The 57671-nt window shown below is 57.3% G+C and carries 56 protein-coding genes (2 of these 56 running past the window's edge); 34 read left to right on the top strand and 22 right to left on the bottom strand.

Annotation, left to right across the window (positions count from 1 at the left end; all coding sequences use genetic code 11):
* Positions 1-362 carry the 5' end (the start) of a pirin family protein gene (locus C0U40_RS08615; RefSeq protein WP_101655342.1) on the bottom strand. Its footprint begins 550 nt before the window's first position, so 362 of the gene's 912 nt are visible here — the first part of the coding sequence; its start codon is at positions 360-362; its stop codon lies off the left edge, out of view.
* 227 nt (positions 363-589) lie between these two features.
* Between C0U40_RS08615 and C0U40_RS08610 the strand changes: the two genes are divergently transcribed.
* On the top strand, positions 590-1549 hold the full coding sequence (locus tag C0U40_RS08610) for an NAD(P)-dependent oxidoreductase (RefSeq protein WP_101655341.1): 960 nt from the start codon (positions 590-592) through the stop codon (positions 1547-1549).
* Positions 1550-1597: 48 nt separating this feature from the next.
* Positions 1598-2092 carry a hypothetical protein gene (locus tag C0U40_RS08605; RefSeq protein WP_101655340.1) on the top strand — a complete coding sequence of 165 codons (495 nt, stop codon included), beginning with the start codon at positions 1598-1600 and terminating at the stop codon, positions 2090-2092.
* A 78-nt stretch (positions 2093-2170) separates the two neighbouring features.
* Here the strand turns inward: C0U40_RS08605 and C0U40_RS08600 are convergent, their stop codons facing one another.
* Together C0U40_RS08600 and typA are read right to left on the bottom strand one after the other, a co-directional pair.
* Positions 2171-3586 (bottom strand): Glu/Leu/Phe/Val family dehydrogenase, encoded by a 1416-nt coding sequence (locus C0U40_RS08600; protein ID WP_101655339.1) that lies wholly within the window; start codon positions 3584-3586, stop codon positions 2171-2173.
* 234 nt (positions 3587-3820) lie between these two features.
* Positions 3821-5644 carry a translational GTPase TypA gene (gene typA, locus C0U40_RS08595; RefSeq protein WP_101655338.1) on the bottom strand — a complete coding sequence of 608 codons (1824 nt, stop codon included), beginning with the start codon at positions 5642-5644 and terminating at the stop codon, positions 3821-3823.
* A gap of 229 nt (positions 5645-5873) precedes the next feature.
* Between typA and kynA the strand changes: the two genes are divergently transcribed.
* The 3 genes from kynA (at position 5874) to C0U40_RS08580 (ending at position 8427) form a co-directional block, all read left to right on the top strand.
* Entirely contained in the window at positions 5874-6710 is an 837-nt protein-coding gene (kynA, locus tag C0U40_RS08590) for a tryptophan 2,3-dioxygenase (RefSeq protein ID WP_101655337.1), read from the top strand.
* A 127-nt stretch (positions 6711-6837) separates the two neighbouring features.
* A complete protein-coding gene (locus C0U40_RS08585) occupies positions 6838-7065 on the top strand; it encodes a hypothetical protein (protein ID WP_286134861.1) in 228 nt (75 codons plus the stop codon).
* 132 nt (positions 7066-7197) lie between these two features.
* A complete protein-coding gene (locus C0U40_RS08580; RefSeq protein WP_145991913.1) occupies positions 7198-8427 on the top strand; it encodes a LysR substrate-binding domain-containing protein in 1230 nt (409 codons plus the stop codon).
* Between the two features lie 13 nt (positions 8428-8440).
* Here the strand turns inward: C0U40_RS08580 and argE are convergent, their stop codons facing one another.
* On the bottom strand, positions 8441-9610 hold the full coding sequence (gene argE, locus C0U40_RS08575; RefSeq protein WP_101655335.1) for an acetylornithine deacetylase: 1170 nt from the start codon (positions 9608-9610) through the stop codon (positions 8441-8443).
* A 140-nt stretch (positions 9611-9750) separates the two neighbouring features.
* On the opposite strand from argE, the gene C0U40_RS08570 reads away from it, so the two are divergent.
* From C0U40_RS08570 to C0U40_RS08555, 4 genes are all read left to right on the top strand, one after another.
* Entirely contained in the window at positions 9751-10518 is a 768-nt protein-coding gene (locus C0U40_RS08570; RefSeq protein ID WP_101655334.1) for an HpcH/HpaI aldolase family protein, read from the top strand.
* A gap of 119 nt (positions 10519-10637) precedes the next feature.
* Positions 10638-11798, top strand: a complete 1161-nt coding sequence (locus C0U40_RS08565; protein ID WP_101655333.1) for a 2Fe-2S iron-sulfur cluster-binding protein — start codon at positions 10638-10640, stop codon at positions 11796-11798.
* A complete protein-coding gene (locus C0U40_RS08560; protein ID WP_101655332.1) occupies positions 11795-14149 on the top strand; it encodes a mechanosensitive ion channel family protein in 2355 nt (784 codons plus the stop codon). Before C0U40_RS08565 ends, C0U40_RS08560 begins: the two co-directional genes overlap by 4 nt.
* A 129-nt stretch (positions 14150-14278) precedes the next feature.
* Positions 14279-15091, top strand: a complete 813-nt coding sequence (locus C0U40_RS08555) for a glycoside hydrolase family 25 protein (protein ID WP_286134859.1) — start codon at positions 14279-14281, stop codon at positions 15089-15091.
* Between the two features lie 20 nt (positions 15092-15111).
* Here C0U40_RS08555 and C0U40_RS08550 read toward each other — a convergent pair whose 3' ends face one another.
* Positions 15112-15735: a glutathione S-transferase family protein gene (locus tag C0U40_RS08550; protein ID WP_101655330.1), complete on the bottom strand. Its 624-nt coding sequence runs from the start codon at positions 15733-15735 to the stop codon at positions 15112-15114.
* Between the two features lie 150 nt (positions 15736-15885).
* On the opposite strand from C0U40_RS08550, the gene C0U40_RS08545 reads away from it, so the two are divergent.
* The 5 genes from C0U40_RS08545 (at position 15886) to C0U40_RS08525 (ending at position 20550) form a co-directional block, all read left to right on the top strand.
* Positions 15886-17247, top strand: a complete 1362-nt coding sequence (locus C0U40_RS08545; protein ID WP_101655329.1) for a DUF1800 domain-containing protein — start codon at positions 15886-15888, stop codon at positions 17245-17247.
* A gap of 4 nt (positions 17248-17251) precedes the next feature.
* The gene (locus tag C0U40_RS08540; protein WP_101655328.1) at positions 17252-18478 is read left to right on the top strand and encodes a DUF1501 domain-containing protein; all 1227 of its coding nucleotides are present in this window, start codon (positions 17252-17254) and stop codon (positions 18476-18478) included.
* Between the two features lie 85 nt (positions 18479-18563).
* Positions 18564-19283: a GNAT family N-acetyltransferase gene (locus tag C0U40_RS08535; protein WP_101655327.1), complete on the top strand. Its 720-nt coding sequence runs from the start codon at positions 18564-18566 to the stop codon at positions 19281-19283.
* Positions 19283-19861, top strand: coding sequence for a nitroreductase family protein (locus C0U40_RS08530; protein WP_101655326.1), 579 nt, complete (start codon positions 19283-19285; stop codon positions 19859-19861). The genes C0U40_RS08535 and C0U40_RS08530 overlap by 1 nt, the downstream gene beginning before the upstream one ends.
* A complete protein-coding gene (locus C0U40_RS08525; protein ID WP_101655440.1) occupies positions 19861-20550 on the top strand; it encodes an EI24 domain-containing protein in 690 nt (229 codons plus the stop codon). Before C0U40_RS08530 ends, C0U40_RS08525 begins: the two co-directional genes overlap by 1 nt.
* A gap of 105 nt (positions 20551-20655) precedes the next feature.
* Here the strand turns inward: C0U40_RS08525 and C0U40_RS08520 are convergent, their stop codons facing one another.
* From C0U40_RS08520 to C0U40_RS08510, 3 genes are all read right to left on the bottom strand, one after another.
* Positions 20656-20985: a hypothetical protein gene (locus C0U40_RS08520; RefSeq protein ID WP_101655325.1), complete on the bottom strand. Its 330-nt coding sequence runs from the start codon at positions 20983-20985 to the stop codon at positions 20656-20658.
* A 70-nt stretch (positions 20986-21055) separates the two neighbouring features.
* Positions 21056-21982 (bottom strand): alpha/beta hydrolase, encoded by a 927-nt coding sequence (locus C0U40_RS08515; RefSeq protein ID WP_101655324.1) that lies wholly within the window; start codon positions 21980-21982, stop codon positions 21056-21058.
* Positions 21983-22081: 99 nt separating this feature from the next.
* Positions 22082-22372 carry an SCP2 sterol-binding domain-containing protein gene (locus tag C0U40_RS08510; RefSeq protein ID WP_101655323.1) on the bottom strand — a complete coding sequence of 97 codons (291 nt, stop codon included), beginning with the start codon at positions 22370-22372 and terminating at the stop codon, positions 22082-22084.
* A gap of 74 nt (positions 22373-22446) precedes the next feature.
* On the opposite strand from C0U40_RS08510, the gene C0U40_RS08505 reads away from it, so the two are divergent.
* The 18 genes from C0U40_RS08505 (at position 22447) to recN (ending at position 41897) form a co-directional block, all read left to right on the top strand.
* Positions 22447-23013, top strand: a complete 567-nt coding sequence (locus C0U40_RS08505) for a tetratricopeptide repeat protein (RefSeq protein ID WP_286134857.1) — start codon at positions 22447-22449, stop codon at positions 23011-23013.
* A 137-nt stretch (positions 23014-23150) separates the two neighbouring features.
* Positions 23151-25922, top strand: a complete 2772-nt coding sequence (locus tag C0U40_RS08500; RefSeq protein WP_101655322.1) for a helicase-related protein — start codon at positions 23151-23153, stop codon at positions 25920-25922.
* A gap of 10 nt (positions 25923-25932) precedes the next feature.
* Positions 25933-26319, top strand: coding sequence for an RNA-binding S4 domain-containing protein (locus tag C0U40_RS08495; protein WP_101655321.1), 387 nt, complete (start codon positions 25933-25935; stop codon positions 26317-26319).
* A 121-nt stretch (positions 26320-26440) separates the two neighbouring features.
* Positions 26441-26779: a ferredoxin FdxA gene (gene fdxA / locus C0U40_RS08490; protein ID WP_101655320.1), complete on the top strand. Its 339-nt coding sequence runs from the start codon at positions 26441-26443 to the stop codon at positions 26777-26779.
* Between the two features lie 244 nt (positions 26780-27023).
* Positions 27024-27542, top strand: a complete 519-nt coding sequence (locus C0U40_RS08485; RefSeq protein WP_101655438.1) for a CarD family transcriptional regulator — start codon at positions 27024-27026, stop codon at positions 27540-27542.
* A 232-nt stretch (positions 27543-27774) separates the two neighbouring features.
* Positions 27775-28947 carry a putative lipid II flippase FtsW gene (gene ftsW / locus C0U40_RS08480; protein WP_101655319.1) on the top strand — a complete coding sequence of 391 codons (1173 nt, stop codon included), beginning with the start codon at positions 27775-27777 and terminating at the stop codon, positions 28945-28947.
* 8 nt (positions 28948-28955) lie between these two features.
* Entirely contained in the window at positions 28956-30044 is a 1089-nt protein-coding gene (locus C0U40_RS08475) for a UDP-N-acetylglucosamine--N-acetylmuramyl-(pentapeptide) pyrophosphoryl-undecaprenol N-acetylglucosamine transferase (protein ID WP_101655318.1), read from the top strand.
* A gap of 1 nt (position 30045) precedes the next feature.
* Positions 30046-31440 carry a UDP-N-acetylmuramate--L-alanine ligase gene (gene murC / locus C0U40_RS08470; protein ID WP_101655317.1) on the top strand — a complete coding sequence of 465 codons (1395 nt, stop codon included), beginning with the start codon at positions 30046-30048 and terminating at the stop codon, positions 31438-31440.
* Complete coding sequence (locus C0U40_RS08465; protein WP_101655316.1) at positions 31440-31733, top strand: DUF2484 family protein; 294 nt, start codon at positions 31440-31442, stop codon at positions 31731-31733. The genes murC and C0U40_RS08465 overlap by 1 nt, the downstream gene beginning before the upstream one ends.
* A gap of 15 nt (positions 31734-31748) precedes the next feature.
* The gene (locus tag C0U40_RS08460; RefSeq protein ID WP_101655315.1) at positions 31749-32078 is read left to right on the top strand and encodes a DUF2484 family protein; all 330 of its coding nucleotides are present in this window, start codon (positions 31749-31751) and stop codon (positions 32076-32078) included.
* Entirely contained in the window at positions 32062-33003 is a 942-nt protein-coding gene (murB, locus tag C0U40_RS08455; RefSeq protein WP_101655314.1) for a UDP-N-acetylmuramate dehydrogenase, read from the top strand. Before C0U40_RS08460 ends, murB begins: the two co-directional genes overlap by 17 nt.
* 50 nt (positions 33004-33053) lie before the next feature.
* Entirely contained in the window at positions 33054-33968 is a 915-nt protein-coding gene (locus tag C0U40_RS08450; RefSeq protein WP_101655313.1) for a D-alanine--D-alanine ligase, read from the top strand.
* Positions 33956-34915, top strand: coding sequence for a cell division protein FtsQ/DivIB (locus C0U40_RS08445; protein ID WP_101655312.1), 960 nt, complete (start codon positions 33956-33958; stop codon positions 34913-34915). The genes C0U40_RS08450 and C0U40_RS08445 overlap by 13 nt, the downstream gene beginning before the upstream one ends.
* Positions 34915-36249, top strand: coding sequence for a cell division protein FtsA (gene ftsA, locus C0U40_RS08440; protein WP_101655311.1), 1335 nt, complete (start codon positions 34915-34917; stop codon positions 36247-36249). Before C0U40_RS08445 ends, ftsA begins: the two co-directional genes overlap by 1 nt.
* 175 nt (positions 36250-36424) lie before the next feature.
* Entirely contained in the window at positions 36425-38110 is a 1686-nt protein-coding gene (ftsZ, locus tag C0U40_RS08435; protein WP_101655310.1) for a cell division protein FtsZ, read from the top strand.
* A 148-nt stretch (positions 38111-38258) separates the two neighbouring features.
* Positions 38259-39176 carry a UDP-3-O-acyl-N-acetylglucosamine deacetylase gene (gene lpxC, locus C0U40_RS08430; RefSeq protein ID WP_101655309.1) on the top strand — a complete coding sequence of 306 codons (918 nt, stop codon included), beginning with the start codon at positions 38259-38261 and terminating at the stop codon, positions 39174-39176.
* Positions 39177-39305: 129 nt separating this feature from the next.
* Positions 39306-40154: an outer membrane protein assembly factor BamD gene (locus C0U40_RS08425; protein WP_435673789.1), complete on the top strand. Its 849-nt coding sequence runs from the start codon at positions 39306-39308 to the stop codon at positions 40152-40154.
* Positions 40155-40244: 90 nt separating this feature from the next.
* Positions 40245-41897 carry a DNA repair protein RecN gene (gene recN, locus C0U40_RS08420; RefSeq protein WP_101655308.1) on the top strand — a complete coding sequence of 551 codons (1653 nt, stop codon included), beginning with the start codon at positions 40245-40247 and terminating at the stop codon, positions 41895-41897.
* A gap of 234 nt (positions 41898-42131) precedes the next feature.
* On the opposite strand, the gene ptsP is transcribed toward recN, so the two are convergent.
* The 6 genes from ptsP to C0U40_RS08390 form a co-directional block, all read right to left on the bottom strand.
* Positions 42132-44384 (bottom strand): phosphoenolpyruvate--protein phosphotransferase, encoded by a 2253-nt coding sequence (gene ptsP / locus C0U40_RS08415; protein WP_101655307.1) that lies wholly within the window; start codon positions 44382-44384, stop codon positions 42132-42134.
* Positions 44385-44392: 8 nt separating this feature from the next.
* A complete protein-coding gene (locus C0U40_RS08410; protein ID WP_101655306.1) occupies positions 44393-45643 on the bottom strand; it encodes an aspartate kinase in 1251 nt (416 codons plus the stop codon).
* 106 nt (positions 45644-45749) lie between these two features.
* The gene (locus C0U40_RS08405; protein ID WP_101655305.1) at positions 45750-46193 is read right to left on the bottom strand and encodes a DUF1178 family protein; all 444 of its coding nucleotides are present in this window, start codon (positions 46191-46193) and stop codon (positions 45750-45752) included.
* Positions 46194-46339: 146 nt separating this feature from the next.
* Positions 46340-46699, bottom strand: a complete 360-nt coding sequence (locus C0U40_RS08400) for a glyoxalase superfamily protein (RefSeq protein WP_101655304.1) — start codon at positions 46697-46699, stop codon at positions 46340-46342.
* A gap of 11 nt (positions 46700-46710) precedes the next feature.
* Positions 46711-47295, bottom strand: coding sequence for a GcrA family cell cycle regulator (locus C0U40_RS08395; protein WP_101655303.1), 585 nt, complete (start codon positions 47293-47295; stop codon positions 46711-46713).
* A gap of 187 nt (positions 47296-47482) precedes the next feature.
* Positions 47483-48361: a DMT family transporter gene (locus tag C0U40_RS08390; protein WP_435673790.1), complete on the bottom strand. Its 879-nt coding sequence runs from the start codon at positions 48359-48361 to the stop codon at positions 47483-47485.
* Between the two features lie 319 nt (positions 48362-48680).
* On the opposite strand from C0U40_RS08390, the gene C0U40_RS08385 reads away from it, so the two are divergent.
* The gene (locus C0U40_RS08385; RefSeq protein WP_101655301.1) at positions 48681-49859 is read left to right on the top strand and encodes an aspartate aminotransferase family protein; all 1179 of its coding nucleotides are present in this window, start codon (positions 48681-48683) and stop codon (positions 49857-49859) included.
* Complete coding sequence (argF, locus tag C0U40_RS08380) at positions 49856-50782, top strand: ornithine carbamoyltransferase (protein WP_101655300.1); 927 nt, start codon at positions 49856-49858, stop codon at positions 50780-50782. The genes C0U40_RS08385 and argF overlap by 4 nt, the downstream gene beginning before the upstream one ends.
* Before the next feature lie 44 nt (positions 50783-50826).
* On the opposite strand, the gene C0U40_RS08375 is transcribed toward argF, so the two are convergent.
* The 8 genes from C0U40_RS08375 to C0U40_RS08340 form a co-directional block, all read right to left on the bottom strand.
* On the bottom strand, positions 50827-51627 hold the full coding sequence (locus C0U40_RS08375) for an alpha/beta fold hydrolase (protein WP_101655299.1): 801 nt from the start codon (positions 51625-51627) through the stop codon (positions 50827-50829).
* The gene (locus tag C0U40_RS08370) at positions 51627-52646 is read right to left on the bottom strand and encodes a P1 family peptidase (RefSeq protein WP_101655298.1); all 1020 of its coding nucleotides are present in this window, start codon (positions 52644-52646) and stop codon (positions 51627-51629) included. Before C0U40_RS08370 ends, C0U40_RS08375 begins: the two co-directional genes overlap by 1 nt.
* Complete coding sequence (locus tag C0U40_RS08365; protein WP_101655297.1) at positions 52646-53392, bottom strand: SDR family oxidoreductase; 747 nt, start codon at positions 53390-53392, stop codon at positions 52646-52648. Before C0U40_RS08365 ends, C0U40_RS08370 begins: the two co-directional genes overlap by 1 nt.
* A 50-nt stretch (positions 53393-53442) precedes the next feature.
* Positions 53443-54054, bottom strand: a complete 612-nt coding sequence (locus tag C0U40_RS08360) for a glutathione S-transferase family protein (protein ID WP_101655296.1) — start codon at positions 54052-54054, stop codon at positions 53443-53445.
* 139 nt (positions 54055-54193) lie between these two features.
* A complete protein-coding gene (locus C0U40_RS08355) occupies positions 54194-55360 on the bottom strand; it encodes a winged helix-turn-helix domain-containing protein (RefSeq protein WP_101655295.1) in 1167 nt (388 codons plus the stop codon).
* Positions 55353-55781 carry an acyl-CoA thioesterase gene (locus C0U40_RS08350; protein WP_101655294.1) on the bottom strand — a complete coding sequence of 143 codons (429 nt, stop codon included), beginning with the start codon at positions 55779-55781 and terminating at the stop codon, positions 55353-55355. The genes C0U40_RS08355 and C0U40_RS08350 overlap by 8 nt, the downstream gene beginning before the upstream one ends.
* 144 nt (positions 55782-55925) lie before the next feature.
* Complete coding sequence (locus C0U40_RS08345) at positions 55926-57383, bottom strand: aldehyde dehydrogenase family protein (protein WP_101655293.1); 1458 nt, start codon at positions 57381-57383, stop codon at positions 55926-55928.
* Positions 57383-57671, bottom strand: partial view of an ABC transporter ATP-binding protein gene (locus tag C0U40_RS08340; RefSeq protein WP_101655292.1) — the end only. It continues 1304 nt past the right edge of the window; the window shows 289 of its 1593 coding nt (coding positions 1305-1593); the start codon falls outside the window, past its right edge; it ends in the stop codon at positions 57383-57385. Before C0U40_RS08340 ends, C0U40_RS08345 begins: the two co-directional genes overlap by 1 nt.

Here is a 57671-nt window from a genome sequence, read left to right as displayed (position 1 = left end):
CACAACTGGAAGCCGTGCATCTGGCCCGTGGCATTTCCACTGGGCATTTCCTGATGCAAAATTCCGCGGCCCGATGTCATCCACTGCACATCTCCGGCCTTCAGCGTGCCCTGATTTCCAAGGCTGTCCGCATGTTCCACCTCGCCTGAAAGAACATACGTGATGGTTTCGATGCCCCGATGGGGATGCCAGGGAAATCCATTGGCGTATTTGGAGGGATCTTCGTTGCGAAAATCATCCAGCAGCAGGAATGGATCAAGCTCTGTCGGATCGGCAAACCCGAAAGCGCGGTGCAAATGAACGCCGGCCCCTTCGAGTACGGGTTGGGCCTGACTGGTCGATTTAACGGGACGGATGGACATGACATGTCTCCTTTTCAGACTGTGTTGACACCAATCTAGGCACTGAAGCAGTGTTCGCCAAGCCGGTGGCGACGAATGCAGTGTTCGCCCGCGGCGAACAGTTTCTGCATTGGACGTGGGGTAAAGCAAAAACTTGCCCGTTTGCGGCGCATGGTGTCGGAGAAATACAATTCTTGCGTCTGCTATCACGTTTGATAGGGACGTCAGATAATGGAAGGGCAGAGCATATGAAAATCGGATTTATCGGACTGGGCAACGTCGGTCACAAGCTTGCAGGGAGTTTACTGCGCAACGGGGTGGATCTGAGTGTTCTTGATCTAAATCCGGATCTTGTCGCTGCTATGGTTGAAAAAGGAGCGGACGCCGTTTCTTCTGCAGCCGAGATGATGCAGAAATGCGATGTTGTTATAACCTGTCTGCCATCACCGGCTGCCTGCAATCTGGTCGTGACCGAGATGCTGCCCTACGTGAGCACGGGCAAGATCTGGCTGGAAATGTCTACAACCGATCAGGCCGAGGTGGAACGTCTGGGGGCATTGGTCATTGAAGCCGGAGGGGCGGCAGTGGATTGTCCGGTATCCGGTGGCTGCCACCGTGCGGATACGGGGAATATTGCAATTTTTGCGGGTTGTGACCGCCAAACGTTTGAAACTGTTTTACCGGTTCTGACAATCATGGGACGTCGTATTCTGCATACCGGACCGCTTGGATCGGCTTCGATGCTCAAGGTGCTGACAAACTATCTGGCGACCGTACATCTGGTGGCCAATGCCGAGGCACTGGTAACAGCCAAAGCTGCTGGAATGGACCTGAACACCACCTTTGAAGCCATCCGCATAAGTTCGGGCAATTCCTTTTCCCATGAAACTGAAAGTCAGGTCATCCTGAACGGCTCGCGCGATATTTCCTTTACGATGGATCTTGTCAAAAAGGATATCGGCCTGTTTCAGGAAATTGCGGAACGCAACGCTGTGCCGCTGGAAATCTCGCCTTTGCTGTGCCGGATTTTTGATGACGGGATTTCGCGCTACGGGATGCGCGAATTGTCCCCGAATATCATCAAACGTCTGGAAGAAGCCACCGGCCTTGATATTCGCGCCCCCGGTTTCCCGCCGGAAATGACCGATGACGAGCCGGAAGAACGGGGCTACGAGGTTATTCCGAAAGGGCGCGCTGCTACAGTCTGAAGCAAACTTCCCGCTAGCCAGAAAGGCGGCTTCTGCGTAAAACAGGGTATGGATCAAGAAGACATAATTGCGACGCTGAAACCTTCTTTGGGGCGGCGGTGGTTCGGGGCTCTATCGCTCGGCGGACTTGGGTTGGTGCTGATACTGGCGGTGTTCTACAATCCGCCTGAGATTTTTGCGCTGCGCATCATTATGCCCCTGATCGGGGCGTTGTTTATCTGGCAGGCCCAATGGAATCTGCGGGTCACGTCGAGCGCGCTGTATTTGACGCGGCAGGGGCTGTTCGATGACGCAGGCAACCAGATTTGCGCACTTTATAACATGCGTGAAGTGGACCGTGGTGTCTTTGCCTTCAAACCGTCGAACGGGTTTCTGGTGCGTCTGGCAGAACCCGAACCAAAAGGCTGGGCGCCCGGACTGTACTGGCGTTTGGGCAAGCGTCTGGGCATCGGGGGGGCAACCAACCCTGCGCAGAACAAGGCGATGGCCGAAGCGATTGAAATGCTGATTATGGAACGGGTGCTGGGGCCGGAACTGGCGTAAGATACTGTTTCAGGTGGCGAATTATTAAAAAGGGCTGCGCAAGGTGATTGCACAGCCCATTTTTTTTGTTCCAAGCGCTTACAGCCCTTTCGCCCGATAGCTGCTGGCCACCTTGCCAATAGAGACCAGATAGGCCGCGGTGCGCAGGTCGGAAACATCGGCGCGATCATGCCAGACTTCGCGCATGGACTGGTAAGCTCCGCGCATAGTGTCTTCCAGACCGGAGCGGACCAGTTCCAACTCTCCGGCGCCATTCAGATAGCGTTGCTTGAATGTCTCCGAGAGCTGATGTCCGGTAACCGACTCCAGTTCGTTGATCAGCAGGCGGTGGCGTTCTTCTTCCTGACGCCGCTGCATCCGGCCAAAGCGGATATGGCTGAGGTTCTTGACCCATTCAAAATAGGACACTGTCACACCACCGGCGTTTGCATACATATCCGGTATAATCACGCAGCCCTTGTCCCGCAGGATCTTGTCCGCGCCCGAGGTAACAGGACCGTTCGCGGCTTCGATAATCAGCGGGGTCTTGATCCGCTTGGCATTCGACAGGTTGATAACCCCCTCCATCGCGGCTGGGATCAGGATATCCGCGGCTTTTTCCATGATCGGCGCATCCGGTTCATGCCAGTCCCCGCCGGAATATCCCTTGGTCGAACCGGTTTTCAACATGTGCTGTTTCAGGTCTTCGATGTTGATCCCGCTGTCATTGGTAATGCAGCCGTCGAATTCCAGCACGCCGGTGATCTTGGCACCATCCTCTTCGGACAGGAACTTGGCCGCATGGTACCCCACGTTCCCCAAACCTTGTACGATGATACGTTTTCCGTCCAGACTGCCTTCCAGACCGGCGGCCTTAATGTCCTCCGGGTGGCGGAAGAATTCTTGCAAAGCGTATTGTACACCGCGCCCTGTTGCTTCTGTACGGCCTTGAATGCCGCCGCCGCTGATCGGTTTGCCGGTTACACAGGCCCTTGCGTTGATGTCAGTGGTGTTCATGCGCGCGTATTGGTCTGCGATCCACGCCATCTCCCGTTCGCCTGTTCCCATATCGGGGGCAGGGACGTTCTGGGAGGGGTGGATCAGATCGCGCTTGGCGAGTTCATAGGCGAAACGGCGGGTGATGCGTTCCAGCTCGTCTTCGTCCCATTCGCGCGGATCAATGCACAAGCCGCCTTTGGACCCGCCAAAGGGCGCGTCGACCAAAGCACACTTGTAGGTCATCAGCGCGGCGAGCGCCTCGACTTCGTCCTGATTGACAGACATGGCATAGCGGATGCCGCCCTTCACAGGTTCCATATGCTCTGAATGGACCGAGCGGTAACCGGTGAAGGTCTGGATATCACCGCGCAGGCGGACACCGAAACGCACGGTGTAGGTCGCATTGCAAACCTTGATTTTTTCCACCAGTCCCGGCGGCAAATCCATCAACCGCACCGCGCGGTTGAACATGATATTGGTGGATTCGCGGAAACTCGGCTCGGCTTTGCGTGTCATGTGCGCCTCTGTAAATAATTGCGACTGTATTGGTGTAACCGGATTAGTGACGTAGGGTTACATGCGCCATAAGGGCAGAATGTCGAACAAAGGGCAACTGCTATGTGCTGAAATTTTAGGCATTTTCGGAATGCCTTTGTATACCGTTCGGGAATCACCCTTAGACATTGGGGTTAAAAGAAAAAGAGGCGGGAAATCCCGCCTCTCCAATCATTCAAACTGTATCCACGAGGATCAGTTGTCGTTCGATTTCGCCGCGCGCTTCCGCTCGTGCGGGTCAAGGTGGACCTTGCGCAGACGGATTGCATTCGGGGTCACTTCCACCAGCTCGTCCGTGTCGATGTAGGCAATTGCCTGCTCCAGCGACAGAGTGACCGGTGTGGTCAGGCGAACAGCTTCATCCGTACCGGAGGCACGCACGTTGGTCAGTTTCTTACCCTTAAGCGGGTTTACTTCCAGATCGTTCTCGCGCGAATGCTCGCCGATGATCATACCAGTGTATACAGGTTCCTGCGCACCGATGAACATCTTGCCGCGATCTTCCAGATTCCACAGCGCATAAGCAACAGAAGTCCCGTTCTCCATAGAGATCAGAACACCGGCGCGACGGCCCGGGATCGGACCTTTGTGGGGTGCCCATTCGTGGAACACACGGTTTAGAACGCCTGTACCACGGGTGTCGGTCAGGAATTCGCCGTGATAACCGATCAGGCCACGGGAAGGAACATGGGCGATGATGCGGGTTTTGCCGGCACCGGCCTGTTTCATCTCTGCCAGATCGCCCTTGCGCGCGCCTGTCAGCTTCTCGATCACAGCGCCGGAATATTCGTCATCCACATCGATGGTGACTTCCTCGATCGGTTCACAACGAACTCCGTCGATTTCCTGAAACAGCACTTTCGGGCGAGAGATAGACAGTTCGAAACCCTCGCGGCGCATGTTCTCGATCAGAACGCCCATCTGCAATTCGCCGCGACCAGCCACATCAAAGGCTTCACCGCCCGGAGTGTCTGTCACCTTGATCGCAACGTTGACTTCTGCTTCTTTCATCAGACGGTCACGGATCACACGGGATTGCACTTTTTTACCATCACGACCGGCCAGAGGGCTGTCATTGATGCCAAAAGTTACAGAAATCGTGGGTGGGTCAATAGGCTGTGCTGCGATTGGTTCGTCCACGGACGGGTTACACAACGTGTCCGCAACAGTGGCGTTTGTCATCCCTGCGATGGTTACGATGTCACCCGCTTCGGCGACGTCGATAGGCTGTTGCGCCAACCCACGGAAAGCGAGGATTTTTGTGGCGCGGAAGTTTTCAACCAGTTCGCCGTCACGGCTCAGCGCCTTTAGGGTCTCGCCGGTTTTCAGTGTGCCGCTTTCCACGCGACCGGTCAGGATACGCCCGATAAACGGGTCGGCGCCCAGTGTAACCGCCAGCATCTTGAACGGCTCGTCTTTCTTGGCGAGCTGCTTGGGGGCAGGGACGTGTTTGACAATCAGGTCGAACAGGGCAGTGAGATCCTGACGGGGGCCGTCCAGTTCCATGTCTGCCCAGCCGGAACGGCCAGAGGCATACATGGACGGGAAATCTAGCTGTTCGTCATCCGCACCCAGATTGGCGAAGAGGTCGAAACATTCGTCCAGTGCCCGATCCGGTTCCGCATCAGGCTTGTCCACTTTGTTCAGAACAACAATCGGACGAAGACCAAGAGCCAGCGCCTTGGAAGTTACGAATTTGGTCTGTGGCATCGGGCCTTCAGCAGCGTCCACCAGCAGAACAACACCGTCTACCATAGAGAGGATACGCTCTACTTCGCCGCCGAAATCGGCGTGGCCCGGAGTGTCCACAATGTTGATGCGCGTGTTGTTCCATTCAACCGAAGTGGCTTTCGCCAGAATCGTGATGCCGCGTTCGCGTTCCAGATCGTTGCTGTCCATCGCCCGTTCGGCAACAGCCTGGTTCGCGCGGAAGGCGCCGGACTGTTTGAGCAGCTCGTCGACCAGTGTGGTTTTGCCATGGTCAACGTGTGCGATGATGGCGATATTTCTGAGTTCCATAAAGAAGTGCCTGTACCGGAAAATAAGGGGTTTGGCGCGGCCATACAGGGTTTGATGGCAGTTGGCTAGGTTTAACTTGCGTTTTTGGTTGGCAATAGGGCGGGCTGCCTGACAAAGCGGCAGACTCCGCGCGTGATATTTAAGGGCGGGCGTGGGATTACCTGTGTTTCTGTTGCAAAGCGGGGTGGAGCGGATACAAACGTTTTTAGAGAAATAGCAAGGTATTAACATGGCAAATGGTGTGACAAATCCCGCAGAAGAAGCGACACTCTCATTCAAGGACAAGATGTCTTATACGGACTATCTCGGGCTTGACGCTATCCTGACGGCGCAGCATCCGCTCTCGGATGCTCATGACGAGATGTTGTTCATTGTCCAGCATCAAGCTTCCGAAGTCTGGTTGCGTTTGGCAATTTACGAATTGAATGCTGCGCGCGAATTGATTGCACAGAACGAGACCCGTCCGGCTTTCAAAATGCTGACACGGGTTGCACGGATATTCGAACAGCTCAATTCCGCATGGGATGTGCTGCGCACCATGACCCCGTCGGAATATACCCAGTTCCGCGATGCGCTTGGCCATTCTTCGGGTTTCCAGTCCCATCAATACCGTCTGGTCGAATATCTTGTCGGCAACCGCAACCACACCATGCTGAAGCCACATGAACACCGTAACGATTTGCATCAGGCGCTGGTCGATGAACTTGCCAAGCCGAGCCTGTATGACGTGGTTTTACGCCATCTGGCAGAACAGGGGTTTGCTGTACCCCGAGATGTGCTGGAGCGGGACGTTTCTGTGAAGCTGCCCCATAACGACGGCGTGCAGGCGGTCTGGAAAGAAGTGTACCAGAATCCTCGGGAACACTGGCTGGCCTATGAACTGGCTGAAAAGCTGGTGGATTTCGAAGATTACTTCCGCCGCTGGCGCTTTAACCACGTGACAACAGTTGAACGGATCATCGGCAACAAGAAGGGAACCGGTGGAACGGGCGGTGTAAGCTATCTGCAAAGCATGTTGAAAGTGGAACTGTTTCCCGAATTATGGTCGGTGCGCACTGTACTTTAACCCAAAACAACTAGAGAATGCCTTATTTCCGCCTCAATCTGTCCAACTAATACCGTAGTGAGCGGATAAGAGGGGTATATGTCCGGGATTGGGGCGAGCTTTCCCGGGCAAGTTTGAGAGGCAAAAAATGAGAAACCGCTACATATCCTGTTTCCGTTCGGTCGGTGCACAGATTAAGGATCGTGCCTGCCGATGGGGGCAGGCCGAAGACGGCGCCGTGACGGTAGACTGGGTTGTGTTGACCGCAACCATGACCGTAATCGGTGGCGTTATTGTGTCTCTGACCGTGGACGGCACCACAGATGTGGGCAATCAGATCGGCACGGTTCTGGCAGAGAAAACCGTCTCGGAATAAGAGTTTCCGACTGGGTTTCTGCGCACTGAAGTATGTCGCCGGGCAGGGTAGAATGCCTCCGGCGGAAGTATTTCGGGAACATTGAACCGCCTGAACCCGTTGCCTGTACCCAAGCGGCGGATTTTTTGCTGTGTGCTTGACTTTACCCTGATCGGGGCTGATGTCATTCTGATGTTTCAGAGCAGGACAGGCAGGGCAATCGTGACAGAAAAGACACCAAATCCACAATTGCGCGAAGCCTTCTTGGGCGGGATGTCCCATGCGGCCTGTACGGTAAATATTGTCACAACAGACGGCAGTGCGGGGCGGGGTGGCGTAACGGTTTCAGCCATGACATCGGTTTCGGCCGATTCTCCAAAGCCGACGTTGCTGGTTTGCGTGCATCACGAAGCCAGTGCGGCGCCGCTGATCCTTGAAAACGGCAATTTCTGTGTAAATCTGCTGCGGGACGACCAATCCTTTATCTCGGACACGTTTGCAGGGCGGTTCAAGGCAGAATTTGCCGATAAGTTCGATTGCGCGGAATGGGCGCCGATGGCAACCGGAGCACCGCGGGTGGTCGACCCGCTGGTGGCTTTTGATTGCAAACTTGTCAGCGCAGAGCGGATTGGCACCCATCATGTCTTTGTGGGAGAGGTTCAGGATATTTTCACCGCCCACCGTGGAACCCCGCTAATTTATGCCAATCGTGCCTACGGGCGGACGGTGCGGATTGATCCCGTGACGACCTTTGCCACCTCCCAGTCTGATACGGCCCTGCGGGTCGGGTGCTTTCACACGATTGGTCCTTTTGTGGTGCCTCGTATCATCGGAGAATTTACCAAAGATGACAGCACCGATCTGCGTCTGATGGACGGGGACCACCGCCGCCTGATCGAGGGGCTGCGGGCGGGTGATGTGGATCTGGCTTTGATGTTTGATCTCGACCTGCCGGACGACATTGCTACCGTCCCTCTGGCGAGCCTGTCGCCCTATATCCTGCTGGCGGAGGATCATCCGCTGGCTGCGGAACCGAACCTGACGCTGGAAACCCTGACGCAACATCCCATGGTCCTGTTGGATACCAAGCCTTCAGCAGATTATGCCCTGTCCATTTTTGCCGCCCGGCATCTGACACCCCAGGTGAAGTACCACTGCCCTTCTTACGAAATGGTGCGTGCCATGGTGGGGGAGGGGCTCGGCTATTCCATACTGGCGAGCAAGCCAGCCAGCAATCTGAGCTATGACGGCCATTCACTGGTCACACGACCCTTGCCAAGTGACACGCGGCAATGCCCGACGGTGCTTGCCTACCGGCGGGGCGCGAAACTTCCCCCCGCAGCGCAACCGTTTATGGAACTTTGCAAGGACCTGTTCAAGTAAGTGGCAGGGAACTCTAGCTGTTAAGCGGCAGTCCTTTGACCAGCCGGTCGGTCAGGGCGGCAAGCATCCGGTCGCATTTTTCAAGCTGGTCGGCGCTGACGAATTCATCCGGTTTGTGCCCCTGTGCCATGCTGCCCGGCCCGCAGACCACGGTGGGTATGCCGACACGGCTCGAAAACAGTCCGCCTTCGGTGCCGAAAGCCACTTTCATCGTGTCATTCGCACCCAGCAGGGATTTCACAAAGGCAACTACGGCGCCATCCTCGGGGGTGGCAAGGCCGGGGTATGTGTTTGCTGTCATCTCGATATTGATCGCGGCTTCCGGAGCGATGACGCGGGCGCGCTCGGCTATTTCTTCGGCGCGGTCCTTGATTTCTTGCATCAGTACGGTGGGATCGTTTTCGGCGAGATTACGGATTTCAAAAGTCACTTCACAGTGGTTCGGCACAATGTTCAGCGCCACCCCTGCGTTGATCAGGCCGACATGCAGCGTGGTGTAGGGCACGTCATAATCAAAATCCTGCGTTCCCGTCGCGGCGAGCCGTTCCTGAATGCGCCGGATTTCAGCAATCAGATCGGTCGCAAGGTAGATGGCGTTTACGGCTTGGGGGGCAAGCGCGGAATGTCCCTCGCGTCCGATACAGGTCGCTTTGGCAGCGGTTTTGCCCTTGTGACCCACGGCTACTTGCATGGATGTCGGTTCGCCCACGATACACATGGCCGGTTTGAACGGGGCGGCTTCCAGCATATCGATCAGGCTGCGCACACCGATGCAGCCGATTTCCTCGTCATAAGAAAGCGCCAGATGCAGCGGGGTTTGCAGGTCTTTGGTGCTTGCGCTCAAGGCTGCGGAAAGCGCGCTGGCGACGAAGCCCTTCATGTCGCATGTGCCGCGTCCGTAATAACGCCCGTCCTCGAACGTCAGCTCAAAGGGCGGTTTGCTCCAGTTCTGGCCTGCCACGGGCACCACATCGGTGTGACCGGACAGCAGGACGCCGGGACGGTCCGTCGGGCCGACGGTGGCGAAAAGGTTCGCTTTCTTGCCGCTGTCATCGGGCAGGAGTGTGACCTCTGCACCCGCGTCCCGCAACAGACCCGCGCACCATTCGATCAGATCCATATTCGGGTTCGCTGATGTTGTATCGAATGCAATCAGTTTTGAAAGAATGTCTGCGGTCTGCATGGGATCGTCCTGCTTGGGATGTCTGCGCCGTTCCTAACCCAAGCACACGGCTAAGGGAAAGACCCTTCGCGTCAGAGTGGTGTTTTGTCGGGGGATATGGTTTCTGGCAGGTATGGATTCATTCGAGGGAGGAAAAGACCGTGGCAGCACCAGTGAACAGATTGAAAGAGAAGCTTGCAGCAGGGCAGTTGCAATCAGGCTGCTGGCTTTCGCTTGTATCACCCTACGCCAGCGAGATCGTCGGGACCGTCGGGTTTGACTGGGTACTGATCGACGCCGAGCACGGGCCGAACGGCATCGGGCAGGTATCAGCCCAGATAGGGGCCTTGCAGGGAACGGAATCCGCAATAGCCGTGCGGGTGCCCGTTGGGGAGGACTGGATCATCAAACAGGTGCTTGATGCAGGGGCGCAGACCGTGATGGTGCCAATGGTTGAAACCGGCTTGCAGGCTGAGGCAATGGTGCGGGCGACGCGCTATGCACCGGAGGGCGTGCGCGGGGTGGGGGCAGCTGTGGGGCGGGCGTCGCGTTGGACCGGCATCGCTGATTATTCCTCCACTGCCAATGCGCAGATCTGTCTGATCGTGCAGGCCGAGTCGCGGCGGGCCTTCGATAATCTGGACGAAATTCTCGCTGTTGACGGGGTGGACGCGGTATTCATCGGGCCTGCGGATCTGGCGGCCGATATGGGGTATCTCGATAATCCAGATGCACCGGAGGTCATGGCGGCAATGGAAGATGCCGTGCTGCGCATTCGTGCTGCGGGCAAGACCGCAGGGATCATGTGCACCGATCCTGATTTTGCGCGGCAGGCGATTGGCTGGGGCGTGAATTTCGCAGCGGTGGCTGTGGATGCGCTTACAATGGTGACGGGATTGCGTAAAATTGCGTCAAGCTTCAAAGACTAGGGCTGCATCTTTAGGAAAAACTTGTTTCCTAAGCCCGATTGGGATTGTATCGCCTTAGCAATTTTCAATCTACCGTGCCTTCCCGACCATAAGGCAGTTCTAACAAGGGATTTCGCCCGATGTCCGAAGCGCCGCCGGAACCTGTAAATCTGACCGGTGTGCGCCGTGGACTGATGATCGGCAGCGGACTTGTGATGTTCGCTTTCATTACTTGCCATCTCGCGAACCTTGCACTCGGTCTGCATTCGGTTGCCTTAATGGACGATTGGCGCTGGGCGCTAAGCGGGCTCTGGACCGGACCTGTGATGCGTATTGTACTTGGTATCGCGCTGCTGGTTCATTTTATCTCTGCGCTGCTGTCCATCTATCTTCGCAACACGTTGCGTATTCCAGCCTATGACATGGCACAGCTTGTTGCCGGTATTCTGATCGTTCCCCTGTTGGCGCCTCATGTTTTCGGGATCATGACCTATCACCCTATGGGGCTCGTTCCGACCTATGACGTGGTGCTACGGTTTTTCTGGAACCTGTCACCTGTCGACGGATTGCGACAGGTCGTGTTGCTGGTTGTGGTCTGGCTGCACGGGACAATCGGGGTTTATACATGGCTTCGTTCGCGGGATGGTTCTGCGCGGACCATTCGGGTGTTCTACCCCTTCGTGGTCATCGTGCCGGTGATTGCGCTGCTCGGTTATGTCGAAGCCGGACGGCAGGTGATTCCGCTGGCGGATGGTGGCACCGGCTATGTGATGGCTGACGATCCTAATGCCGCCGGGCAAAATGTGTCACCGGAGTTGGCCAACGAGATTATAGCTGCCGCCAAGCGGAACGGGTGGGTGACAGGGCAGGTGTCTCTGGTTCTTGTGGCGCTGGCATTTGCGGCGCGGGCGGTGCGGATTGCTGCGCAAAAGAACGGTCAGGTGCAGGTGAACTATCTGGGGCGTCGCAATGCTGCTTTTGCGGGGCAATCGGGCCTGACCCTTTTGGAGATGGCACGCCTGAACGATATACCCCACGCGAATGTCTGCCGTGGACGGGGGCGCTGTGGCACCTGCCGTGTGCGCGTGCTGAACGGGGCAGACAAGTTGCCGCCCCCTGACGCACGAGAGCAGAAAGTACTGGACCACTGGAACGCTGGCCCGACCGAGCGGCTGGCTTGTCAGCTTCTACCTCAAGACGGTTATCTCGAAGTGGAGCGGGTGGTACAGCCGGATTATTCCGATCTCGATTATTCCGAAACCCGTGCCAAAGGCGGGCTGGCAGCGGGAGAAACTTCATGATCCTGCTGGCGGCTGGAATACGTCGTCTGCTGCTGTGTCTGGCTGTGTGTGCCGGACTGTTTGTTGCGCCTGCGATTGCGCAAATGATGCCCGTGCCCCAAACCGCCGAGACCCCGACCGAGGTGGCCGAAGCCTCTCCGAATGACATCAGGGAATTGATGCGTCTGCTGGCTGATCCACAGATACAAAACTGGTTGCAGGAGGCTGCCAGCCCTTCAGAAGAGGCGGTCGCAAATGCCGCCAAGCAGAGCTTTCGCCAGAATGTTGAAACACGGCTGGCGGCTTTCGGGGATCGGGTACAGGCGCTGGGGCTTGCATGGCAAATTATCCCGCGCATCCCTGAGGTGCTTGGCGCCCATTGGGAAAGTCAGCTTTCACCGGCGCAAAAAGTTCGGTCGCTGACCTATTTATTGACCTTTCTTGTGATCGGTTTCGGGCTGGAGTGGCTTTACCGGCGTTATCTCAATATGGTTTTGCTGCGTATCGAACTCGCCCCGAAAGAAGCCCCGTTGCAAAAACTTGCCGGAGCAGCGTCGCGGGCAGCGATCATATCCGGCGGGCTGCTGGTCTTTGCCATCGGAAGTATCGGTACGTTCGAGATGTTCGACTGGCCTCCACTGGTGCAATCCGTTGTGCTGGACTTCCTGACACTTGTGCTGGTTGTCAGGGCGGTTTTAACTCTGTCCCTGTTCGTTCAGGCGCCTTTTGCTCCGGAACTGCGGTTGGTGCCTTATGGCACACCCGTTGCGAAACATCTGCACAGGTTACTTTGTGTGCTGTCGGTGTCGGTCGGACTCGCCGTTGTGCTGTCTTTTGTGTTGGCGCGGATGTCAGCGTTTCAGGATATGGCCGCAGATTTACAAGCAGTGGTGTTGGCCCAGAGCGTCATGCTGGCGGGGTTGGTTTTACTGGTAACATGGGGCTGCATCTGGGTCGGGTTCCGCCGTGTGCCCCGTCTGACCGAGTCACCCTGCGATCCCGCTGTAACCCGTTTCTGGCGCAACTACGCATTGGTTTGGGTCGGTGCCGTATTCGGGTGCTGGCTGGTCGGGGCCTTTTCGCTGATGTGGAGTTTGGTGATCGTCGGTCTGCTGGTTCCGGGGCTAAGATTGCTCGCGGCATGGATCGACCATTTTTTCGATCAATCCACCGCAGCATTGCACGAAGAACACGAGGCCGAAGCGGCTGCAGAACTTGCCGCATTTGAGGCAGCGGAAGCAGCACGACAAGCGGAGGCAGCGCAGGAGGCCGAAACGGAAGAGTCAGCGCTGGTCGTAGAACCACCCGCTGTTCCCGAGTTCCACGACCCTTATGCAACCACACGGCCTATTGTGAAGCGGGCTGCCCGTTTTGTGTTGCTGATTGCAGCGGTATTGGCGCTGGCATCTGTATGGGGGGTAAACATACTGTCCCTGTCTGAGGATCGGAGTATGGCGGGGCGCGCGCTTGAAGTGCTGGTGGACAGTTTCGTAGCCTTGCTCTTTGCAGATCTTGTCTGGACCTGGGCGAAAACCGTTATCGACAAGCGCATAGCGGATTACGAGCCTCCGGTAGACGGTCAGGCCCCTGGACCAGAGGCGCGGATGATTACGCTTCTGCCATTGCTGCGCACGATGCTTATGGTCACGCTGTTGGCGATGGTGGGTCTCAGCGTTCTGACAGCGCTTGGCGTGAATATTGCACCGCTTTTGGCCGGGGCGGGTATCCTTGGCATCGCCATCGGCTTTGGCACGCAATCTCTGGTGCGTGACATTGTGGCGGGAATTTTCTTCCTAATCGACGATGCCTTCCGTTTGGGAGAATACATCGAGGTGGGGGATCTGGTCGGAACGGTCGAAAGTATTTCGATCCGTTCCATGCGCATTCGTCACCACCGCGGCAAGGTCCACACGGTTCCCTACGGAGAGTTGAAGTCCCTGACCAACCATTCCCGCGACTGGGTGATCATGAAGCTGGAGTTCCGCGTGCCGTTTGATACCGACCTGATGCTGGTCAAGAAACTAATCAAGAAAGTGGGTGCGGAGTTAAAGGCAAACGAACACTACGGACCGAGCATCCTGTCCACGCTGAAATCCCAGGGCGTGCGCCGCATGGAGGAGTTCAACATGGTGGTGGGCGTGAAGTTCATGACCAAACCGGGCGAACAGTGGCTTGTGCGCCGTGATGCCTACCAGAAAGTGCGCGACATCTTCGAAGCCAACGGCATCCGCATGGCAGAGCGCAACGTGAAGGTCGAAATCGCAGGGGGCGATCAGCTTGATCCTGATACGCAAAAGGCTGTGGCCGGTGCAGCGCAGGACGCAATCGACAAACCTTCAGGTCCGCCCAAACCCGCTCCGGACGAGCCGTAGCAACCCTATGGGGGATTTTTGCCGATGCTGCAATTCGAGCGGATTTTTCATGTGGTCTTTGCGTGGGATGCGTTAGATTGAAAAAGAAAAACAGGCAAAATAATTCCAGCCGGAAACGTAGGGGGCAGCGTGCGGTATTTTTTAATTCTATTAATGGTCATCGGACTGGTCAGTTGCGGGAACAACCGCCAACAACAGGTTCCGAAAACAACCAAAGTTCAACCGCCACCAGAGATGGTTTCCGGCAACCCGAAATTTGCCGACAGCGATCCGGTGGAATGGACAGGCTCCAAACCGTGGCACTATCCGGTGCACGGTGTGGATGTCTCGCGCTATCAGGTCGGGCTAGATTGGGACCAGTTGCGAGCCAATCATATTTCCTTCGGGTTTATCAAAGCGACCGAAGGAGGCGATCACACCGATCCCCAGTTCTACAATCACTGGCGGGAGGCAGAGCGGGTGGGCATTCCGCGCGGCGCCTATCACTTCTACTATTTCTGCCGTACACCCGAAGAACAGGCCCGTTGGTTTATCCAGCACGTGCCCAAAGATCCGGCCGCGCTGCCGCCGGTTCTGGATATTGAATGGAACCACCAGTCGCGCACCTGCCGCCTGCGCCCTGACGGGGAAACCGTGCGCAATGACATGCGTACCTTTTTGCGGATCGTAGAGGCCCATTACGGCAAGCGTCCGGTGATCTACACCACGCCGGATTTCTACAAGGAAAACGATCTGGGGCGGTTGAACGGCTATCCTTACTGGCTGCGTTCGGTCGCGGATCACCCGTCTAACGTCTATCCGGGCGAACGCTGGGTGTTCTGGCAATACAGCGGCACAGGTCGTGTTCCCGGCTCACCCGGTGATATTGACCTTAACGTGTTTGATGGCACGCCCGCGCTCTGGCGGATGTGGCTGGCGCAGAACGGGATCGCCCTGCGCTAGTCCGGTCTAACGGGCTTACGCTAATACGACAGCGCCGCTTGCACGGCAGGGCGCTGTTTCATTGCCTCGAAATGGGCGGCAATACGGGGCAGGGTGGCAATATCCACCCCGTCGCCTTCCAGCCAGCTTGCAGCTTTAAACAGGTAACCGTCCGCTAGCGTATATTGCTCGCCCATCACCCAAGGCCCCTTCAGGTAATGCTCCTGTATCAGGGCAAAACTCTCAAACATCGTGGTTTTGACCTGTGAAGCCATATCTTCAAGGCTGGTAGGTTGCTTCGCCCAGCGATGCCCACGCTTGCGATGAGCATGGTTTACATGCACGGTGGAGGCCAGATAGCTGTTGAATTCCTGCCATTTGGCAAAGGCAAAAGGGTCGCGCGGCGCAAGCTCGCGCTCTGGCACCAAAGCTGCGATGTAAGCCAGTATTGCGGGCGTCTCGCTCAGGATGCCCTGATCGCAAACCAGCGCAGGCACGCGCCCCTTGGGGTTGGTTTGCAGATACTCTTTCGATTGCTGCTGGGTTGATCCGAAATCAACCAGTGTCGCGGTGAAGGGCAGCTCGACTTCATGCAGGGCAATCAGGCTGGCAAGGGCAACAGTGCCGGGGGCATAGAACAGTTCCATCGGGTATCCTTGAGTCATTTTCGGGCACCATGCGTCGGTTTTCGCGCAAAAACCAGAGCGGCAGAGAATTTATATCAAAGGTTTGTATATCCGGATTATAAGCATAGATATCAGACAGGCACAGGGCGCACAGTCAGGCGCTGTGCAGGGTAAGGATACAGGTCTCAGATGGAACAGAGCTTTGCAACCAAGTCGGCGTTTCGCTTTGGCTACGGGTTTTCCCCGACAGATCGCGACATCCGCGATATTGACGACCTGCTGGCGCAACTGCGCGGTCCTGATCACGGCGTGGCACAGTTTGCCGGACCGATGCTGGAAGAGCGGTTGGCGATCCAGCGGGATTATCAGCAACTGCGCAACAAGATGAAAAAGGGTGATGAAACCGTTAAGGACGCGTTGAAGAAGGCCACGCGCCTGCGCAACCGTATGCGCGGTGACGACACCCGTCATCTGTTCCAGCGGGCCATGATGGACGGACAGGGCTTTCGCGAGAGGATCGCTTTTTTCTGGATGGACCACTTTACAGTGATCCCAAAGGGGCGTGCAGGCAATGCGCTTTGGGGGAATTACATTGAAGAAGCTTTGCGCCCCCATATTACCGGAAGCTTCGGTGATCTTCTGGTTTCTGCCGTGACGCATCCGTCGATGCTGATCTATCTTGATCAGGTGCGCTCTACCGGTCCGAACTCCCCTGTGGGAAAACGCAAGAAACAGGGGTTGAACGAAAACCTTGCCCGAGAGGTGCTGGAACTGCACACAATGGGCGTCGGCGGTTCCTATACCCAAAGCGATGTGCGCCAGCTGGCCGAACTGTTAACGGGACTGGATTTCGACAAGGACGGCGCCAAGTTTAATAAACGCAAGGCAGAGCCGGGGGCGGAAACCGTACTTGGCAAAACCTATGGCGGTGATCCTGCGCAGCGCAGCCATATTGAAGCATTCCTGCGTGATGTGGCACGCCATCCGGACACGGCCCGTCATATCGCCCGCAAGCTTGCGGTTCATTTCATCTCTGACACGCCAGAGCAATCTCTCACTGACCATATGGAACAGGCTTTCCTGCAAACCGACGGTGATCTGCCCAGCGTTTACGGCGCCATGCTTGACCATCCCTCTGCATGGGAACCCTTGGGCCAGAAAACCAAACAACCTTTCGATTTCATGGTGTCGAGCTATCGTGCGCTGGGCGTCACACCCCAGGATTACAAGAAACCTTCAAACGGGCAGGTCAACAAACAGCTGATCCTGCCGATGCAGTTTATGGGCCAACCCCTGCGCAAGGCGCCCGGTCCCAACGGCTGGCCGGAAGAGGCCGAAGCCTGGATAACACCCCAGGGTCTGGCGGGGCGGCTGCAATGGGCTTTGTCCACGACAACGCAATGGGGGCAGGATCTGGATCCGCGCGTCTTTATTGACACGGCCTTGCGGGAACTGTCCGGCGGAACTTTAAAATTTGCCGTGTCCGGTGCGGAACGGCGGGTAGAAGGGCTGACTTTGGTTCTGGCCTCACCCGAATTTAACAGGAGATAGGCCGATGGATGCTTCACGACGCAAGTTTCTGGCACAAAGCCTCGCCATCGGGTGCTCTGCTGCGGCAAGCCCCTTTGTCACCCCTGTGACCTTTGCCTCCATCCCGTCGGACAACCGGCTGGTTGTGATCGTGCTGCGCGGTGCGATGGACGGACTGGATATCTGCGCGCCGCTCGGGGAACCCGTGTTTAAACAGTACCGCCCCGGGCTCTCGAAGCGGGACTTCCGCGATCTGGACGGGTTTTTTGCACTGAACGAGAACCTCGCCGATCTGATGCCTTTGTGGAAGGCAGGGGAGTTGGGGTTTGTGCAGGCGGTGTCCACGCCGTACCGAGACAAACGCAGCCATTTCGACGGGCAGGACCTGCTGGAGGCCGGACTGGCCGAAGAAGGGGGCAATGTGCGGGACAGTGGCTGGATCAACCGGATGCTCTCGCTCATCCCCGGTGCAGAACAGGACAGTGCCTTTAGTGTCGGGCGCGAAAGCATGCTGATCCTGCGGGGCGATTTTCCGGTGACAAGCTGGGCGCCGGAAAGCCGGGTGGATATGTCCCCCCACGGACAGATGCTGCTGGATGCAATCTATGCCAAAGACCCGTTGTTTGCGCAGGCAGGCCAGACGGCGCTGACGCTTGCCGCGCAACTTTCGATGGAGCAGATGCAGGGCGACGGCGATGAGGAAGACGCCGAGATGATGGCGGAAATGCTCAAGAGCATGAGATCCTCGCAGGAAGCGCAGCAGGCCAGCGGCCTGGCCGCCTTCGCAGCAGAGCGGTTGAAGGAAGATACGCGATTTGCCACCTTCTCTATCGGTGGCTGGGATACCCATCTGCGGCAGGATCGCGCGATCCGGAATGCGTCCAAGGAATTGCAGGCTGCTTTGCTGACCCTGCACCAACAGCTCGGACCGGTCTGGGACAAAACCTGCGTCTTGTGCATGACGGAATTCGGACGCACCGTGCGCGAAAACGGGTCTGGCGGGACGGATCACGGCACGGGCGGGGCGATGATTATGGCTGGTGGTGCGATCAAGGGGCGCAAGGTCTATGGCGACTGGCCCGGACTGGAAGAAGCCGCCCTTTACGAGCGGCGCGACCTGATGCCCACCGCCGACCTGCGCCGCTATGCCGGCTGGGCTGCCCATGATCTGTTTGGCCTGTCTGTAGGACAGATCGAAAACACGGTATTCCCCGGCGTAGACATGGCCACCAATCCCGGTTTTCTGCGCTGACCATCAAATGCGCCCTGCTTATGGACATTTGCGCAGGCATGTTTATGTGAATTGTCAGGAATTACTTAAGAAAAGGTGACAGGGAATGGGCAAACCTGTGGGTTTTGAAGTGAAGGACTGGGTTGCGCCACCCCGTCCGCAGGATAGCGCAATGGAAGGGCGCTACGCCCGTCTGGAACGTATCAATGCCGAAGCCCATAGCGGTGATCTGTTCAAGGCCAATTCCGAGGATGCCTCGGAAGGTATTTGGGACTATCTGCCCTACGGTCCTTATCATGCGCAGGCCACCTATCATAAATGGCTGCGCGACATGGCGCAGAAGGATGATCCTTTCTTCTATGCGATCAAGAACAAGGAACTGGGCCGCTTTTGTGGAGTGGCCTCTTACCTGCGGATTGATCCCGACGCCGGTTCAATCGAAGTCGGCCACATCAATTTCGCACCGGCCCTGCAACGGACCCGCGCTGCGACCGAAGCGATGTATCTGATGATGAAGTGGGCCTTTGAAGCCGGTTATCGCCGCTACGAATGGAAATGCGATGCCCTCAATGCAGGATCGCGGCGCGCGGCCCAGCGGCTCGGCTTTTCCTATGAAGGCGTGTTCCGTCAGGCCACAATGTACAAGGGCCGCAACCGTGACACCGCTTGGTTTGCTGCGATTGACAAGGAATGGCCTGCACTGGAAGCGGCGTTTCAGGCATGGCTTGACCCGTCCAACTTTACCACTGAGGGGCGACAGATCGACTCGCTCGACAATCTCACCGCGCTCGTGCGTGTCGCCTCCGATCCAACACTGGAGCCATAATGCCCAAGAAGAATGCGCAAGCGCTGGAATTCATGCTGACGCGCCGCTCGACCTCCCACAAGACACTGACCCATCCGGTGCCGGATCGCGCGGAAATCGAAACAATCCTGACCGCAGGTGCCCGTGTGCCGGATCACAAGATGCTGGAACCGTTCCGTTTTGTGGTCTTGCAGGATGCCGCACTGAACCGTCTTGGAACCGCGGTGCAGGGATACGGCGAAAGCATCGGCCTGCCGCAGGACAAGATCGAAAAGGCGGTTTTCAATTTCTCCAACGCGCCGCTAGGTATTGCCGTGGTAGCGAGCCTGAAACCGAATGAGGCGATCCCCGAGGTGGAACAAACCCTTGCCGTAGGCGCCTGCTGCCTGAGCGTGCTGAACGCGGCCCTTGCCAGCGGATGGGGCGCGAACTGGATCACCGGCTGGGCCGCCTTCGATCATCCGTTTCTTCAGGCCAACATGGGGTTGAAGACCGGAGAATATGTCGCGGGGTTCATCTTTGTCGGAACACCGAAATCGGAACCGACGGACCGCAAACGCCCGGATCTGGACGCTATTACAACTTGGGTAGAGACATGATTTTTGACGATTTTGCCAAAGCGCTCGGCCAGATCGGAGATCCGAAGTTCCGAAGCGTCCTGCTGCGCGGGATCGGACTGACGGTTCTGTTGCTTGCCGGAGTAACGGCAGGGGTGCAATTCCTGCTGCCCGACAGCGTCAGTCTGCCGTGGTTCGGTGAAATCGGTTGGCTGTCTACCCTTCTGTCCGGTTTTGTACTGGTGGCGATGATCGGCCTGTCAGTTATCCTTATGGTGCCGGTGGCGTCTTTGTTTACCGGTTTTTTCCTTGATCAGGTGGTCGATGCGGTAGAGGCAAAACATTTCCCTGCACTGGAACCGGCCAGTTCGGTCTCCTTTTCAGAAACCCTGATTGATGCGCTTGGCTTTTTCGGGTTGTTGGTGGTTGTGAACCTGCTGGCCCTCGTCATCTACCTGCTGTCCACACTGGCCGCTCCGCTGGTGTTCTGGGCTGTGAACGGCGTGATGCTGGGGCGTGAATATTTTCAGATGGTTGCAATGCGGCGGCTGGGACGGGCAGGGGCCAAGCAGCTTCGTGCCCGTCATCGCGGGCAAATCTGGCTTGCAGGCGCACTGATGGCAATTCCTTTGACGGTGCCTGTTTTAAATCTGGTCATTCCGGTGTTGGGCGTTGCAACCTTCACCCACCTGTTTCACCGTGTGAACAAAACAGGTCTTCCTGAACTCTGAAATGCAAAAAGCCGGACCCAATACAGTCCGGCTTTCTTCTGGCGTAAAATATCCCCGCCGGAGGCTGTGAATCTTTTACAGCGCCCCAAACGAAGAACTGAAGTCTCAGTCTTTACGGAAGTGGGATTTTTCACGTGGTTTGCCGTGCCAGCCGGTTTTACCACGATCACCACCACGGTCACCGCCGCGATCACCGCCTCTATCGCCACCACGATCACCACCGCGACCGCCTTTGTCGAAAGGACGTTTTCCGCCACGGTCGTCACCTTCGCGGGATTCCCATTTTTTCAGCAGGATGTTGTCAAAGGTATCGCGATGGATCACGCCTTCGTTGCACCAGACGAGAGAGACGGCATCCCCGTCCACAGCTTCAACCGCCATACGGGGGGAGCCGGAAATAAGTGCGGCCAAATCGCCGGGTTTCAGAGTAGGCATAACAGATCGCTCCTTGGATCAGCAAAGTTCAAGACGCCGCTGTAGTGGGAATCAGGCGTCTTGGAAAGGGTTATTCGTCCAGATGGGCGTCAATTTCCAGCCAGACCTGCTTTATTATATGGGGTTCTTCCATCAGAACCTCGTGTTGGGCACCTTCCAGTTCAACCAGATTGCCATTGGTCCACTTGCCCATAATACGCCTGATCGCATCCTTGGAGACGATCGCTTCCCTGGAACCGAGAAAACACAAACAGTCCTGCGGCGGAGGTGCAGCGGCCTGCAGCGCACGGGTTTCCCGTTTGGCGCGGTTCAGCCAGTGGACAGACGGGCCGCCCAGCCCCATTTCCGGATGTTGCTTGATATGGCTCTGCATAACAGCGTAGCTGTCTTTGTCGTTGGTCAGGGTGTTGCCTTCAAAGGGTTGTTCCTGAACATAATTCGACGGCCCGCCAGTTGGAACGAACCGTTGGCCCAGCCCGATACCGGGCCCGAACGTCGAAACGATCCATGCAGGCACCCGCATATGGGAGGCGACGTAGATGTCCCACATGGGAGCGCTGAAAATCGCTTTCTCGACGGGCAAACCGTCCAGCAGGGCGCGCAGGCCGATGGCCCCGCCCATGGAATGGGCAATCATTGCGTAAGGGTCGGGTAGGCCGGTATCGCGGACCAAAGCCAGTACTTCGGCCACATCCAGCTGGTAATCGCTGAACTCTTTCACCCAGCCCATCGGCGGATGCACGGGATGTCGGTCCGACAGACCCTGTCCGCGCCAGTCCACCACAGCCACACTATAGCCGCGATCCAGCAGACGGTCCGTCACATCGCCGTATTTTTCGATAAATTCGGTGCGACCGGGAAAGACCAGTACCGTCTTTTCGCCGCTTCCCTGCCAGACCGCAACGCGGATGCGGGTTCCGTCTGCGCACTTTCGCCAGTAGGCTTTTCCGCCTTCGGGCATACGCTCCAGATCGGTGTGCAACGGTGCGGCTTCCATCGGTGCGCCTTCCTCTTCGGGCCTGAATTGGCGGGGTCCGGCACCGAAACTCCTCGCTGCCGGTATGTTTATCAAAGGGCGGGGCGTAGCCCTTCTGGATCAGGCCAGCAATGTGCCCAGTTTCATGGCAACGCCCATGTCGCCATCCACAGCCAGTTTGCCGGTCATGAAAGCGGAGGTCGGGTTCACATCGCCGTCCATCATGCCAACGAAAGTCTCGGCGTCTGCGGTCAGGGTGCAATCTGTTTCCTCGTCACCGGCGCGTGCGCCGTCAGAGTCCACAACCAGCGAGCCTTCGCCGGTGATTTCAACTTTGACAGAGCCGTCAAAGCCGCCACCGCCGAGTTTCGCGTTCAGCGCTTCGACCGCCTGGTTGATTACATCACTCATGTTTGATCCTTTCGGGTTTCAATTTTCTGGTTTTGACCTAATTTGATATGCAGAACCAAACATGGTGACTCTTTATGAAAACTGCAAACCGTGCCGTGGCGTTAATCTCATCAATCTCGATCATCTTCGGGATGCAATTTGCCGCAACTTCTGCGTTAGGGCAAACCGAAACTTTGGACCAGCTGTTTCAGGAGCTGAAGACCGCCGAACCGGACCAGTGGGAAGGCATCGAAAAACAGATCTTTCAGGAATTGTCGAAATCCGGTTCTGCGGCTATGGACCTTCTGCTGGAGCGGGGCCGCGACGAATTACGCGAAGGAAACTTTGATGTGGCGATCATGCATTTCTCGGCGCTGATCGACCATGCGCCGGAATTTGCCGAAGGCTGGAATGCGCGGGCCACCGCGTGGTTTGCCAAAGAACGCTACGGTCTGTCGATGGTGGATATCCGCCAGACCCTTTTGCTGGAACCCCGCCATTTCCGTGCGTTGATGGGGTTGGCTCTCATTCTTGAGCGGCTGGACCGCAAGAAAGATGCGCTCGAGATTTATAAACAGGTGCGCGAAATCCACCCCAACCGCCCCGAGGTGGAACCGGCCATAGAACGGTTGGGTGCCGATCTGGAAGGCGTCGCCCTCTAGGCCGATTGCCGCAGTCCCTGTTGCTGCCGCAGCAACGGGAGTATTTGGGGAACATTGAAGCCTGTTCCGGTCTGTGGTTGAGGCCGGCCTTCGTTTCAGTGTAGATGTGACCCTCGAGAATCTGGAAGCCGTATATTATGTCTAATTTGCCTGCGCGCATCTGTGCGGTTCTGGGGCCGACCAATACCGGAAAAACCCATTACGCGATCGAGCGTATGCTGGCGCATCGAACCGGCGTGATCGGCCTGCCTTTGCGTCTGCTGGCGCGGGAGGTTTACGACAAGATCGTCGCGCTGCGCGGCCCGTCGGTGGTGGCGCTGGTGACGGGCGAGGAGCGGATCGTGCCGCCCCGCGCGGCCTATTGGGTGTGTACTGTCGAGGCGATGCCGCAAGGGATCGGTGCGGATTTTGTCGCCATCGACGAGGTCCAGCTCTGCGCTGATCCGGAGCGGGGGCATGTGTTTACAGACCGCCTGCTGCACATGCGGGGCACCCATGAGACATTGTTTCTGGGGGCTGAAACCATGCGCGGTGTGATTGCGCAACTGGTGCCGAAAGCAGAGTTCATGCGCCGCGAGAGATTCTCGCAACTCAGCTATACAGGTCCGAAAAAGACAAGCCGGATGCCCGCCCGCTCTGCGATTGTCGGGTTTTCGGTTGAAAATGTCTATGCCATAGCCGAATTGCTGCGCCGCCAGAAGGGTGGAGCAGCGGTCGTTATGGGGGCGCTTTCACCGCGCACGAGAAATGCGCAAGTAGAGATGTACCAAAACGGTGATGTGGAATATCTGGTGGCGACCGATGCCATTGGGATGGGGCTCAATCTGGATGTGAACCATGTGGCTTTTTCCAGTCTGACCAAATTCGACGGCCGCAAGATGCGGCACCTGATGCCGAACGAGTTGAGCCAGATTGCCGGTCGGGCAGGGCGCCACACCAATAACGGGACTTTCGGTGTGACGGGAGAGGCGCCGCCGCTTGATCCCGAAGTGGTCGAGGCGATTGAAAACCATCGCTTTACTCCGATCAAAAAGCTGCAATGGCGCAATAACCGGCTGGAATTCGGCACACTGGACGCTTTGTTGAACTCGTTGTCGGCCCCGTCAGGCGAAATGCAACTGGCCCGTACGCGGGACGCGGACGACCACCGCACCTTGCAGGCACTGAGCCAGATACCGGAAGTTGCCGCACGGGCGCGTACCCCAGCGGCGGTGCGCCTGTTGTGGGACGTTTGTCAGATACCGGATTTCAGGCAGGTCTCTTTCAACGAGCACAACGCCATTGTGCAGCGGATTTTCGAGTTCCTGCATCAGGACGGACAGATCAGCCAGGGGTGGTTGCAGGACCGCGTGGCACGGATCGACAAGCCCGCCGGAGACATAGATGCCTTGTCCAAAAGACTGGCATATATCCGCACATGGACCTATGTAGCCCAACGAAAGGGCTGGGTTCAGGATGAAAACTATTGGCGCGGGGAAACCCGTGCAGTAGAAGATCGCCTATCAGATGCGCTGCACGGCGCGTTAACACAGAGATTTGTCGACCGGCGCACCAGCGTTTTGATGCGGCGGTTGAAGCAGAAGGAGAGCCTTGTGGCTGAAGTGAACGACAAGGGTGAAGTGACCGTAGAGGGGCAGTTTGCCGGTAAATTGACAGGGTTCAGGTTTCAACTGGACCCCAAAGCAACCGGTGAAGAGGCAAAAACACTGCGCTCTGCGGCATTGCAGGCATTGCAGCCACAATTCAAGCTGATGTCTGACCGGTTCTATAATGCGCCGGACACCGAGTTCGACTTCACAGAGCAAGGCGGGCTGATGTGGGGCGAGTATGCCGTAGGCAAACTGGTTGCCGGTGCCGATGCGCTGTCCCCGATTGTGGAACCTTTTGTCGATGATGAAGCCGGAGCGGAGGTTGCAGAAAAGCTGCGCCGCCGGTTGAGCCATTTTATCAACCGCAAGATCGAAGCGGTTTTCGAGCCGCTGATTGCGCTGAAGAACGACGAAACTGTTACCGGACTGGCCCGTGGTGTGGCCTTCCGTCTGGTGGAATCGCTCGGGGTTATTCCCCGTTCGGTGATTGCAGACGATGTGAAGGCACTGGATCAGGACGCTCGGGGCCTGCTTCGTAAACACGGTATCCGTTTCGGCCAGTTCACCATTTTCCAGCACCTGATGCTTAAACCTGCGCCGACCCGTCTGCGTCTTGTGTTGTGGTCCTTGCAGGAAGGCCTCTCCGAATTCCCGGAAGCACCGCCCCCCGGTCTGGTGACAATTCCGGCCGTACCTGATGCGCCGAAGGGCTATTACCCCCGTGCGGGCTATCGTCTTGCGGGCGAACGCGCGATTCGTATCGATATGCTGGAACGACTTGCGGATATGCTGCGTGGCGTGGACACCCGCGGCGGGTTCGAGGCGACGGCGGATATGTTGTCCATCACCGGTATGACACTGGAACAGTTCGCGGATCTGATGGGTGGTCTCGGTTATGCCGGAGAGCGGGGCGAGCGGGCCAAGGTGAAGCCTGCCGAAGCTGCGCCTTCGGAAGGGACGCAAGTAACCGCACCAACAGAGGTTGCCGAGGCGACAGCGACGGATGTCGCCCCGGAAGAGGCAGCCGAGGTTGCACCCGCAGAGACAGTTGCTCAAGGCGAAGCCGATGCGGATGGCGCCGAGATGGAAGTCTTCTACACCTTCCGGTGGGTGCCCAAGAAACGCCCTGCCGAACAGGGACGTGCGCGCAACGCAGGGCCTAAGGGCAAGGGGCAGGGAAAGGGCCAGCCCCGTGGCAACGGCAAGAAGCCGGAGCATAAAGGCAAGCCGCGTGGCGGCAAGCCGGCCCCGAACAGGGACAAGCCGATTGACCCTGACAATCCGTTTGCGGCCCTGATGGCGCTCAAGAACAAATCCTGAGCAGGTACAGTTGAACGCGGCCCGCCCGACAATCCGGATCGACAAGTGGCTGTGGTTTGCGCGGTTTTTCAAATCGCGCAGCCTCAGCGCCAAACTGGTTGCGGGCGGACATATGCGGGTGAACTCCGAAAGGGTTTCCAAGGGCAGTTTTGGCATCGGTGCCGGTGACGTGCTGACCTTTCCGCAAGGGGATCACGTGCGGGTGATAGAGGTTGTCGCGATCGGAGAGCGGCGTGGGCCCGCACCCGAAGCGCAAGCGCTTTATTCCGACCTGTCGCCCCCGCAGAAAAAGGACAAACCCTACCATCCGCCGAATCCCGAAGCCGAACGCAGCGGGCGTCCCAACCGGCAGGAACGGGCCGCGATGGACCGGTTCAAGGACAACAGTGCTGTCTAGGTCGCTCTGATCGGTGCTTTTGGCCTGCGAAACCGTGATTTGGTGGGAGAAAATTCGCTCTGGCCGCGACTGTAAAACAAGCCTATAACGCGAGTAACGCCGAAAGTTTGAGAGTATACTAATGACTTATGTGGTTATCGAAAACTGCATCGCCTGCAAACACACCGATTGCGTGGAAGTCTGCCCCGTGGATTGCTTCTACGAGGGTGAAAACATGCTGGTCATTCATCCCGATGAATGCATCGACTGCGGTGTATGTGAGCCGGAATGCCCTGTAGATGCGATCCGTCCGGACACCGAGCCGGATATGGAAAAATGGGTAGAATTCAACCGCGAGTATTCGGAAAAATGGCCGGTGCTGATCACCAAGATCGACGCGCTGCCGGAAGCCGAGGAACGCGACGGGGAAGAGGGCAAGATGGAGAAATACTTCTCGCCCAAGCCTGGTAAAGGCGAATAATCCACCGGACTATCTGCGATTTTAGCGGCCTCTAGGAAAGGGGGCCGTTTTGTGGTATGGTGATTACCGGAAATAGGCCCGATTTACGGCGGAGGCTGCTCGCTCCCGTTTCATTTGCCGCTTTGAAACTCTGATGTATTGGCGAACCCGTTCAGCCAAGGCAGCAGCTTTCGTTGTGTTAAATGCTGGCACTCGCGGATCGGGTGGCTGGCGTAAGGGCCGTTAGAAAAGGACCATGGACTATATGGCTAAGAAAAAGAACTTGGACTTCAATCCGGACGACTTTGTCGTCTACCCCTCCCACGGTGTGGGCAAAATTGTAAATATCGAAGAGCAGGAAATCGCCGGCACCCATATGGAGCTGTTTGTGATTGCTTTTGAAAAAGACAAGATGACCCTGCGGGTTCCTACAGCCAAGGCTACGGCTGTTGGCATGCGCGGATTGTCCAGCCCCGAGGTTGTGGCCAAGGCCATGACTACACTGAAAGGGCGCGCCCGTGTGAAACGTGCCATGTGGTCCCGCCGTGCGCAGGAATACGAACAAAAGATCAACTCCGGCGATCTGATTTCGATCGCAGAAGTGGTGCGCGACCTGCACCGCAACGATGACCAGCGCGAACAGTCTTATTCCGAGCGTCAGCTTTACGAAGCTGCGCTGGAGCGTCTGACGCGCGAGGTTGCTGCGGTTGAGGGCGACGATGAGATGAAGGCGCAGACCCGCATTGACGAAGTTCTGTCCAGCCGTGCGGCAGCCGCTGCTTAAGCAAAGATCCTGTCGGATCGAAGGGCCGTTGGTGGAAGCACCAGCGGCCTTTTTCTTGCGCGCGTGCTGCAGCGGTCGCATGCACGCTACAGTTGCGGGCGGGATTTTGTTCGCTACCGAATCACCCCTAGCTTTTTGCGTTTATCACGACTAGACTTTGTCAGATGTCCCAGTCAGCCCGAACAAGAGGCGGCGGGATGTGGCAGAGCAAAGGCAAGGACAGGCGTTTACGATGACGGAAATGGTGTTTGGCACTGTGGCTTCAAAGCCCGGTGAACCCGTGTTGCCAAAATGGTGGCGGACGGTGGATAAATGGGCGCTTTCGGCGATCATGATGCTGTTTCTTATCGGTATCCTGCTAGGGCTTGCGGCCTCGGTGCCACTGGCGGAACGCAACGGGCTGACACAGTTTTACTACGTTTACAAACAGTTGTTCTTCGGTTCCATCGCGCTGGTGACCATGATCCTTGTGTCGATGATGTCACCCAAACACGTGCGCCGTCTTGGTGTGTTCGGTTTTATTTGCTGTCTCATAGCAATCTGCGCCCTGCCATTTATCGGTACGGACTTCGGTAAGGGCGCGACGCGCTGGATTTCGCTCGGTTTTGCTTCCGTGCAACCGTCAGAATTCCTGAAGCCCGGTTTCGTTGTGTTTTCCGCGTGGCTGATGGCTGCGAGCTTTGAGGTCGGCGGACCGCCTGGCAAGCGTATGTCTTTTGCGGTAACAGTACTGATTGCCTTCCTTTTGGCGCTGCAACCGGATTTCGGACAGGCCTGCCTGATCCTTGCAAGCTGGACGTTGATGTATTTCGTAGCCGGAGCACCGATGCTGTTGCTGGCAGGGCTGGCAGGGGGCGTCGTAGGGGCAGGGTTCATAGCCTATAATTCCTCAGAGCACTTTGCCCGCCGGATCGACGGTTATCTTAACCCCGAAATCGATCCGCGCACCCAGATCGGCTATGCAACAAATGCCATTCAGGAAGGGGGTTTCTTCGGGGTTGGTGTCGGGGAGGGCCGTGTGAAATGGTCCCTGCCGGATGCACATACGGATTTTATCATCGCCGTTGCGGCTGAGGAATATGGCCTGATCCTTGTGCTGGCGATTATCTTCCTGTTTATGATTGTGACCGTGCGCTCTTTCCTGCGTCTGATCCACGAACGTGATCCCTTTATCCGTTTTGCCGGAACCGGCCTTGCGGCCTTGTTCGGAATGCAAGCCCTGATCAATATGGGCGTGGCTGTTCGGCTGTTGCCCGCCAAGGGAATGACGCTACCCTTCGTGTCTTACGGCGGTTCCTCGCTGGTGGCGGCGGGAATTGGCCTTGGCTTTCTTTTGGCCTTTACACGCACCCGTCCCCAAGGGGATATCAGCGACGTTTTCGGCAATGAGAACCGGGGCGGATAAGGGGTATTATGTCAGATAAATTATTGGTCATCGCAGCAGGCGGCACAGGCGGGCATATGTTCCCCGCACAGGCGCTTGCCGAAGAAATGCTGTCACGGGGCTGGCGTGTCCGGCTGAGCACTGACCCAAGGGGCGCGCGCTATACCGGCGGCTTTCCAGAGGCAGTAGAAGTCGAGGTCGTGAACTCCGGCACATTCGCGCGGGGCGGATTGTCTGCCAAACTCGGCGTGCCGTTTCGCATTGCCGGGGGCGCGCTGTCTGCGTGGCGTCGGATGCGGAAAGATCCCCCCGCTGTGGTCGCGGGTTTTGGCGGTTATCCGGCCCTGCCGGCGATGATCGCCGCGATGTTAACCAAAACACCGCGTCTTATTCACGAACAGAACGGCGTTCTGGGGCGGGTCAATCAGGCCTTCGCCAAACGGGTAAACACCGTGGCGTGTGGTACCTGGCCGACCGAACTTCCGGACGGTGTGGAAGGTGTCTTCACCGGCAATCCGGTGCGTAGCGCTGTGCTGGAGCGAGCCGGAGCAGGCTATATCGCGCCGGGGGACTGGCCCATGTCCGTGCTGGCCATCGGTGGCAGTCAGGGCAGCCGTATCTTGTCCCAAACTGTTCCGGCAGCGGTTGCTTTGCTTCCCGAAGAACTGAAGCGCCGTGTTCGGGTTTCACAGCAGGCGCGCGCTGAGGATCATGACGACACGGTTGCCGCCTATGCCGCAGCAGGCGTTGACGCAGATGTTTCCCCTTTCTTTGACGATATTCCGGCGCGGATGTCCGAATGCCAGTTGGTGATCAGCCGGTCGGGTGCCTCCAGCGTGGCGGATATTTCCATCATCGGGCGTCCTTCCATCCTGATCCCGCTAGCCATAGCAATCCGCGACGAGCAGAGCGCCAATGCCAGAGGACTGGCCAGCGCAGGGGCTGCGATCGTCATACCGGAATCACAGCTTTCGGCCGAAGTTCTGGCCGAACATATCGCAACCGTGCTTATGGACGGGGAGGGGGCTGCGCAAATGGCCGCCGCCGCATTGACCCAAGGCAAACCCGATGCCGCCAGAGAGCTTGGCGATCTGGTGGCCCAACTGGCAGGAGAGTAAGATGAACGCAGCAACCAAACTGCCAACCAAGCTGGGGCCGATCCATTTTGTCGGTATCGGCGGGATCGGGATGTCAGGCATTGCCGAAGTGCTGATCAACCACGGCTACACGGTGCAGGGATCGGATTTGCGGCCCTCAAAGATTACAGACCGGCTGGCAGATATGGGCGCACGGATTTCTTTTCCGCAGATGGCCGAAAATCTGGAAGACGCCGAAGTTGTTGTGATTTCAAGCGCCATCAAACCGGGCAATCCGGAGCTGGACAGCGCGCGGGCCCGCGGGCTGCCGATTGTGCGCCGCGCGGAAATGCTGGCCGAACTGATGCGCCTGAAATCCAACGTCGCCATTGCGGGCACACATGGTAAAACCACTACGACGACTATGGTTGCGACCCTTCTGGACGCGGGCGGGCTTGACCCGACCGTGATCAACGGCGGAATCATCCATGCCTATGGCTCTAACGCGCGGATGGGTGATGGCGAATGGATGGTCGTGGAAGCGGATGAAAGTGACGGCACTTTCAACCGTTTGCCAGCTACAATTGCCGTAGTCACAAACATCGATCCAGAGCATATGGAGCATTACGGCAGCTTCGAAAACCTGCGCGAGGCATTCCATACATTTGTTTCGAATATCCCCTTTTATGGCGTGGCGATCTGCAACACGGACCACCACGAGGTGCAGGCGCTTGTCGGACGTCTGGGGGACCGGCGGGTGATGACCTACGGGTTTAACAAGCAGGCCGATGTGCGGGCTGATAACCTGCGTTACGAAAACGGTCAGGCCTATTTTGACGTTTACCTGCAATCCGAGGATACCCACATCCAGAATGTGGTACTGCCGATGCCCGGCGACCATAACGTTTCCAACGCTCTGGCGGCCATTGCGGTTGCGCGGCATTTGGGGCTGAAGCGGACTGAAATCCGCGAGGCGTTGAAGAATTTCAAAGGGGTCAACCGCCGCTTTACCCGCGTGGGTGTGGTGAATGGTGTGACTGTGATCGACGATTACGCCCATCATCCGGTAGAGATCACTGCCGTTTTGTCGGCGGCAAAACAAGCCACCAAAGGGCGCGTTGTGGCGGTGCATCAACCTCACAGATATTCCCGCCTGAACGATTTGTTTGAGGATTTCTGTTCCTGTTTCAACGACGCGGATGTTGTCGGCATTTCCGATGTTTACGCAGCCGGAGAAGACCCGATTGCGGGGGCGGACCGGGACGGGCTGGTGGCGGGGCTGACGGCCCACGGCCATCGCAAGGCGGTTGCTGTGCCGGATGAGGCCGCTTTGCAGGCCTTTGTTCAGGAAAACTGTGAAAAGGGCGACTTGCTGGTCTGCCTCGGGGCGGGAACGATCAGCGCTTGGGCCAATAACCTGCCGAAAGCTTTGGGGTAGTGTTCGGGGTCGGGCTGCATTCCGCGATTGTGTTTGCGGCCGCTTGGGTCGGGATCGGCACCGTTGTAGCCCTTTTGCCAGCCCGCTACATCCCACCCGGAGCCTTTTTGCTGATGCTGCTACTGGTGCCGTTAATGCCGTATCTGTGGATCGCAGGAAATCCGTTTCTGGCGGTTCTGTTTCTGGCGGCGGTCGGGTCGCTGTTGCGCTGGCCGATTGTTTATCTCGGGCGCTATATCCGCTCCAAGTTCACGGGTGAGGATTTTCAGGGACCGAAGTTTGATTTTTATTAGGAAAGGCCGGGGCGCGTGTTTGATATCGGGTTGAATTCGGCCATTGTGTTTGCCGCCTGTTGGGTCGGAATGGGAACCGTGGTGGCCCTGTGCCGCAGGCCCTATCATCCCCCCGGAGCGTTCCTGCTGCTTTTGCTTCTTGTTCCGTTGATCCCCTACTTGTGGATCGCCGGAAACCCTTTCATCGCGTTCATGTTTGTGGCAGGTGTCGGTTCGATCATGCGCTGGCCGCTATACTATATAGGGCGGTTCACATGGGCGCGGATCACCGGAAAGCCGTTCACCTGGCTGGAAGAACACAAACTTGAAGACGGCGAAAGAAACCCGAATGAGCCTGAGTATTGAGACCCTGCCGCCGGTGCGCGGCACGCTGACGCCAAACCGCCCGATGGATGCATTAAGCTGGCTGCGCGTGGGTGGCCCTGCGGAAGTTTTGTACCAACCGGCGGATCTGGCGGATTTGCAGGATTTTCTGGCCGCGCTTGATCCGTCTGTGCCGGTCTTTCCAATCGGGGTCTGTTCCAATCTGATCATCCGCGATGGTGGTCTGGACGGGGTAGTGGTGCGTTTTGGACGTGGTTTCAACGGGATAGAGGTGCTGGAGGGAAACCGCATCCGTGCCGGTGTCGGTGCGCTTGACGCCCACGTTGCCCGCAAAGCCGCACAGGCGGGCATTGATCTGGCTTTTCTGCGCACCATTCCGGGCGCTATTGGCGGCGCGGCAAAGATGAATGCGGGGTGCTATGGCACCTATCTGGCGGATGTTTTTGTGCAGGCAGAGGCGCTGACACGCTCGGGCGAGTTGGTTACGCTGACACCGGCGGATATGGGGTTTGCCTATCGCTCTACCTCGTTGCCCGAGGGGATGATCCTGACATCTGTTGTGCTGCAAGGGCGTGCAGGTGAGCCGGAGGCGATTGAAGCGAAAATGGCAGAGGCCCTTGCCAAGCGCGAAGCGACCCAGCCCACCAAGGAGCGTTCCTGTGGTTCGACCTTCCGCAATCCCGCAGGCTATTCGTCCACGGGAGAGGCCGACGATACCCATGAGCTTAAGGCGTGGAAGGTAATAGATGACGCGGGAATGCGCGGTGCCAGCGTCGGCGGAGCACAGATGAGCGAGATGCATTCCAACTTTCTGATTAACAAAGGTGGCGCTTCTGCCGCAGATTTGGAAAATTTAGGAGAATTGGTGCGAAAAAGGGTTTTCGAAAACAGTGGAATAACCCTAGTATGGGAAATCATGCGCGTCGGCAAACCGGCGGCACAATAAGGCATAGCCCGTGAGAGCCGAAAAAGGCCGGGGCAAAAGACGAGGCGGTCATGTCGAGCAGGGCATTTCACCGCGTAACAGTTCTACAAGGCGGCCCTTCGGCTGAACGTGAGGTCTCTCTCTCCTCCGGTCACGAAGTCGCCAAGGCGTTGCGCACGGAAGGTTATGAAGTCACCGAACTGGACGCAGGTCCGGATTTGATGGCCGATTTGCGTGCAACCAATCCCGATGTGGTTTTTAATGCGCTTCATGGGCGCTGGGGCGAAGACGGCTGTGTTCAGGGCATTCTTGAATGGATGCGGATACCCTATACCCATTCCGGCGTGTTTGCCTCTGCCCTTGCGATGGATAAAGAGAAATCCAAGGAGGTTTTCGCTGCCGCCGGATTGCCAGTGGCCGAACACCGTCTTGTCTCCCGCGAGGAGGTCATGAAAAGCCATCCGATCGCGCCACCCTATGTGGTGAAGCCGTTCAACGAAGGGTCTTCCGTCGGGGTCTATCTGGTGAACGAAGCGGCCAATGGTCCGGCGCAAATCAGCGATGACATGCCTGACGTGCTGATGGTGGAAAAGTTTGTTCCGGGTCGGGAACTGACGACAGCGGTGATGGGGGACAAGGCGCTGACCGTGACTGATATCCTGACCGACGGCTGGTATGATTACGACGCCAAATACAAACCGGGCGGGTCCCGTCACGAGGTGCCGGCAAATGTACCTGCCGAGATTTTTGAAGCCTGTCTTGATTACGCATTGCGTGCCCATGATGCCTTGGGTTGTCGCGGGCTGAGCCGGACGGATTTCCGCTGGGATGAGTCCCTCGGTCTTGACGGGTTGATCCTGCTGGAAACCAATACACAGCCCGGCATGACGCCCACGTCCCTTGCGCCCGAGCAGGCCGCGGAATGTGGCATTTCCTTTGGTAAATTGGTGAGCTGGCTGGTGGAGGACGCATCATGTCAGCGATAGATATGCCGCGCCAGCGGTTGGTCTACCGTGATCCCGATACGCAACCCTCCTATATGGACCGGACCGAACGCTCTGCGCACCAGCCCGCCGCGCGGCCCGACCCAAGCCCGAGCCGCATCAAATACCGGCTGGAACGGATCTGGCTGACACCGCTTTACCGGTCCCTGATCCGCACCGGCCTGCCGATTGCGATTGTGGTTGGACTGGTCGCGAACCATTTCTCCGATCCGGAAGTGCAGGCCCGTCTTGCACAAAGCGTGACCAACGCACGCACCATGATTGAAAACCGTCCCGAATTTGCCGTGAACCTGATGCAGGTGCAGGGCGGCAGCGCTGTTGTATCCAAACAGGTCCGCGAAGCCATTCCGATGGTATTTCCGGTGAGTTCCCTGCAACTGGATCTCGCAGCGCTGAAAGAGAAAATCGAAGCAATTGATGCCGTGAAAAGTGCGGATGTGTTTCTGCGCGGCGGTGTCCTTGATGTAGAAATCGTAGAGCGGGTTCCTGCTCTGGTCTGGCGCGGTGCCGACCATCTTGAACTGGTTGACAGTTTCGGGGCGCGGGCCGGTGTTCTGGAAACCCGCGAAGGGTATCTTGAACTGCCGTTGATCCTTGGCAAAGGTGCGCAGGACCATGCAGGGCAGGCTTTGCGTCTTCTGGCGGCTGCTGGCCCCCTTGCGGACCGCATTCGCGGTTTGCGCCGTGTCGGGGAGCGCCGCTGGGATGTGATGCTGGACCGTGGTCAGATTATCCAGCTGCCGGTCAACCGTCCGGTTGCCGCCTTGGAGCGGGTTGTTGCCCTGCAACGGGCCCGTGACCTGCTTGGGCGGGATGTAACGGTCGTAGACATGAGGGACGGGCGCCGTCCGGTCCTTCGTTTAACTGCAGCAGCGGTCGAAGAACTGCACCGGCTGCGGGCCATAGCCGATGGGGAAAGTGAAACCTGATGACACAACTATACGAAACACAACGCGCTATGAGACAACGCCGCCGCGCGGCCCTGCAACGGGGCGTGGTGGCCATTCTGGATGTGGGGACATCGAAAATTGCATGTATGATCCTGCAATTCGATCCTTCGGTGCAGATGAATGCGCAAGAGGGCATGACGGCGATGGCCAATCACGGGGCGTTCCGCGTGATTGGCGTGGCCACCACCCGTTCCCGCGGCGTTCGCTTTGGCGAAGTCAGCACGATGGAAGAGACCGAGCGGGCGATCCGTACCGCGGTTCAGGCGGCGCAGAAGATGGCGAACACCCGTGTTGATCACGTCATTGCCTGCATGTCCGGCGCAGAGCCGCGCTCTTACGGGGTGACAGGGGCGGTGCAACTGGAAAACGGCTCGGTGATGGATTATGACATCGGGCGGGTACTGGCGGAATGCGATGTGCCGGATTATGGCATGGGCCGTGAAGCGATCCACGCTATGCCGGTGAACTTTGCGCTCGATCACCGTTCCGGCCTGTCCGACCCGCGCGGCCAGATTGGCAACCGTCTGTCTGTGGATATGCACCTGCTGACCATTGATACCGGCGCGATCGAGAACCTGCTGAAATGTATCAAACGCTGCGATCTGGAACTGGCCGGTTTTGCATCCTCCTCCTATGTGGCCGGTGTGTCGGCTCTGGTTGAGGATGAGCAAGAGTTGGGCGGCGCGTGTGTCGACTTTGGCGGTGGCGCGACCAGCGTTTCCATCTTTTTGAAAAAGCACATGATTTTTGCAGATTCCGTGCGTATGGGTGGTGATCTTGTGACCTCTGACATCAGTCAGGGCTTGCAAGTGGCGACCCCCACGGCCGAGCGGATCAAGACCTTCCACGGTGGCGTTGTCGCCACGGGGATGGATGACCGCGATATGATCGAGATAGGCGGCGATACAGGTGATTTCGATCACGACCGCCGCCGGATCAGCCGGTCCGAACTGATCGGGGTGATGCGCCCTCGCGTTGAAGAGATTTTGGAAGAGGTCCGTGCTCGGCTGGATGCTGCCGGTTTTGACCACCTGCCAAGCCAGCGCATTGTATTGACGGGCGGAGGCAGCCAAATTCCGGGTCTCGAAGGACTTGCGAGCCGGATTCTCGGTCAGCAGGTTCGGCTTGGAAAACCGTTGCGGATACAAGGGCTTCCACAGGCTGCAACCGGCCCCGCCTTTGCGGCGAGCGTCGGTCTGGCGCTGCATGCAGCCCATCCGCAGGACGAATGTTGGGACTTTAACCTACCCATGGCGGGGCAGGGCAGACAGCCCCTGAAACGCGCTATGCGGTGGTTCAAAGAGAACTGGTAGACTAGCTGTGGGAGGTTCGGCAAAATCTTGCAGAATCCCCTGTATGCGTTACAATATGGGCGCAATTCCGACGATTTTTCGTGACCTGAGCGAATCAGTCGTTTAGCATACCGAATCAGGGCGTAAGCGACCGTTGGTCAGACGGCGAAACAAAAAAACTACAGGCGGATAGAACATGACATTGAATTTGCGTATGCCAGAGATGGTAGATTTAAAACCACGGATCACAGTATTCGGTATTGGTGGGGCCGGTGGCAACGCGGTCAACAACATGATCGACAAGGCGCTGGACGGTGTTGATTTTGTCGTCGCGAACACGGACGCACAGGCACTGCAATCCACAAAGGCGACTTGTAAGATCCAGCTGGGCGAGAAAATCACCGAAGGTCTGGGCGCTGGCGCCCGTCCAAGCGTGGGCGCTGCCGCTGCCGAAGAAAGCATCGAGCAAATCGTGGATCACCTTGTGGGCAGCCACATGTGTTTCATCACCGCTGGTATGGGCGGTGGCACCGGCACGGGTGGCGCGCCGATCGTGGCACAAGCCGCGCGCGAGTTGGGTATCCTGACCGTTGGCGTTGTAACCAAACCGTTCCAGTTTGAAGGCACCCGCCGTATGCGTCAGGCGGAAGAAGGCGTTGAATGTCTGCAAAAGGTTGTGGACACGCTGATCATCATTCCGAACCAGAACCTGTTCCGGATCGCCAACGAACAAACCACATTCACCGAAGCCTTCAGCCTTGCAGATGATGTTCTGTATCAGGGCGTTAAAGGCGTGACAGACCTGATGGTCCGTCCGGGTATCATCAACCTCGACTTTGCCGATATCCGTTCCGTAATGGACGAAATGGGTAAAGCCATGATGGGGACAGGCGAAGCCACTGGCGAAGATCGTGCCATTCAGGCCGCCGAGAAAGCCATCGCGAACCCGCTGCTGGACGAGATTTCCCTGCAAGGTGCCCGCGGTGTTCTGATCAACATCACTGGCGGCAACGACCTGACGCTGTTCGAACTGGACGAAGCGGCAAACCGTATCCGCGAGGAAGTGGATCCGGAAGCCAACATCATCGTCGGTTCCACCATGGATCCGAGCATGGAAGATGTGATGCGCGTTTCCGTTGTTGCAACCGGTATCGACGCTGCGGTCGGGGCAGGGGATATTCCTGTACCACGTCGCACTTTGAAAGAACCGCTGGCCCAAAGTGCCGCCGAAATCAAAGTGTCTGTGCCAACACCGTCGCCTGTCGCTGAAACACCTGCCGAACAACCTGTTGCCGCGCAGGAAGCCGCACCGGCCCCGATGGCTGAACAGGAGCCGGTTCAATCCAAACCCGAGCCTGTAGCTGCGCAAGCCAACAGCTCAGAGCCAAGCCTGTTCGAGCAACTGCCCCAAGAGACAGCGCAAGACGAAAACGTCATTGAAGAGCCGACAACCGAAGACGGCCTGCCTGCACCGGCTTACCAGCCACAGCAGACACAGGTTGAATCGGTTGAAGCCCCTGACAACTTCTTTGACCAGCGGTCCGGTTTTGTTGCGCCTCAGGCGGCAAAGCCAGGCGAGGTCAGCCCTGAAACCATGAAACGCCTGGAAGCTGCGGTTGCCAAAGCGCCCCGTGCTCAGGAAGCTGCGGCAGAGACGCCGAAGTTCTTTAGCGGTGAAGCCCACGAAGAGAAGCCAAAAGGTTTCCGTCTGAACAGCTTGATCTCTCGCATGACCGGTCACAGTGACGTGCAGCCCTCCGCGCATCGTGAACAGCCGCAGGTCAGCTCTGCAGCGCCACAATATGCGGAAGAAGAAGATCACGCCGATCCGGAACAGGAACGCATTGAAATTCCAGCGTTTTTGCGGCGCCAAGCGAATTAATTCGAAGCCGCATACACCGAATTTGAACAAGGCACGTCAGCGACGTGCCTTTTTTGTTTCAGCATTGTCACATAGCGTCACAAAGCGTTATTTGAGCTTTTGCGAGGTGTTCCCTAGATAATTGGTTAAGCAAAGCCACAGGTGCATCATGCAAAGAACACTGAAAACCCCGATCGAGATTGTTGGAAAAGGACTCCATTCCGGCAAGCGTGCCGCGTTGCGTGTGTCCCCGTCCGTCGCTGATTTCGGCATCTGGATCCAGCGTGTCGATGTCACGGACCGCGATAACATGATTCCCGCCCGTTACGATCACGTCAACGATACCCGTCTGTGCACCCGTCTTGCCAATGATGCCGGTGTCGAGGTTTCCACTGTAGAGCACCTGATGGCGGCTCTTGCCGGAACCGGTATCCACAACGCAATGATTGAAATCGACGGTCCGGAAATTCCAATCATGGACGGCAGCTCTGCGCCGTTTGTTGCTGCGATCCTGAAAGCCGGTCTTAAAGAGCTCGACGCGCCGCTGAAAGCAATCCGCATCCTGAAACCCGTCAGCATCAATGTAGACGGCTTCTCTGCGAGCCTTGCCCCGTCTGAAAAGATCGAGATCGAATTTGCCATAGATTTTGACGAGGCTGCCATCGGAAAACAGTCAAAAACGTTGCAAATGTCCAATGGTGCCTTTGTTCGGGAACTTTCTAACTGCCGCACTTTCTGCCTGCGCCGCGATGTGGATATGATGCAATCCGCCGGTCTGGCGCTGGGTGGTGGACTTGAAAATGCAATTGTTGTGGACGGCGATACTGTGTTGAACCCTGAAGGGTTCCGCCGCGATGACGAATGCGTGCGCCATAAAATGCTGGATGCTCTGGGCGATCTGGCTCTGGCAGGTCATCCGATCATCGGGCGGTATCACGGCGATAAAGCCGGCCACCGTGCCACAAATTTGTTGCTGCGCGAACTGTTTGCACAGCCCGATGCGTGGGAAATGGTCGAGTGCACCCCGAGCCAGTGGCACGATCTGCCCGGCGCACATATCAAACCCAGCGATTTTGTGCTGGCCTGAACCTGTTACAAACAAATCACAAATCTTCGTGCAAAACCGGACGAAAGCGTTTTTACTCGGCTGGTTTTGTGCTAGTTAACCCGTAAAATGCAGCCTATCGTCGGGCGAGCGGGACAGGGTAATGCGGGTATGATGCACTTAGGCAAGAAGGCAGTTTACGGTATTCTGACAGCTTCGGTTGTTCTGGTTGCCGGTTGCGGGCAGCGCGAACAGGAAGTTTCCCTCGAAAACCAGCCGCCCGAGATGATTTACCAGCAGGCCGAAGCCAAACTCGCCACCCGCAAGGGTGCCGAAGACGCGGCCAAACTGTTTACCGAAGTCGAGCGCCTCTATCCCTATTCCGACTGGGCAAAACGCTCTATGATCATGTCGGCCTTTGCCTATCATCAGGCACGGCTCTATGAGGAAAGCCGCGGCGCGGCGCAGCGCTATCTTGAATTCTATCCGCAGGATGAAGATGCAGCCTATGCGCAGTATCTTATCGCGCTCAGCTTTTACGACCAGATTGACGATGTAAGCCGCGATCAGGGTATTACCTTTCAGGCGTTGCAAGCACTGCGCAGTACGGTTGAGAACTATCCGGACAGCGAATATGCCTCTTCGGCCTTGTTGAAATTCGATCTTGCCCTCGATCATCTTGCAGGCAAGGAAATGGATATTGGCCGGTTCTATATGAAAAAAGGTCACTTCGGTGCTGCGATCAACCGGTTCCGCGTCGTCGTTGAAGATTTCCAGACCACCACCCATACACCCGAAGCGCTGCACCGTCTGGTAGAGGCTTATGTGTCGCTTGGTCTGGACAGTGATGCCCAAACCGCCGGGGCCATACTGGGTCATAACTTTCAAGGCACCAACTGGTACAAGGATACCCATGTTCTGCTGACAGGGCGGGGAATCTCCACTGAAGAAGCCAGTGCTGAAAGTCAGGGATGGCTGAAGAATATCTGGCGTCAGGTGGCACGGGGTGAATGGCTCTGATTGATGGTCGGCTGCTGTTTTGAACGGACCATCCGTGCAACTGTCGGATACTGTCGCTTAACCCATCGTCTTTACAGGACATAAATCGCCATGCTGCGCGGCCTTTCCATTCGTAACATGTTATTGATCGACCGGCTGGATCTGGATTTCCAGTCGGGTCTGAATGTGCTCACAGGTGAGACCGGAGCAGGTAAATCCATTTTGCTGGACAGTCTCGGTTTCGTGCTCGGCTGGCGCGGGCGGGCCGATCTGGTGCGCAGCGGGGCAGAGCAGGGCGAGGTTACGGCGGTTTTTGAAATCGCAGAGGATCATCCGGTTCACCGTGTTCTGGCCGAACAGGAACTCTCGCTTGACGAGGGAGAACTGATCCTGCGCCGCACAAACACCCCAAGCGGACGCAAAACTGCCTTTGTGAATGATCGTCGGGTGTCCGGTGAAACCCTGCGCAATCTTTCCGAGTTGCTGGTGGAATTGCACGGTCAGCACGATGACCGTGGATTGCTGAACCCCAGAGGCCACCGCCTTCTGCTTGATGCTTTCGCGGGAGTCGATCTCTCACCGATCCAGGGCGCCTGGAAATCGCTACGCGCGGCCCGTGATACACTGGGCAAGGCGCAGGAAGCCCTGAGGCAGGCCAAAGCTGATGAGGACTATCTCCGTCATGCGGTAGAGGAGTTGGACAAGCTGGACCCTCAGGCGGGAGAGGAAGAGACCCTCGATACCCGTCGCCGATTGATGCAGGGCGCAGAGCGTATTCGCGAAGATATTGCCAAGGCAGCGAATGCGCTGGGGGATGATGCTGCAGAAGGGGCCATGACAGATGCCATGCGCTGGCTGGAAGGGGCATCGGATCATGCAGGCGAACAGCTTGAGCCTGCCATCGGAGCACTCTCACGGGCCCTTTCTGAACTGGCGGATGCACAACAGGGGGTCGAGGATTGCCTCAACGCACTGGATTTCAACCCGCTGGAACTGGAAGCCACCGAGGAGCGGTTGTTTGCAATACGCGGGCTGGCGCGCAAACATAACGTTGTCCCCGATGCACTGGCTGAGTTTGCAGACGATCTGCGGGGACGGTTGGCGGCGATAGATGGCGGTGCCGATCAGATAGATGCGCTGGACAAGGCTGTGCGGGACGCAGCGGCACACTACGATGCTCTGGCTGCAAAGCTGGGCGAGACACGGCGCAAGGCCGCTTTGAAGCTCGACAAGGCAATGCTGGCAGAATTGGCACCGCTGAAGATGGAGCGGGCGGTATTTACCACGCAAATCACTGATGGAGAGGCTGGACCGGAGGGGCGCGATGATGTTGCTTTCACCGTCGCCACAAATCCGGGCGCGCCGTCAGGTCCGATTGACAAAATCGCGTCGGGCGGGGAATTGTCGCGCTTTTTGCTGGCCTTGAAGGTTTGCCTTACCAAACGCAGCGAGGGTGTGACGCTGATCTTCGACGAAATCGACAGGGGCGTTGGCGGCGCGACCGCAGATGCAGTCGGGCGCCGTCTGGCGGCGTTGGCGCAGAGCGCACAAATTCTGGTAGTGACACATTCTCCTCAAGTGGCCGCGCAAGGGGCGCATCAGTGGCAGGTGTCCAAATCCGTGAAAAAGGGCGAAACGCTGAGTACGGTGGCGAAACTGGATGTGGATGAGCGCACGCGGGAAATCGCACGGATGCTGGCGGGGGATGTTATCACTCCCGAAGCAGAGGCCGCAGCGCGCACACTGCTGACCCGCCGGTCGTAGATCCTACTACCGTCTTCTGTAGCACAAAAAGGCGCGGCGAAGGCGGTGCCTGATCCTTGTTTTCAATGGATAAATCGCTTTAACATACTTCTTATATGAAGCTTCTTAAATGAAGCTTCATATTTGCAGGGTGAAAACCCGCCCGTCCGTGCGCACCTGTTTCAGCGCACCCGATATGTGGCATCCGGTAAACCTTACAGATTGTCAGGATGAAAGCAGGAACCGCTTTCGGGCTTACCCGCTGGCCAGATGATCCGCATACCATTTGCGCATCCGGTCGCGGACGGATTGATCCCCAGAAAGGCAGGCTTCCCTTATCGCCTCTTTCGCCTCCGCCAGATTGACAGAGCGCAAGCGGTCCTTCACAGGCCCGATGGAGGCAGGGCGCATGGACAGGGTGCGCAGGCCGATCGCAGCAAAGCACATGGCTTCCAGAGGCCGCCCCGCGTCCTCACCGCAGAAACTGACAGGTGTGTCAAATTCAAAGCAGCGGTTACAAATCTGCTCCAGAAAAGTCAGGAAGCTGACGTTGAGCGTGTCATACCGCCGCCGCACTCGCTCGTTTTCGCGGTCCGCTGCGAAGAAAAACTGTTTTAGGTCGTTGCCGCCGATGGAAATAAAGTCCGCCATTTCAAAGAACTGGTTCGGGGCAAAGGCAAGGCTGGGCGTTTCCAGCATCGCGCCGACCTTGATGTCGCTTGGGATAACGTGACCAAGGCGCAATTCGTTGTCGATGGTTTTTTCAAGGATTGCCTTGGCGGCTTTGAATTCGTCGAACTGGGCTACGAAGGGAAACATGATATTGACAGGTCGCCCTTTGGCGGCGCGCAAAATCGCCTCAAGCTGCATCCGCATGATGCCCGGCTTGTCGAGCGAAATCCGGATAGCCCGCCAGCCGAGCGCGGGGTTCGGTTCGTCCTCGGGTTTCAGGAATGGGACAACCTTATCCGACCCGATATCAAGGGTACGGAAGGTAATTGGTTTACCTTTGGCCGCTTCGAACACCCGCCCGTATTGTTGGGCCAGATCGGTACGTTTGGGCATTTCGCTGCGCACCAGAAACTGCAATTCGGTGCGAAACAGGCCCACGCCTTCCGCGCCAGAGCCTTCCAGACTGGGCAAATCGGCAAGCAGACCCGCGTTCATCAGAAGGTTGATACGGGTGCCGTCCTTGGTCACTGCCGGTTTGTCACGAATTTCTGAAAACCGTTCCAGCGCCTGATTGGCCATTGCGATTTTATCGTTGAACGCATTGGCAACGTTGTCGTCGGGACGCAGATGGGCGATGCCCTGATCCCCGTCTACCAGAATTGTATCACCGTTCAGTGCTTCGCGGGTAATATCCTCGGCGTGGATGACCATAGGGATAGCCCAAGCCCGCGCGATAATTGCAGCATGGGAACCAACAGAACCCTGTTCCAGTACTATACCACGCAGTTTCTTGCCGTATTCCAACAATTCAGCCGGGCCGATATTCCGTGCAACCAACACCGGACGGTCTGGCAGTTCGTCGCCGGCGGAGCGGCCCTGACCGGTCAGGATCCGTAGCAGGCGGTTGGACAGGTCATCCAGATCGTGCAGCCTTTCCCGCAGGTAGGGATCGGGCACGCGGGCCATTCGGGCGCGGGTCGCGGATTGTTCTTTCTCTACCGCTACTTCGGCGGCAAGTCCTCTGTCGATACTGGCTTCCAACCGTGCGCGCCAGCCTTTGGAGTTTGCGAACATCCGGTAGGTTTCCATCACCTCCAACTGTTCCACATCCGTGTCACTGCGGGAGGTGTTTAACAAATCGTTGACCGAAATGCGCAGGCTATCCATTGCCGCGTTCAGGCGTTCTTTTTCCGCTTCGGGGTCGTCGGCCACAGGGTTAGTGATCACGATCTTGGGGTCATGCAGGACTACAGAACCGCGCGCAGCCCCTTCCTGAGCGGAGGCACCGCTAAACATGATCGGTCGTTGGTGGGGGGGCGTCATCGCCTCGCCCTCGGCGACAAATGCGCCAAGCTCTTTCATCTCGGCGAGCACCATGGCTACGACTTCAAGGGCGTAGACCTCATCTTCTGTGTATTCGCGCGGATCGCGGCTCTGGACGACAAGAACCCCCAGCACTTCGCCGAGCCTTTGAACGGGTACGCCAAGGAAGGAAGAATACAATTCCTCGCCGGTTTCCGGCATATACCGGAAGCCCCGTTCGGCCGTAGCGTTCTGCGCGTTGATCGGCTGGGCCTCTTTGGCCACACGGCCCACCAGACCTTCGCCATAGCGCAGGCGGGTGACGTGGACGGATTCCTTTTTCAGGCCCTCCGTCGCGCAAAGTTCCAGTGTCTGGCGGTCCCGACGCAGATAGACAGAGCACACTTCCGTGCCCACGCCCTGCGCAACCAGTTGGGTGATGTGATCCAACCGTTGCTGTCCGTCACCGTCTTCTGCGAGCGTGTCGCGAAGTTTGGTTAGCAGTTGCCTGCTATCGAGCCGTGAGTGTACCACCGTACCGCCTATTCCACTGCGAGTTCGAACTCATCATGCAGTGCGCGGACGGCCAGTTCCATATATTTCCGGTCGACTAGCACAGAAATTTTGATCTCGGAGGTTGTGATGACTCGAATGTTCACGCCCTCGTTGGCCAGAATCTTGAACATTTTCTTGGCCACACCCGCTTGAGAACGCATACCGTTCCCGACGATCGAAATCTTGGCAACGTTTTTATCGGTGATCAGGTCGCGGTAATTCAGTTCGCCCGCATCTGCAGCGGCCTGCATGGCGGCTTCGGCGAGCGGTACGTGATCTGTCGGGCAGGAGAAGGTCATGTCGGTGCGACCGTCTTCCGAAATGTTCTGCACAATCATATCCACGTTCACACCGGCATCTGCCAGCGGACCAAAGATTGCAGCGGCCACGCCGGGGCGGTCTGCAACAGAAACGAGGGTCATCTTGGCTTCGTCACGAGAGTAGGCCACGCCCTTAACAACGCGAATGTTTTCCATGATTTCTTCCTCTGAACATACAAGTGTGCCAACGTCGGCAGAGATATCGTCTTCAAAACTGGACAGAACCCGCAGGCGCACGCGGTAGGAGCGGGCGAGTTCGACAGAGCGGGTCTGGAGTACTTTCGCCCCGAGTGACGCAAGTTCGAGCATTTCTTCATAAGAGATGCGGTGCAATTTGCGAGCGTCCGACACGATGCGCGGGTCGGTTGTGTAAATCCCGTCCACATCTGTGTAGATGTCGCAACGTTCCGCGTCGAGCGCGGCTGCAAAGGCTACAGCGGTTGTGTCCGAACCACCCCGACCAAGGGTCGCGATACGTCCGTCATCCATGACGCCCTGAAAACCGGCGACCACAGCGACTTTGCAGCCCGAGGCAAAAGAGGCATCGAGGTTTTCAGTCGGGATCGCATCGATCCGCGCGCTTTCGTGGTTTCCGGTACACTTCAGCGGTACCTGCCAGCCCTGCCAGCTTCGGGCCGGAACGCCCATTTGTTGCAGGCGCAACGCCATAAGTCCCGAGGTCACATTCTCCCCCGAAGACACGACTGCGTCATATTCCGCACGGTCGTAGATGCCGTTTTCCGGTGCACTTTCACGCACCCAGCCCACCAGTTCGTTCGTTTTACCGGACATCGCGGACACAATTACAACGACTTCATAGCCGTTTTCGACTTCCTGTCGTACTTTATCTGCGGCGTTTGCAATCCGGGCCAGATCGGCCACGGAAGTTCCGCCAAATTTCATAACCAAACGGGGCATATCGGGATGGGTCCACGGCTGTTGTCAATTCGCGCGTCTTTTACGCGGGTTGACCGCCAAGGGAAAGAGAAAAGGCGTGTGTTGTGCGGAAGCCGCGCAGCTTCTGCTAGTTGGTGCGGCGGTTGCCCCAAGGCAGCGGTGCTACGGGGATACCCTCTTCAATAAGCGCTTTGGCCTCTTCCGGTTTGGCCTGTCCGTAAATGGACCGCTCCGGTGCATCACCTTCATGGATGCGGCGGGCCTCTTTGGCAAAATTGTCGCCAACGTTTTCAGAGTTCTTCTCGACCATCTTGCGCAGCTCTGCGAGGGCCTGTTCCGCCGGAGATGCCGGTGCGGAAAGAGGGCCGGAAGCCTTGTCAACAGCAGGGCGGGGGGCTGCGTCCCGGGCAGGACGTACACGGGGGGCCATAACGGCTTTTTCAACGCCCAGAGCCCCGCAAACCGAACATGTCACCATCTTGGCGGCATGAAGCTTGTCAAAAGCCTCTGCCGACTGAAACCAGCTATCAAATGTATGGCCGTGTTCGCATTTCAAAGTGTAGGTAATCATGTCCTAGCTCATTTCTTCACCCTATACCTAACTTAGGGCGTTGGATTGCAATGACAATATTCAGCTTCGTCGTGGAAGGTCAATCACCTGTTAAATATCGGCTGCTTGTAAACAGACATGTGCCAGTGTCTATGCGGCATCAGCGGTCAGTCTTTAACGTCCTGACAAAATACAATCGTATTGCCGAAAGGGTCCGCAATCATGACTTCGCGCATTCCCCACGGTTGCGTATGAATGCCCGGACGCGCGTATTTATAAGCAGGATCAAGGCTGCTGTGGAAACTGTCGATATCATCAACTGGAACGCGGATACGCGCCCCCGGAGAGCCATCTCCGTGATGTTCTGACAAATGGATTTCACAATCCCCGCGGCAGATGCCGATGTAGAGGGGCGCATCATCGCTGAAACGATGTTCAAAACGGATCTTGAACCCGAGATAGTCGAGATAGAACTCCCGCGCACGTTTTTCGTCAAACATGCGCAGGATAGGAATGCAGGCGTGCATTTCTTGCTGTCTTAGCGGGCGCGGCGGTCGCGACGGGCGGACATCGGCTGGAAGGCGACAGCGTTATGGGCTTCGCAGTACGGCTTGCCTGTCTGAACACTCAGGCCGCAGAACCAGAAGTCCTCGGTCGCCGGATCCCCGATGGGCCATTTGCAGGTGCGTTCCGTCAGTTCCATCAACACCAGCTTTTTGGCTTTCTTCTCGACCTCGGCGACAGTGGCCAGAGCTTCTGCACTGATTTCGGAATTGGACGGTTGCGGAGGCAATGGCTGACCGGCTGTGATGATCGGCTTGCGCGCAGGCAGGCTGACAGGCTTTTCAGCTGCTTTTGGCGCCGGCGCTGCCTCGGCAGCAGGTTCAGCCGCAGTTTCCGTAGCAGGCTTGGCTGCCGGTTTTGGCTTGGCTGCCTCTTTTACAGCAGGCTTTTCTTTCGTCGTTTTTGCAGGGGCCGCGCGGTTAGACAGGCCAAGACGGTGCACCTTGCCAATAACGGCGTTGCGTGTAACGCCGCCCAGTTCCTTGGCGATCTGGCTGGCGCTTTTGCCTTCGCCCCACATGGTCTTCAGCATTTCTACGCGGTCATCAGTCCAGGACATCGTATCACTCCACAGTCATTTCCGGGGCATTCCCCTGCGCCGCACGGCGGCTGGCGCTATTTTTCTGGTCAAACGTCATTCTACCGTGTCACAGGTTGATGACAAGCCGAAAGGAAACAGCCGCTTTCATTAAGGCGAAGTTATACCGAAAGGGTGGCATGTATCGGGGTGTGAAAATGGGCTTGGATCAGGTTTTTATCCGCATTTCCCGCCAGGCCAGCAAGGCCGCGCCCCCAAGAATTACTGTCGCGCCGGTGATCGAAATTGCATCGGGCTGTGCACCAAAGGTCCAAAAATCGTAGAGGGTAGCGAAAACCAGCGTAGAATAGGAAAACGGAAGGACAAAAGACGCCTCTGCACTGCGCATCGCCTGAATGAAAAGCGCTTGACCGCAAACCATAAGCAATCCGATCAGGCAAAGGCCGATCCACTGGTCCCACGTTGGGCTTGTCCAGACAAACAATGCCGCCGTTAGGGCAAGGGTTGCGCCTATCCCGTTGTTAAATAGCAGAATTTGCATAGGGGGTTCGCGTCCTGACAAGAGCTTGATCAAAACCACCTCCAACCCCATGAAAAGGGCTGCGAGAAGGGCAAACAGCGCAGCCGGCTGGAAACTGCCAGCACCTGGTCGCAACAGAATAACCGCGCCGCACAGGGCAATGCCGGCAGCTGACCAGCGCCACTTGCCAACTTTTTCCCCCAGAATGGGGATGGCAAGCATCATGCCGAAGACAGGGTTCAGAAAGCTGATGGCAGTGGCGTCCGAGACCGGAATATGTGCAACGGCGGTAAACATCAGCGTGACGCCCATCCAGCCGAACAGCGAGCGTCCCAGATGTAACCCGATTTTCGGATTGGAGATTTTAGGCTGTGTCATGGCTGAAAACACTAAAAGCGCGAGGAAGGCAAAGACAAATCGGCCCGCCGAGACCTGAAACGGGTGCAGGGGCGTGCCCAGCGTACCAAGGTACTTCGCAACGATTGTAGTGCTTGCGATCAGGCTGGCGGCCAGCAGGGTCATCAGGGCGGCGCGTTTGGGGCTATGGACTGCGGGAGACAAGGAAATAACCTTAAGTAAGGGATAGCACGGACCTATCCCGCACGGCTGTGATCTGCAAGCAGCAAGCGGCAAACCTGCAGCCAGCGGGGGCGGGCAAAATCCGGTCTTGCGCGATCTTTACTGGACAAGCGCCCAAACAGGCCCTATGCGGTTCGCATGTTCATGACCAACGATACCCTTTCGTCGCGACGCCGACGCTAACGTCCAGAAGGCCCCACCCGCGGGCCCGTATCCGTTTGTTTGAACCAACCCCCTATCCACAATTGACTTGATGCTTTCAATCCGGCACGGATTGGCTTCATTTTTTAAGAAAAGGAAAATCCTGATGATCCCCGCAATTCTGCCTACATACGCGCGCGCTCCTTTGACGTTTGTCAAAGGCGAAGGAAGCTGGCTGGTGGATGATCAGGACCGCCGCTTTCTCGATATGGGGGCAGGCATTGCGGTGAACGCACTTGGCCATGCGCATCCCAAACTGGTGGAAGTTCTGCAACATCAGGCGACCCAGCTGTGGCACACGTCCAACCTGTACCAGATCCCTAACCAGCAGGCGCTGGCGGACAAACTGGTAGAAGCAACCTTTGCAGACACGGTGTTCTTCACCAATTCCGGCACCGAGAGCATGGAATGCGCGGTGAAAATGGCGCGGAAATATTTCAGCCATAAAGGCCAGCCTGAACGGTACAAGATCATCGCGTTCAAAGACAGCTTCCATGGCCGTTCGCTCGGCATGATCGCCGCTGCCGGGGCTGAGAAACTGACCAAAGGGTTCGGCCCGATGTTGCCCGGTTTTGTCCATGTTGAAGTTAACGATGACGAAGCCCTTACAGCCGCAATTGACAACGAAACCGCAGCGATCCTGATCGAGCCTGTGCAGGGCGAAGGCGGTATCGTGCCGGTTTCGGACGCAAAGATGAAAGCCTTGCGCAGCCTGTGCGACGAGCATGGTCTGCTGCTGATTTGTGATGAGATCCAGTGCGGTATGGGGCGGACAGGCAAGCTGTTTGCTCACGAATGGTCCGGCGTGACCCCTGATATTATGGCTGTTGCAAAAGGCATCGGCGGAGGCTTTCCGCTTGGCGCCTGTCTGGCCACTGAAGAGGCGGCCAGCGGGATGGTGGCAGGTACGCACGGATCAACCTACGGCGGCAACCCGATGGCCTGCGCTGTGGGTGGCGCCGTGATGGATATTGTTGCAACACCGGAGTTTCTGGGCGAAGTCTCCGCGAAATCGGGACTGCTACGGCAGAAGCTCGAAGGGTTGGTCGCAAGTCATCCCGAAATTTTCGAAGAGGTGCGGGGACTTGGCCTGATGATCGGCGTGAAATGCAAGGTTACCAATCTTGATGTCGTGCGTGCAGGTTATGACGCAGGTATTCTGACGGTACCGGGCGGAGATAATGTGATCCGCCTGTTGCCCCCCCTTAACATTTCAGAGGCCGAGATCGGTCAGGCCATTGATCTGCTGGATCAGGCCGCAACACAATTGAAGGCAGCACAATGACCCATTTTCTGGACATTCACAAAACCGACAAAGCCGTTCTGCGGGATATTCTGGATCAGGCTAACGCTATGAAGCAGGCCCGCCTTGGCCAGTCCAAAGGTACTCCGGATGCAGAACAGCCGCTCGCCAATAAAATGGTCGCGCTGATTTTCGAGAAACCTTCCACACGCACGCGGGTGTCCTTTGATCTGGGCGTGCGCCAAATGGGCGGGCAGACAATGGTGCTGTCCGGGGCGGAAATGCAGCTTGGCCACGGTGAAACCATTGCCGATACGGCGCGGGTGCTGTCGCGTTATGTGGATATGATCATGATCCGCACCTTTGACGAAAGCATCCTGCTGGAACTTGCGGAATTTTCCGATGTGCCGGTGATAAACGGTCTGACGGACCGGACCCACCCCTGCCAGATCATGGCGGATGTGATGACCTATGAAGAACACCGTGGTCCGATCAAAGGCAAGAAAGTGGTCTGGATGGGGGATGGCAACAATGTCTGTGCCTCTTTCCTTCATGCTGCCGGTCAGTTCGGATTTGACTTTACCTTCTCGGGGCCGGAACGGCTGGACCCGGAAGCAGAGTTCATCGGTCTGGCACGGGAGCAGGGTGTCAATGTGACGATCGAGCGGGACGCAGGTAAGGCTGTAGAAGGCGCGGACCTGATCGTTGCAGACACATGGCTGTCCATGCACGACGACCAGTCCTCGCGTCAGCGGCGGCACAACCAGCTACGGCCCTATCAGGTGAACGAGGCGCTGATGGCGCAGGCCAAACCGGACGCGCTGTTCATGCATTGTCTGCCTGCGCACCGCGACGAAGAAGTTACCAGCGCCGTTATGGACGGCCCGCAATCGGTGATTTTCGACGAAGCAGAAAACCGGCTTCACGCGCAAAAAGCCGTCATGCGGCACTGTCTGGGTGTGTAAGAATTCCAAGCGCTCCGCGCGGGGATATTTAAGGCCAGAAGAAGTTAAGGGGCGTTCAGGGCAAAAGACCTGAGCGCCTCTGCCACTTTGTGCGGCTGTTCCCAGTGGACCGAATGGGCTGCGTTTTCAATTGTTGAAATCGTCAGGTCGGGGATCGGGGCCAGCGCCTCTTTCGCGTCGGCTTCGCTGAACAGCAGATCGTTCGCGCCGAGGATCGCTTGCGCGCGGCAGGGCAGGGGTTTCACGTAAGGTGCGGCATCAAAGCCGGACAGCGCATCCAACTGCAACTGCATGGAGTCCGTGGTTTGTGCAAAAGGATAGGCGTGTGATGCGGCGATCGAGGCGTCCAGATTGGCCGGATTGCTGAAGAATGCAGGTGACATGAACCACGGGAACAGGTTACGCAGCCAGAAGCCTTCGGGCAGATCGGGGTCGCGGCGCATCCGCAGGGCCATATCAAACAACAGAAAGTTACGCGGTCCGTTGGTCGGCGCGGATGTCAACAGGCTGATGGAGGCGAGCCGTTCCGGCGCGCGGTCCGCGAGCATCAACGTCAGGAAACCGCCCATTGAGTGCCCTGCGACATGAACTTCCTTCAGGTCTAAATGCTCCAGCAGCGCCGCAATATCTTTGACACAATCTTCAAGCCGGAACGGGCCGCAATCCTGCATCCGTCCTGTGGCACGGTTGTCCACGCGGATCAGCTTGAAGTGGGGAGTGAGAAGCGGAATTACCGGCAGCCAGCTTGCGCTGTCGGACAACATGCCCGGTATCAGCAGCAGGGGCGGTCCCTCGCCCGAGATTTCATAATAGAGATCGACATCGGGGCGGGGGAGTATTGGCATCAGGTATCCTCGGTCCAGCAGGGCAACAGGTCCCCTGCTTTGGGGGTGGCGCAATAGACCGCGCGGGCAATGGCGCGGGACAGGCAGTGAGCTGCCGCAGTGCCAAGTGTGGTCAGGTCCGGCGCGGGTTCGGTGCTGCGTTGTACGGTGGAAAGTGCAAAGACCAGATCACCGTCATGGGGCGTGTGACTTGGCATAATGGCACGGGCCATCCCGTCATGGGCGACCGTAGCAAGGCGTTTGCACTCGGCCTTGGTCAGGGGCGCATCGGTGGCGATGATGGCAACAGTGGTGTTCAGGGGGGCCGTTTCGGGAATTTCGGCCTGCCGTGCAAAGGCCGCCATTTTCCGGCTTGCTTCGGGCAGTGTGAAGCCGGACTCACCGGAAAGGCCAAGTCCGCCGAATTCATTATTCATCTCGAACGGAGCAGCCCAGAAATGGCGCCCGCCTGGCTGTGTGACAGAGCCTACAGGATTGGCTGCCACCAGTGCGCCGACAGTGTGACCGCTGTCGAGCACGAAAGACGCAGAGCCAAGCCCGCCTTTGTGCATCGCTGCGAGCGCACCCGTGCCTGCGCCCGTGCTGCCCAGATCAAAGGTTTCAGCCGCATTGTCAAAAGCCGCCTTGCCGAGATCGTAATAGGGATTGCGCTGCCAGTCCTTGTTCCCGTTGTTTAACAGGTCAAAGATGATCGCGGCCGGAACCAGCGGGATGATTGCCGGCCCGATTGCAAAGCCGCGCCGGTTCTGACGCAGCCGTTCCTGCACACCGGTCGCTGCATCCAGCCCGTAGGCAGATCCGCCAGACAGCACCAAAGCGTCGATCCGGTCTACCATCTTGTCAGGCTCTAGCAGGTCGGTTTCCCGCGTGCCAGGCGCCCCGCCCATCACCGCGACAGAGGCGATAAAAGGCGCATCCCCGAGCAGGACGGTGGTGCCGGACTTTAGCCCGTCGTCCTGCGCGTTCCCGACTTTCAGGCCGGGAACATCGGTGATCAGATTACGTGCGCCGACCTGCATCAGATGCAGCGCCCGCCGTCCACTTCCATGGCAACGCCAGTGATCATCGAAGCTTCTTCCGAGCACAGGAAGCTTGCGGCATTGCCCATATCCTCTGCGGTGGAAAAACGCCCGAGCGGAATGGTCGATACAAATTTCGCACGCACTTCCGGTGTGTCCTCACCCATGAAAGATTTCAGCAACGGAGTTTCTCCTGCCACAGGATTCAGTGCATTCACCCGCACACCAAAGGGGGCGAGTTCCACGGCCATCGCTTTGGTTGCGGTAATCGCCCAGCCTTTAGAAGCGTTGTACCAGTTCAGGTTCGGGCGCGGGCTGACACCGGCGGTAGAGGCTATGTTCAGGATAGCGCCGGATTTATTGGCTTTCATATGGGGTACGATAATACGCCCCGACAGATAAATCGACTTCATGTTCACATTGAACACGCGGTTGAAATCCTCCTCGCTGACCTCTTCCATGGGCGCCGGAAGGTGTGTCACTCCGGCATTGTTTACCAGAATGTCCAGCGTGCCGAAACGATCAAGCGCGGTTTGGAGCATGGACTCGACGGAGTCTGCCGAGGCAACATCAGCCTGGCAGCCGAACGCGTTTTCGCCCAGAGAAGAAGCTGTTTCCGCAGCACCTTCGCCGTTGATGTCTGCCAGCAGCACCTTTGCGCCTTCCTGAATGAACTTGGCTGCAATCCCTGCGCCAAAGCCAGAAGCTGCGCCGGTGACAATCGCGGTTTTTCCTGCAAGTTTCATGTGTGGTATTCCTGTGTCTTGGTCTTGTGAAAATGGGTCGGGCGGTGGGGTCAATCCCCGCCACCCTTTGCTAAAGCTGCCTGAAACGCGGGCCGGTTGTTCATCCAGTCTACGAAAGCGGCAAGTTTGGGAAAGTCTGCGCCGCGGTTCATGCGCAGGGCAACAGTGGCCGGAAAGCTGAGCATGACATCTGCGGCTGACAGGTCGTCCAATACAAAGTGGCCCGACGAACGGAGCATTTGTTCCATATAGGAAAAATGGCTTGTTAGCTCAGACTGGATGCGGGGCTGCAATGGGGCTGCCGCTTCTCCGAGCCGCCCTGTGTACAGGTTGAGCAAGATCGGCGTCATGGCTGAACCTTCGGCAAAATGCATCAGTTCCAAATGTTTAGTATAGGCATCAGTGTCACGCGGGGGCACCAGATGAGGACCGTGCTTTGCGCAGAGGGTTTCGACAATTGCAGCGGACTCGCTGATCAACCGGCCGTCCAGTTCCACCATCGGGCTTTTGCCTAACGGGTGCAGCGCCAGCAGCTCGGGCGGCGCAAGGTTGGTCTGCGCATCCCGTTCGTAGCGGATGACTTTATATTCAAGGCCCAGTTCCTCCAGAAGCCATAGGATGCGCAAACTGCGGGAGCGGTTCAGGTGATGGACAGTAATCATGGTTCAATCCTCGTTTGGCGTATGGTTCTGCCCATATCGCGGTAATTGCAAGTCCAAGAGGCAATGAATGGGGCATTTGACGCTAAGAAAATTAATTCGGTTTTCGGTGCTCCGCAGAACTTCAGATTGTCGGGTGGTATTAGGGGCGCTGCGCAATCCAGTCGATCTGTGTGATACCGGCGAGCCGCGCAAAGCGGGTTAACTCGCTGTCCAGTTTTCGCAGGCGGGGCGGGCCCCATGCGATCTTTGGCTCTGCCCAGAAGCCGGTCACTTGCATGATGTTCCTGCTGCGGTCTGCCTTCAGCTCTATCCGCCCGACAAATCTGTCCCGCTCCAGCAGAGGGTAAACGTAATAGCCCCAGCGGCGTTTGGCAGCGGGAACGAACATTTCGTTCACATATTCAAACCCGAACAGTCGTTTGAGGCGGTTGCGGTCTCGGATTGCCGGATCAAACGGGTTGAGCAGACGCAACCGGCTGCTTGGGTCGGGGCAATCGGTGAGGCGTTGTTCGATGTCGGGGGCGCCCAGCACCGGATAGAGGCTGCCGTCAGCCAGTTCGATTTCCACCGGCACCAGTCCGTTTTGCGCCGCGACCCAATTGCGGGTCTCTTTGGCGTCCATTGCTTCCCAGAACCTTTGGATTTCGCCTTGTGTGCCAAAGGACAGCCTTGTCAAAGCATTGCGGCAGAGCCAGTCGATCTGGCCTGCATCATCACAGGCCGGTTCTCGCAGATGCGCAGGTACAACCCGATCCGTGAGGTTGTAGTATTTGATGAAATTGGCGCGGTAGCAGGTTGAGAGTTCCCCCGCATACCACATCTGGTCCAGTGCCTTTTTGTGGGGCGGGCGGGCCCACATTTCACGCGGGCCTTCTATCTTTGTGTCAAAGGCATGGGTGGATAGGGCGCCTTCTGCTTCTATCCGTTGCAAAATCTCTTGTTTGGCGGATTGCGCCAGTCCGGATTGATACCACGGCGCGCGGGCCACCCTCTCGCCCCAACGGCGGAACTGGCGTGCCCACATGGGGTAAAACTCCATGGGAAGCAAAGAGGCGTCATGGGTGAAATGTTCAAAGATCTGGCGGTGCGTGCCCAGCAGGGGCCAAAGCATCTTTTCACGGTAGTTCTGGTTGCGTGACCACAAGATATGATGGTGCGCGCGGGTAACGTTGCGGATGGTATCAATCTGTACAAATCCCAGATCGCGGATCATCTGCATCACATCAAGCGGGCCGGTCGGATTGCCCGAAAGCCCGTTGCTGTGCAGCCAGAGCGCACGGGCCGATTTGTTGCTGATCCTAAGCATGGGCCTTTTGCATGGCCGCTCGCAGGTCATCGGGGATCGGCTCTGCACTGCGGCTTTGCAGGTTCATCAGCACCAGTGTGAAGGTCGAGTTGAACACTTCTGTCTCACCCTTCATGAAATGGTGGCAGACCTGACAGGATTTGCCGCCAATTTTAAGCAGTTCTGACTGGATATTCACCGTTTCACCGATATGCAATTCGCGGATGAAATTGGAATTGGCGTTTACCACCACGAAGGCCAGCTTGCGCCCGTCGCGGATGTCCTGAGGCGTTAGCGACCAAGCGGACTGCAGGTTGAACCCTGCATCAGAACACCCGTCCAAATACCGTGCTACGTTCATATGTCCAAGCGGGTCGCAGTCAGAAGGACGGACAGTGAAATTATGGGTGTTCAGCATATTTGTTTCCAGCAAAATAGTCATGCACGACCTCGTGTGGCCCTATTGAGATGAGGCGACAAAGGGCGAGTGTCCTACAATATGACAGGATGCGCTAGCATTTAATGCCCTTCCATGGGGAAAGGGTGGCTTGGCCCGGTGATGCCGGGCCAAGGGGGAATATCTTTCCTACCCGTGCAGCGCTGCAACGGTTTTCAGTTTTGAAAAGCCGAACAGCGCCTCGAAGCCTTTTTCCCGTCCGTGACCGGATTTGCCGACCCCGCCGAAGGGCAGTTCGACACCGCCGCCTGCGCCGTAGTTGTTCAGGAAAACCTGTCCGGTATCGATCGCTTTGGCAAGCCGCATCTGCCGTGCGCCGTTTTGCGACCAGACCGAAGCCACCAAGCCGTAATCGGTGCCATTGGCAATCGCCACGGCTTCCTCTTCGCTGTCAAACGGAATGACCACCTGAACGGGCCCGAAAATTTCGTCCTGCGCCAGCGTGTGATCGGCGCTGACACCGGCAAAGAGGGTCGGGGCCACGTAATGCCCGCCTTCCGGTGCGTCATCGACGATCACAGCCTGCGCTGCGGTCTCCAGATCGCTGCCTTTATCGAGGAAACCGGTCACAATCTGTTTCTGGCGGGCAGAGATCAGCGGGCCAACGTTCAGATCGGACAGAGCCGGACCAACGCGCAATTCGCTGTATTTTGCCGCCATTTTTGTCAGAACTTCGTCATAAACGCCACGCTGCACCAGAATACGGGAGGCTGCCGAACAGGTTTGACCCGCGTTCTGGATGCCACCGTTCACTAGAAACGGCAGGGCTGCGTCAATATCTGCATCGTCAAACACCAGTTGCGGGGATTTGCCGCCAAGTTCCAGCGTCACCGGAATGACATTCTGCGCCGCTGCTGTCTGGATGCGCACGCCTGTTGCAACCGATCCGGTAAAGGACATGTGGTGCACGCCTTTGTGGGACGATAGCGCAGCGCCGGCCTCGGCGCCAAGACCGGGAACGACGTTCAGCACACCGGCAGGCAGGCCGGCCTGATGGGCCAGATCGGCAAAGGCCAGCGCTGTCAGACAAGCTTCTTCCGCCGGTTTCAAAATACAGGTGTTGCCCATGGTCAGCGCGGCCCCGACAGAGCGTCCGATGATCTGCATGGGATAGTTCCAAGGCACGATATGGCCTGTCACCCCGTGCGGTTCGCGCAGGGTATAAACCGTGTAGCCGTCCAGATAGGGGATGGTTTCGCCGTGCACTTTGTCCGCAGCACCGGCATAAAATTCCATATAGCGGGCCATGGCCACCGCATCGGCGCGGGCCTGTGTCAGCGGCTTTCCCACGTCAGTAGATTCTAGGCGGGCGAGTTCTTCGGTTTTGGTTAGGATCAACTGGCCGAGCTTGGCCAGAATACGCCCCCGTTCAAACGCGGGCATCCGGCCCCACTCGCCCTTGCGCGCAGCATCAGAGGCTGCAACAGCGGCATCCACATCTGGGGCTGTGCCACGGGCAATTGTCCCAATTTCTGCGCCGGTAGAAGGATCGGTCAAGCCCAGTTGTTCGCCGCCCAGCGGGGCAACCCATTCACCGTTGATGAAACATTTGGTTGGATCGAACCACAGATCGGGGGGTAGGGGCATTAGAAATTCCTCAGGTCTTCAGGCAGACGCGGGGCGGCTGCAATTAGGGTTTGTGTGTAGATGTCGGTGGGGTTGTCAAAGACGCTCTGCGTCTCGCCCTGTTCGACGATTTTTCCGTGCTGCATTACCAGAACACGGTCGGTGATGGAACGCACCACAGACAAATCATGAGAGATAAACAGATAGGTCAGCCCGTGGGTCTCTGACAGTTCTGCAAGCAGATCGAGAATTTGGGCGCGGATCGAAACATCAAGGGCCGAAACCGCCTCATCCAGAATAATCAGTTCA

This window comes from Neptunicoccus cionae (assembly GCF_002860325.1).
Taxonomy (GTDB): Bacteria; Pseudomonadota; Alphaproteobacteria; order Rhodobacterales; family Rhodobacteraceae; genus Amylibacter; species Amylibacter lutimaris.
This window is presented reverse-complemented; position numbering and strand designations above follow the sequence as displayed.

Excerpts from the sequence above, each read along its gene's own strand:
- C0U40_RS08610 (WP_101655341.1), top strand. The coding sequence starts at position 590 with ATGAAAATCGGATTTATCGGACTGGGCAACGTCGGTCACAAGCTTGCA.
- C0U40_RS08605 (WP_101655340.1), top strand. The coding sequence starts at position 1,598 with ATGGATCAAGAAGACATAATTGCGACGCTGAAACCTTCTTTGGGGCGG.
- C0U40_RS08600 (WP_101655339.1), bottom strand. The coding sequence starts at position 3,586 with ATGACACGCAAAGCCGAGCCGAGTTTCCGCGAATCCACCAATATCATG.
- typA (WP_101655338.1), bottom strand. The coding sequence starts at position 5,644 with ATGGAACTCAGAAATATCGCCATCATCGCACACGTTGACCATGGCAAA.
- kynA (WP_101655337.1), top strand. The coding sequence starts at position 5,874 with ATGGCAAATGGTGTGACAAATCCCGCAGAAGAAGCGACACTCTCATTC.
- C0U40_RS08585 (WP_286134861.1), top strand. The coding sequence starts at position 6,838 with ATGAGAAACCGCTACATATCCTGTTTCCGTTCGGTCGGTGCACAGATT.
- argE (WP_101655335.1), bottom strand. The coding sequence starts at position 9,610 with ATGCAGACCGCAGACATTCTTTCAAAACTGATTGCATTCGATACAACA.
- C0U40_RS08565 (WP_101655333.1), top strand. The coding sequence starts at position 10,638 with ATGTCCGAAGCGCCGCCGGAACCTGTAAATCTGACCGGTGTGCGCCGT.
- C0U40_RS08560 (WP_101655332.1), top strand. The coding sequence starts at position 11,795 with ATGATCCTGCTGGCGGCTGGAATACGTCGTCTGCTGCTGTGTCTGGCT.
- C0U40_RS08550 (WP_101655330.1), bottom strand. The coding sequence starts at position 15,735 with ATGACTCAAGGATACCCGATGGAACTGTTCTATGCCCCCGGCACTGTT.
- C0U40_RS08545 (WP_101655329.1), top strand. The coding sequence starts at position 15,886 with ATGGAACAGAGCTTTGCAACCAAGTCGGCGTTTCGCTTTGGCTACGGG.
- C0U40_RS08540 (WP_101655328.1), top strand. The coding sequence starts at position 17,252 with ATGGATGCTTCACGACGCAAGTTTCTGGCACAAAGCCTCGCCATCGGG.
- C0U40_RS08535 (WP_101655327.1), top strand. The coding sequence starts at position 18,564 with ATGGGCAAACCTGTGGGTTTTGAAGTGAAGGACTGGGTTGCGCCACCC.
- C0U40_RS08530 (WP_101655326.1), top strand. The coding sequence starts at position 19,283 with ATGCCCAAGAAGAATGCGCAAGCGCTGGAATTCATGCTGACGCGCCGC.
- C0U40_RS08520 (WP_101655325.1), bottom strand. The coding sequence starts at position 20,985 with ATGCCTACTCTGAAACCCGGCGATTTGGCCGCACTTATTTCCGGCTCC.
- C0U40_RS08515 (WP_101655324.1), bottom strand. The coding sequence starts at position 21,982 with ATGGAAGCCGCACCGTTGCACACCGATCTGGAGCGTATGCCCGAAGGC.
- C0U40_RS08510 (WP_101655323.1), bottom strand. The coding sequence starts at position 22,372 with ATGAGTGATGTAATCAACCAGGCGGTCGAAGCGCTGAACGCGAAACTC.
- C0U40_RS08505 (WP_286134857.1), top strand. The coding sequence starts at position 22,447 with ATGAAAACTGCAAACCGTGCCGTGGCGTTAATCTCATCAATCTCGATC.
- C0U40_RS08500 (WP_101655322.1), top strand. The coding sequence starts at position 23,151 with ATGTCTAATTTGCCTGCGCGCATCTGTGCGGTTCTGGGGCCGACCAAT.
- fdxA (WP_101655320.1), top strand. The coding sequence starts at position 26,441 with ATGACTTATGTGGTTATCGAAAACTGCATCGCCTGCAAACACACCGAT.
- C0U40_RS08485 (WP_101655438.1), top strand. The coding sequence starts at position 27,024 with ATGGCTAAGAAAAAGAACTTGGACTTCAATCCGGACGACTTTGTCGTC.
- ftsW (WP_101655319.1), top strand. The coding sequence starts at position 27,775 with ATGACGGAAATGGTGTTTGGCACTGTGGCTTCAAAGCCCGGTGAACCC.
- C0U40_RS08475 (WP_101655318.1), top strand. The coding sequence starts at position 28,956 with ATGTCAGATAAATTATTGGTCATCGCAGCAGGCGGCACAGGCGGGCAT.
- murC (WP_101655317.1), top strand. The coding sequence starts at position 30,046 with ATGAACGCAGCAACCAAACTGCCAACCAAGCTGGGGCCGATCCATTTT.
- murB (WP_101655314.1), top strand. The coding sequence starts at position 32,062 with ATGAGCCTGAGTATTGAGACCCTGCCGCCGGTGCGCGGCACGCTGACG.
- C0U40_RS08450 (WP_101655313.1), top strand. The coding sequence starts at position 33,054 with ATGTCGAGCAGGGCATTTCACCGCGTAACAGTTCTACAAGGCGGCCCT.
- C0U40_RS08445 (WP_101655312.1), top strand. The coding sequence starts at position 33,956 with ATGTCAGCGATAGATATGCCGCGCCAGCGGTTGGTCTACCGTGATCCC.
- ftsA (WP_101655311.1), top strand. The coding sequence starts at position 34,915 with ATGACACAACTATACGAAACACAACGCGCTATGAGACAACGCCGCCGC.
- ftsZ (WP_101655310.1), top strand. The coding sequence starts at position 36,425 with ATGACATTGAATTTGCGTATGCCAGAGATGGTAGATTTAAAACCACGG.
- lpxC (WP_101655309.1), top strand. The coding sequence starts at position 38,259 with ATGCAAAGAACACTGAAAACCCCGATCGAGATTGTTGGAAAAGGACTC.
- C0U40_RS08425 (WP_435673789.1), top strand. The coding sequence starts at position 39,306 with ATGATGCACTTAGGCAAGAAGGCAGTTTACGGTATTCTGACAGCTTCG.
- recN (WP_101655308.1), top strand. The coding sequence starts at position 40,245 with ATGCTGCGCGGCCTTTCCATTCGTAACATGTTATTGATCGACCGGCTG.
- C0U40_RS08410 (WP_101655306.1), bottom strand. The coding sequence starts at position 45,643 with ATGCCCCGTTTGGTTATGAAATTTGGCGGAACTTCCGTGGCCGATCTG.
- C0U40_RS08405 (WP_101655305.1), bottom strand. The coding sequence starts at position 46,193 with ATGATTACCTACACTTTGAAATGCGAACACGGCCATACATTTGATAGC.
- C0U40_RS08400 (WP_101655304.1), bottom strand. The coding sequence starts at position 46,699 with ATGCACGCCTGCATTCCTATCCTGCGCATGTTTGACGAAAAACGTGCG.
- C0U40_RS08395 (WP_101655303.1), bottom strand. The coding sequence starts at position 47,295 with ATGTCCTGGACTGATGACCGCGTAGAAATGCTGAAGACCATGTGGGGC.
- C0U40_RS08385 (WP_101655301.1), top strand. The coding sequence starts at position 48,681 with ATGATCCCCGCAATTCTGCCTACATACGCGCGCGCTCCTTTGACGTTT.
- argF (WP_101655300.1), top strand. The coding sequence starts at position 49,856 with ATGACCCATTTTCTGGACATTCACAAAACCGACAAAGCCGTTCTGCGG.
- C0U40_RS08375 (WP_101655299.1), bottom strand. The coding sequence starts at position 51,627 with ATGCCAATACTCCCCCGCCCCGATGTCGATCTCTATTATGAAATCTCG.
- C0U40_RS08370 (WP_101655298.1), bottom strand. The coding sequence starts at position 52,646 with ATGCAGGTCGGCGCACGTAATCTGATCACCGATGTTCCCGGCCTGAAA.
- C0U40_RS08365 (WP_101655297.1), bottom strand. The coding sequence starts at position 53,392 with ATGAAACTTGCAGGAAAAACCGCGATTGTCACCGGCGCAGCTTCTGGC.
- C0U40_RS08360 (WP_101655296.1), bottom strand. The coding sequence starts at position 54,054 with ATGATTACTGTCCATCACCTGAACCGCTCCCGCAGTTTGCGCATCCTA.
- C0U40_RS08355 (WP_101655295.1), bottom strand. The coding sequence starts at position 55,360 with ATGCTTAGGATCAGCAACAAATCGGCCCGTGCGCTCTGGCTGCACAGC.
- C0U40_RS08350 (WP_101655294.1), bottom strand. The coding sequence starts at position 55,781 with ATGACTATTTTGCTGGAAACAAATATGCTGAACACCCATAATTTCACT.
- C0U40_RS08345 (WP_101655293.1), bottom strand. The coding sequence starts at position 57,383 with ATGCCCCTACCCCCCGATCTGTGGTTCGATCCAACCAAATGTTTCATC.